The organism is Duganella rivi (assembly GCF_009857435.1).
GTDB lineage: Bacteria > Pseudomonadota > Gammaproteobacteria > Burkholderiales > Burkholderiaceae_D > Rugamonas > Rugamonas rivi.
In genome coordinates, this window is sequence record NZ_WWCK01000002.1 from 230686 (window position 1) to 288356 (window position 57671).

48 protein-coding genes and 3 tRNA genes (2 of these 51 only partly in view) are annotated in these 57671 nt (G+C 61.1%); 37 read left to right on the forward strand and 14 right to left on the reverse strand.

From position 1 onward, the window contains the following. A protein-coding gene (locus tag GTP45_RS05600; RefSeq protein WP_161012906.1) for an alpha-2-macroglobulin family protein crosses the window boundary here: on the forward strand, positions 1–4227 show its 3' portion. It extends 1434 nt beyond the left edge of the window; 4227 of the gene's 5661 nt are visible here — the last part of the coding sequence; its start codon lies beyond the left edge, outside the window; the stop codon is at positions 4225–4227. Continuing rightward, positions 4224–6314 carry a penicillin-binding protein 1C gene (pbpC, locus tag GTP45_RS05605; RefSeq protein WP_161012907.1) on the forward strand — a complete coding sequence of 697 codons (2091 nt, stop codon included), beginning with the start codon at positions 4224–4226 and terminating at the stop codon, positions 6312–6314. Before GTP45_RS05600 ends, pbpC begins: the two co-directional genes overlap by 4 nt. A 136-nt stretch (positions 6315–6450) precedes the next feature. Here the strand turns inward: pbpC and GTP45_RS05610 are convergent, their stop codons facing one another. After that, complete coding sequence (locus GTP45_RS05610; protein WP_161012908.1) at positions 6451–7131, reverse strand: Bax inhibitor-1/YccA family protein; 681 nt, start codon at positions 7129–7131, stop codon at positions 6451–6453. Positions 7132–7352: 221 nt separating this feature from the next. On the opposite strand from GTP45_RS05610, the gene ndk reads away from it, so the two are divergent. The 20 genes from ndk (at position 7353) to GTP45_RS05710 (ending at position 27047) form a co-directional block, all read left to right on the forward strand. Next, complete coding sequence (ndk, locus tag GTP45_RS05615) at positions 7353–7760, forward strand: nucleoside-diphosphate kinase (protein ID WP_161012909.1); 408 nt, start codon at positions 7353–7355, stop codon at positions 7758–7760. A gap of 72 nt (positions 7761–7832) precedes the next feature. Continuing rightward, complete coding sequence (gene rlmN / locus GTP45_RS05620; RefSeq protein ID WP_161012910.1) at positions 7833–9005, forward strand: dual-specificity RNA methyltransferase RlmN; 1173 nt, start codon at positions 7833–7835, stop codon at positions 9003–9005. Beyond that, entirely contained in the window at positions 9005–9820 is an 816-nt protein-coding gene (gene pilW, locus GTP45_RS05625) for a type IV pilus biogenesis/stability protein PilW (protein ID WP_161012911.1), read from the forward strand. The genes rlmN and pilW overlap by 1 nt, the downstream gene beginning before the upstream one ends. 13 nt (positions 9821–9833) lie before the next feature. Further along, the gene (locus GTP45_RS05630) at positions 9834–10865 is read left to right on the forward strand and encodes a RodZ domain-containing protein (RefSeq protein ID WP_161012912.1); all 1032 of its coding nucleotides are present in this window, start codon (positions 9834–9836) and stop codon (positions 10863–10865) included. A gap of 16 nt (positions 10866–10881) precedes the next feature. Beyond that, on the forward strand, positions 10882–12138 hold the full coding sequence (gene ispG / locus GTP45_RS05635; RefSeq protein WP_161012913.1) for a flavodoxin-dependent (E)-4-hydroxy-3-methylbut-2-enyl-diphosphate synthase: 1257 nt from the start codon (positions 10882–10884) through the stop codon (positions 12136–12138). Next, positions 12131–13474, forward strand: a complete 1344-nt coding sequence (gene hisS, locus GTP45_RS05640) for a histidine--tRNA ligase (RefSeq protein ID WP_161012914.1) — start codon at positions 12131–12133, stop codon at positions 13472–13474. Before ispG ends, hisS begins: the two co-directional genes overlap by 8 nt. Positions 13475–13531: 57 nt before the next feature. After that, positions 13532–14164, forward strand: a complete 633-nt coding sequence (locus GTP45_RS05645; protein ID WP_161012915.1) for a YfgM family protein — start codon at positions 13532–13534, stop codon at positions 14162–14164. 27 nt (positions 14165–14191) lie between these two features. Further along, a complete protein-coding gene (gene bamB, locus GTP45_RS05650; RefSeq protein WP_161012916.1) occupies positions 14192–15331 on the forward strand; it encodes an outer membrane protein assembly factor BamB in 1140 nt (379 codons plus the stop codon). Positions 15332–15334: 3 nt separating this feature from the next. After that, entirely contained in the window at positions 15335–16681 is a 1347-nt protein-coding gene (gene der, locus GTP45_RS05655; RefSeq protein WP_161012917.1) for a ribosome biogenesis GTPase Der, read from the forward strand. Positions 16682–16885: 204 nt separating this feature from the next. Then, positions 16886–17122, forward strand: coding sequence for an RNA chaperone Hfq (hfq, locus tag GTP45_RS05660; protein ID WP_072780809.1), 237 nt, complete (start codon positions 16886–16888; stop codon positions 17120–17122). Positions 17123–17164: 42 nt separating this feature from the next. Next, a complete protein-coding gene (hflX, locus tag GTP45_RS05665; protein ID WP_161012918.1) occupies positions 17165–18325 on the forward strand; it encodes a GTPase HflX in 1161 nt (386 codons plus the stop codon). Between the two features lie 17 nt (positions 18326–18342). Continuing rightward, the gene (hflK, locus tag GTP45_RS05670) at positions 18343–19641 is read left to right on the forward strand and encodes an FtsH protease activity modulator HflK (RefSeq protein WP_229258349.1); all 1299 of its coding nucleotides are present in this window, start codon (positions 18343–18345) and stop codon (positions 19639–19641) included. Continuing rightward, a complete protein-coding gene (hflC, locus tag GTP45_RS05675; protein WP_161012920.1) occupies positions 19641–20552 on the forward strand; it encodes a protease modulator HflC in 912 nt (303 codons plus the stop codon). The genes hflK and hflC overlap by 1 nt, the downstream gene beginning before the upstream one ends. A 155-nt stretch (positions 20553–20707) precedes the next feature. Next, positions 20708–21868 carry an ATP phosphoribosyltransferase regulatory subunit gene (locus tag GTP45_RS05680; protein ID WP_161012921.1) on the forward strand — a complete coding sequence of 387 codons (1161 nt, stop codon included), beginning with the start codon at positions 20708–20710 and terminating at the stop codon, positions 21866–21868. Positions 21869–21872: 4 nt separating this feature from the next. Next, positions 21873–23183 carry an adenylosuccinate synthase gene (locus tag GTP45_RS05685; protein WP_161012922.1) on the forward strand — a complete coding sequence of 437 codons (1311 nt, stop codon included), beginning with the start codon at positions 21873–21875 and terminating at the stop codon, positions 23181–23183. Positions 23184–23200: 17 nt separating this feature from the next. Continuing rightward, entirely contained in the window at positions 23201–23746 is a 546-nt protein-coding gene (locus GTP45_RS05690) for a phosphoribosyltransferase (RefSeq protein ID WP_161012923.1), read from the forward strand. Between the two features lie 263 nt (positions 23747–24009). After that, complete coding sequence (locus GTP45_RS05695; protein WP_161012924.1) at positions 24010–24687, forward strand: choice-of-anchor E domain-containing protein; 678 nt, start codon at positions 24010–24012, stop codon at positions 24685–24687. 33 nt (positions 24688–24720) lie between these two features. Then, positions 24721–25410 (forward strand): FxDxF family PEP-CTERM protein, encoded by a 690-nt coding sequence (locus GTP45_RS28345; RefSeq protein ID WP_161012925.1) that lies wholly within the window; start codon positions 24721–24723, stop codon positions 25408–25410. A gap of 68 nt (positions 25411–25478) precedes the next feature. Beyond that, positions 25479–26075: a MarC family protein gene (locus GTP45_RS05705; protein ID WP_161012926.1), complete on the forward strand. Its 597-nt coding sequence runs from the start codon at positions 25479–25481 to the stop codon at positions 26073–26075. A gap of 18 nt (positions 26076–26093) precedes the next feature. Then, complete coding sequence (locus tag GTP45_RS05710; protein ID WP_161012927.1) at positions 26094–27047, forward strand: alpha/beta hydrolase; 954 nt, start codon at positions 26094–26096, stop codon at positions 27045–27047. Here the strand turns inward: GTP45_RS05710 and GTP45_RS05715 are convergent. Then, the gene (locus GTP45_RS05715; protein ID WP_166454548.1) at positions 27028–28428 is read right to left on the reverse strand and encodes an aminotransferase-like domain-containing protein; all 1401 of its coding nucleotides are present in this window, start codon (positions 28426–28428) and stop codon (positions 27028–27030) included. The genes GTP45_RS05710 and GTP45_RS05715 overlap by 20 nt on opposite strands. Before the next feature lie 64 nt (positions 28429–28492). Here GTP45_RS05715 and GTP45_RS05720 point away from each other — a divergent pair, with 64 nt between their 5' ends. Further along, positions 28493–28732, forward strand: coding sequence for a hypothetical protein (locus tag GTP45_RS05720; RefSeq protein WP_161012928.1), 240 nt, complete (start codon positions 28493–28495; stop codon positions 28730–28732). A gap of 7 nt (positions 28733–28739) precedes the next feature. Here GTP45_RS05720 and uvrB read toward each other — a convergent pair whose 3' ends face one another. Then, on the reverse strand, positions 28740–30812 hold the full coding sequence (gene uvrB / locus GTP45_RS05725) for an excinuclease ABC subunit UvrB (protein ID WP_161012929.1): 2073 nt from the start codon (positions 30810–30812) through the stop codon (positions 28740–28742). Positions 30813–30926: 114 nt separating this feature from the next. On the opposite strand from uvrB, the gene GTP45_RS05730 reads away from it, so the two are divergent. Together GTP45_RS05730 and GTP45_RS05735 are read left to right on the forward strand one after the other, a co-directional pair. Then, positions 30927–32123, forward strand: coding sequence for an amino acid aminotransferase (locus tag GTP45_RS05730; protein ID WP_174821634.1), 1197 nt, complete (start codon positions 30927–30929; stop codon positions 32121–32123). A 113-nt stretch (positions 32124–32236) separates the two neighbouring features. Continuing rightward, positions 32237–32312 (forward strand) — tRNA-Asn (locus tag GTP45_RS05735). Positions 32313–32381: 69 nt separating this feature from the next. On the opposite strand, the gene GTP45_RS05740 is transcribed toward GTP45_RS05735, so the two are convergent. Continuing rightward, a complete protein-coding gene (locus tag GTP45_RS05740) occupies positions 32382–33131 on the reverse strand; it encodes a hypothetical protein (RefSeq protein ID WP_161012930.1) in 750 nt (249 codons plus the stop codon). Between the two features lie 226 nt (positions 33132–33357). On the opposite strand from GTP45_RS05740, the gene GTP45_RS05745 reads away from it, so the two are divergent. Both GTP45_RS05745 and GTP45_RS05750 read left to right on the forward strand, forming a co-directional pair. Then, positions 33358–33972, forward strand: a complete 615-nt coding sequence (locus GTP45_RS05745) for a choice-of-anchor C family PEP-CTERM protein (protein WP_161012931.1) — start codon at positions 33358–33360, stop codon at positions 33970–33972. A 61-nt stretch (positions 33973–34033) separates the two neighbouring features. Further along, positions 34034–34109 (forward strand) — tRNA-Asn (locus tag GTP45_RS05750). A 106-nt stretch (positions 34110–34215) separates the two neighbouring features. Here GTP45_RS05750 and GTP45_RS05755 read toward each other — a convergent pair. Further along, positions 34216–34590 carry a DUF2322 family protein gene (locus tag GTP45_RS05755; protein WP_229258350.1) on the reverse strand — a complete coding sequence of 125 codons (375 nt, stop codon included), beginning with the start codon at positions 34588–34590 and terminating at the stop codon, positions 34216–34218. 105 nt (positions 34591–34695) lie between these two features. Between GTP45_RS05755 and GTP45_RS05760 the strand changes: the two genes are divergently transcribed. Then, positions 34696–35211, forward strand: coding sequence for a hypothetical protein (locus GTP45_RS05760; protein ID WP_161012932.1), 516 nt, complete (start codon positions 34696–34698; stop codon positions 35209–35211). A gap of 40 nt (positions 35212–35251) precedes the next feature. Here GTP45_RS05760 and GTP45_RS05765 read toward each other — a convergent pair whose 3' ends face one another. The 6 genes from GTP45_RS05765 to GTP45_RS05790 are packed head-to-tail and all read right to left on the reverse strand — an operon-like array spanning position 35252 to position 42379. Continuing rightward, positions 35252–36103, reverse strand: coding sequence for a hypothetical protein (locus GTP45_RS05765; RefSeq protein WP_161012933.1), 852 nt, complete (start codon positions 36101–36103; stop codon positions 35252–35254). Then, positions 36103–36825, reverse strand: a complete 723-nt coding sequence (locus GTP45_RS05770) for a hypothetical protein (protein WP_161012934.1) — start codon at positions 36823–36825, stop codon at positions 36103–36105. Before GTP45_RS05770 ends, GTP45_RS05765 begins: the two co-directional genes overlap by 1 nt. 30 nt (positions 36826–36855) lie before the next feature. Beyond that, entirely contained in the window at positions 36856–37428 is a 573-nt protein-coding gene (locus GTP45_RS05775; RefSeq protein WP_161012935.1) for a D-Ala-D-Ala carboxypeptidase family metallohydrolase, read from the reverse strand. A 9-nt stretch (positions 37429–37437) separates the two neighbouring features. Then, the gene (locus GTP45_RS05780; protein WP_161012936.1) at positions 37438–38466 is read right to left on the reverse strand and encodes a hypothetical protein; all 1029 of its coding nucleotides are present in this window, start codon (positions 38464–38466) and stop codon (positions 37438–37440) included. Then, positions 38441–38761 (reverse strand): hypothetical protein, encoded by a 321-nt coding sequence (locus GTP45_RS05785; protein WP_161012937.1) that lies wholly within the window; start codon positions 38759–38761, stop codon positions 38441–38443. The genes GTP45_RS05780 and GTP45_RS05785 overlap by 26 nt, the downstream gene beginning before the upstream one ends. Positions 38762–38764: 3 nt before the next feature. After that, positions 38765–42379, reverse strand: coding sequence for a beta strand repeat-containing protein (locus GTP45_RS05790; RefSeq protein WP_161012938.1), 3615 nt, complete (start codon positions 42377–42379; stop codon positions 38765–38767). Positions 42380–42577: 198 nt separating this feature from the next. On the opposite strand from GTP45_RS05790, the gene GTP45_RS05795 reads away from it, so the two are divergent. Next, positions 42578–43582: a helix-turn-helix transcriptional regulator gene (locus GTP45_RS05795; RefSeq protein ID WP_161012939.1), complete on the forward strand. Its 1005-nt coding sequence runs from the start codon at positions 42578–42580 to the stop codon at positions 43580–43582. Then, the gene (locus GTP45_RS05800) at positions 43579–44352 is read left to right on the forward strand and encodes an alpha/beta fold hydrolase (protein WP_161012940.1); all 774 of its coding nucleotides are present in this window, start codon (positions 43579–43581) and stop codon (positions 44350–44352) included. Before GTP45_RS05795 ends, GTP45_RS05800 begins: the two co-directional genes overlap by 4 nt. 10 nt (positions 44353–44362) lie before the next feature. Here the strand turns inward: GTP45_RS05800 and GTP45_RS29140 are convergent, their stop codons facing one another. Beyond that, entirely contained in the window at positions 44363–46009 is a 1647-nt protein-coding gene (locus tag GTP45_RS29140) for an FKBP-type peptidyl-prolyl cis-trans isomerase (protein ID WP_161012941.1), read from the reverse strand. A gap of 195 nt (positions 46010–46204) precedes the next feature. On the opposite strand from GTP45_RS29140, the gene GTP45_RS05810 reads away from it, so the two are divergent. From GTP45_RS05810 to GTP45_RS05825, 4 genes are all read left to right on the forward strand, one after another. Further along, positions 46205–46906 carry a DUF3334 family protein gene (locus tag GTP45_RS05810; protein ID WP_161012942.1) on the forward strand — a complete coding sequence of 234 codons (702 nt, stop codon included), beginning with the start codon at positions 46205–46207 and terminating at the stop codon, positions 46904–46906. A gap of 369 nt (positions 46907–47275) precedes the next feature. Beyond that, positions 47276–49450, forward strand: coding sequence for a TonB-dependent receptor (locus GTP45_RS05815; RefSeq protein WP_161012943.1), 2175 nt, complete (start codon positions 47276–47278; stop codon positions 49448–49450). 58 nt (positions 49451–49508) lie between these two features. After that, a tRNA-Asn gene (locus GTP45_RS05820) sits at positions 49509–49584 on the forward strand. Positions 49585–49667: 83 nt separating this feature from the next. Beyond that, positions 49668–50063, forward strand: a complete 396-nt coding sequence (locus GTP45_RS05825) for a hypothetical protein (protein WP_161012944.1) — start codon at positions 49668–49670, stop codon at positions 50061–50063. Positions 50064–50337: 274 nt separating this feature from the next. On the opposite strand, the gene GTP45_RS05830 is transcribed toward GTP45_RS05825, so the two are convergent. Next, the gene (locus GTP45_RS05830) at positions 50338–53622 is read right to left on the reverse strand and encodes a patatin-like protein (protein ID WP_161012945.1); all 3285 of its coding nucleotides are present in this window, start codon (positions 53620–53622) and stop codon (positions 50338–50340) included. Between the two features lie 181 nt (positions 53623–53803). On the opposite strand from GTP45_RS05830, the gene GTP45_RS05835 reads away from it, so the two are divergent. After that, the gene (locus GTP45_RS05835) at positions 53804–54508 is read left to right on the forward strand and encodes a glutathione S-transferase N-terminal domain-containing protein (RefSeq protein ID WP_161012946.1); all 705 of its coding nucleotides are present in this window, start codon (positions 53804–53806) and stop codon (positions 54506–54508) included. A 2-nt stretch (positions 54509–54510) separates the two neighbouring features. On the opposite strand, the gene GTP45_RS05840 is transcribed toward GTP45_RS05835, so the two are convergent. Further along, complete coding sequence (locus GTP45_RS05840) at positions 54511–55269, reverse strand: RodZ family helix-turn-helix domain-containing protein (protein ID WP_371874413.1); 759 nt, start codon at positions 55267–55269, stop codon at positions 54511–54513. Positions 55270–55372: 103 nt separating this feature from the next. Here GTP45_RS05840 and GTP45_RS05845 point away from each other — a divergent pair, with 103 nt between their 5' ends. Next, a complete protein-coding gene (locus GTP45_RS05845; protein WP_161012947.1) occupies positions 55373–56212 on the forward strand; it encodes a M15 family metallopeptidase in 840 nt (279 codons plus the stop codon). Positions 56213–56315: 103 nt separating this feature from the next. Beyond that, positions 56316–57671: the start of a type VI secretion system membrane subunit TssM gene (gene tssM / locus GTP45_RS05850; protein WP_161013448.1), read on the forward strand. It continues 2379 nt past the right edge of the window; 1356 of the gene's 3735 nt are visible here — the first part of the coding sequence; it begins with the start codon at positions 56316–56318; its stop codon lies beyond the right edge, outside the window.

Sequence of the window (57671 nt, forward strand, 5' to 3'; positions counted from 1 at the left end):
AAGGCGTTTGAAGTGGTCGGTATCCCGCTGCGCAAGCCGGGTTTCTACGTGGTGGAGCTGGCGAGCCCTAAACTGGGCGCAGGGCTGGCGCTCGGCAAAGGCCCAGCATACGTAAGCAGCGCCGCGCTGGTGACGAATATGGTGGCGCACTTCAAGCACGGCGCGGAATCGTCGCTGGTGTGGGTGACGTCGCTCGATAAGGGCAAGCCGGTGGCGCAAGCGCAGGTCGCGGTGCGCGATTACAAAGGCAATCTGCTTTGGCAGGGGATGACCGATAGCGGCGGCTTGGCGCACATTCGCCAGGAGCTGACGCAGAAGGACGAGCAACGCTACTTTATCAGCGCGCGCTTGGGTGGTGACATGACCTTCACCTTGTCCGACTGGGATCGCGGCATCGAGACGTGGCGCTTCAATCTGCCGACTGGCTACTACGGTGCGGACAACATCCTCGCCTCCACGGTCTTCGATCGCACGCTGTTGCGTGCTGGCGAAACGGTGCACATGAAGCACTTCATGCGCCGCCACGTGGAGCAGGGCATCGTGCGCGCGACCAAGGAGCAGGCGGCCAGCATGTTCATCGTCCACGAGGGCAGCGACCAGCAGTACGAGCTGCCATTGAAGTGGAGCGCCAACGGCTCGGCGGAAAATACCTGGGCGATTCCGGCCGACGCCAAGCAAGGCTGGTATCAACTGCGCATCGGCGGACACGAAACGGGCCGCTTCCGCGTCGAGCAATTCCGCGTGCCCACCATGAAGGCGCTGCTGCAAGGGCCGAAAGCACCGGCAGTGCAAGCGTCGTCGGTGGATCTGGATGTACAACTGAGCTACCTGTCCGGCGGCGGTGCAGGCGATGCGGCCGTGCAGCTGCGCACCGTGGTGCAGGACAATAGCGTGCACTTTGAGGATTATCCCGATTTCAGTTTCAGCACCGGCGACGTCAAGGTCGGCGTCGAGCGGCGCGGCGCCGGCTACGATGACGACGAGGGCATGTTCGAAGGCGAGGAGGGCGAAGGCGCCGGCGCCGTCAAAACGCGCAGCGTGACGCTGGATAAAGCCGGTGGCGCGCGCATCGCGCTCGATCAACTGCCGCAAGTGCAAACGCCGCACGCGGTGCTGGCCGAGATGACCTATCAAGACGCCAACGGCGAAACCCTATCTTCGTCCACGCGCATTCCGTTGTGGCCGTCGAGTTACGTGATCGGCATCCAGCCGGATGGCTGGGTAGTCAGCAAGGACGCGCTCAAGTTCACCGTGGCGGTGCTGGGTCTGCAAGGCAAGCCGGTGGCCGATGCACCGGTGGCGGTGGACTTCTTCCAGCGCCAGACCTACTCGCATCGACGCCGCTTGATCGGCGGCTTCTACGCCTACGAAAACAGCAGCGAAGTAAAAGCCTTGGGCGCGGCCTGCGAGGGCAAGACCGATAGCAAGGGCCTGCTGATTTGCGAGACCAAGGCGCCGGCATCGGGCAATCTGATTCTGCGCGCGAAAACGCAAGATGCGCAGCAGCGGGTGGCTGTCACCAATCGCGAGACGTGGGTGGCCGACGGCGCCGACTGGTGGTTCGCCGCCACCGACAACGACCGCATCGATCTGCTGCCGGAGAAAAAACGCTATGAGCCGGGCGACACCGCCAGCTTCCAGGTGCGCATGCCGTTCCGCGAAGCGACCGCGCTGATTACGGTGGAGCGCGAGGGCGTGATCGATACCTATGTGCGCCCGCTCAGTGGCAGCGAGCCGGTGTTCACTATCCCCGTGAAGAAGCAGTACGCGCCGAATGTGTTCGTGTCGGCGCTGGTGGTGCGCGGCCGCGTCAACGGCGTGCAGCCGACGGCGCTGGTCGATCTGGGCAAGCCTGCCTACAAACTGGGCATCGTGCCGTTGCGCGTCGGCTGGTCGGCCAATGAGCTCAAGGTGCAGGTCAAGGCGGACAAGGAAGTCTACAAGGTACGCGACAAGGCCACGGTGAAGGTCAAGGTCGCGCGTCCTGACGGTTCGGCGCCGCCGGCTGGCGCGGAAGTGGCGCTGGCCGCTGTCGATGTCGGCCTGCTGGAACTGATGCCGAATACAAGCTGGGATCTGCTGGAAGCCATGATGGAGCAGCGTAATCTGCAAGTGACTACGGCTACTGCGCAGATGCAGGTGGTCGGCAAGCGTCACTTTGGCCGCAAGGCGGTTCCGGCCGGCGGTGGCGGCGGCAAGGGCGCGGGAAGAGAACTGTTCGATACGCTGCTGTTCTGGAAAGCGCGCGTCACGCTGGACGCGAATGGCGAAGCTTCGGTGCAGGTGCCGATTAACGATTCGCTGACCGCGTTCCGCATCGTCGCTATCGCCAGTGCGGATGCGGACTTGTTTGGCACCGGCCGCACGGAGGTGCGCAGTTCGCAGGATCTGATTCTGCTTTCCGGCTTGCCGGCGCTGGTGCGCGAGGGCGACCGCTTCCGCGCAACCTTCACGTTGCGGAACACCACCGATGCCGCCGTCAAGGCCACGCTCAACGCCAATGTAGGCGGCAAGGCTTTGTCGCCGCAAACGGTGGCGCTGGAACCGGGGCAGGCGCGTGAAGTCGGCTGGGACGTGCAAGCGCCGTTGTCGGTGTCCACGCTGGCGTGGGATGTCAGCGCGGCAGTGGAGGGCGGTGGCGCGGCATCGACAGATCGCATCAAGATCAAGCAGCAGATCGTGCCCGCTGTGCCGGTGACCGTCATGCAGGCAACCTTGCTGCAACTGGATCGCAAACAAAGCATGGCCGTCAAGCTGCCGGAAGACGCCGTGCCGGGACGCGGCGGCGTGCAAGTGCAGTTCAGCCCCAAACTGGGCGGCGAGTTGCCGGGCGTGCGCGATTACATGCTGCAGTATCCGTATCGCTGTTTCGAGCAAGTGACCTCGCGCTCCATCGCGCTGCATGATGAAGCGATGTGGAACGCGGCGGCCGAAAAGCTGCCGACTTACCTGGATGCGGATGGCTTGCTCAAATACTTCCCGGTGATGGATCAGGGCAGCGATACGCTGACGGCCTATGTGCTGTCCGCCGCCAGCGAAGCGGGCTACGAGATTCCCGAGGCGCTGAAAGGCCGCATGGAATCGGGCTTGCAGGCTTTCGTGCAGGGCAAGATCACGCGCTACTCAGGTTTGCGCACCACCGATCTGGCAGTGCGCAAGATTGCGGCGCTGGAGGCGCTATCGCGTTCACGTCCGGTGAATGCGAGTGCTTTGGAGTCGTTCTCTGTGCAGCCGAATTTGTGGCCGACTTCCGCCGTCATCGATTGGTATCAGATCCTGCAACGCTCGCCCAAGCTGCCGCAGCACGCGCAGCGCTTGAAGGAGGCGGATCAGATTCTGCGCTCGCGCCTTAACCTGCAAGGCACGACCATGACCTTCTCCACCGAGCGCACCGATGACTGGTGGTGGCTGATGTCCTCGGCCGACAGCAATGCCAATCGCCTGCTGCTGGTGATGGCCGACAATCCGGCGTGGAAGGATGATATCGGCCGCCTCGCGCGCGGTGCATTGGGACGGCAGAAGAAAGGCCGCTGGGGCACGACCGTCGCCAATGCGTGGGGCGTGCTGGCGATGGATAAATTCTCGCAGCGCTTTGAAAGCGAGAAGGTGGCCGGTACTGCCGGCGCCACGCTGGCCAACGCCAGCAAGAGCATTGCTTTCGGCGGCGATCCGGCGGGCGGCACGGCCGTGCTGCCTTGGCCGCGCGGTGGCGACGGTCAGCTGGAACTGGAACATGCGGGCGCAGGCAAGCCTTGGGCTACGGTGCAGACCTTGTCTGCGGTGCCGTTGAAGGCGCCGCTGTCGAGCGGCTACAAAATCGTCAAGACCATCACGCCGCTGGAGCAGAAAACCAAGGGCGTATGGTCGCGCGGCGATACCTATCGCGTGCACCTGGATTTGGAAGCGCAGTCGGATATGACCTGGGTGGTGGTGGATGATCCGATTCCAGCCAGCGCCACGGTGCTGGGCTCGGGTCTTGGCGGAGATTCGCAAATCGCGGCCAGCGGCGAGCGCGCTACCGGCTGGGTGTACCCGGCGTTCCAGGAGCGCGGCTTTGAAGGTTATCGCGCGTTCTACAGCTTCGTCCCGAAAGGCAAGTGGAGCGTGGAGTACACGGTGCGCCTGAATAACCCCGGCCAATTCAACCTGCCGCCGACGCGGGTGGAAGCGATGTACAGCCCCGAGATGTTCGGCGCATCGCCTAACGCAGTGATGAACGTGAAATGAAACTGGTGATTTCCGCCATGGTGCTGGCGCTGGCCGGCTCCGCCGCCCACGCCGCGCCGACGTTTGACGAGGTGCGCGCGGCGTATCGCTCGTCGGACGCGCAACTGCTGGATCGGCATGGCGAGGCGATTCAGTCGCTGCGCATCGATATGGCGGTGCGGCGTTTGCCATGGGTGGCGCTGAATGACATCTCACCCGCGCTGCCGGCGGCGGTGCTACAGGCGGAGGATCAGCGCTTCTATGAACACAATGGCGTGGATTGGAGCGCGGCGGCGAAGGCAGCATGGGATAACTTGTTCCGTACGCGTCCGCGCGGCGCTTCGACCATCACCATGCAGTTGGCGGCCTTGCTGGATCCGGCCTTGCAGTCGTCCGCCAAGGGCCGCAACTGGGGGCAGAAGTGGGATCAAGTGAAGGCCGCGCGCGAGCTGGATGCCGAGTGGACCAAGCAGCAGATCATGGAAGCGTACTTGAACATGGTGTCGTATCGCGGCGAGCTGCAAGGCGTGGCCGCGGCGGCGCGCAGCATGTTCGGCAAGTCGGCGTCGGGATTGGATTTGAGCGAGTCAGTGATTCTTGCGAGTCTGTTGCGCGGGCCGGCGGCAGGGCAGAAGGTGGTGTCGCAGCGTGCTTGCGCACTGGCGCATGAACTGCGGCTGCCGTCGACGTGCAGCGAAATTCAGTTGCGCATTATCGTCGCGTGGAGCCGGCCGCAGTTGGCGGGCACGCTGGCCCCGGCGCCGCAGGTGGCGCAGCGGCTGCTCACGCGTAGTGGCCAGGCGGTGCGCAGCACCTTGGATGCGGGCTTGCAGCGTCACGCGCAGACCGTGTTGCGTCAGCAGCTGGCGGCGCTGAGCGGGCGCAATGTGAGTGATGGCGCGGTGGTGGTGCTGGATAACGCCAGCGGTGAAATTCTCGCTTACGTCGGCAATGCGGGCAATGGCGAGGTGGATGGTGCTGCGGCGTTGCGGCAGGCTGGATCGACGCTGAAACCATTCCTGTACGAGCTGGCGCTGGAGCGCAAACAGATCACGGCGGCGTCGCTGATGGATGATACGGCAATCGATATCTCCACCGGATCAGGCATGTACGCGCCGCAGAATTACGATAAAGGCTACAAGGGTTACGTCAGCGCGCGCACCAGCCTGGCCAGTTCGCTCAACGTGCCGGCGGTGCGCACGCTGATGATGACGGGGATGGAGCGCTTTCACGAGCGCCTGCGCGACGTGGGCCTCAGTAGTTTGACGCAGCCGGCCGAATACTACGGTTACTCGCTGGCGCTAGGCTCAGCCGAGGTGTCGTTGCTTGAGCTGACCAATGCCTATCGCGCGCTGGCCAATGGCGGTATGTACAGCGCGGCCAGTATGGCGCCGAAAGCTGCCGCAACGCCGCGCCGCGTGCTCGATGCGCGGGCCAGTTTCATCGTCAGCGACATCCTTGCCGACCGCGCCGCGCGCAGCCTGACGTTCGGCTTGAAGAATGAATTGGCCACCACCTTCTGGGCTGCCGTCAAAACCGGCACCAGCAAGGACATGCGCGACAACTGGTGCGTGGGCTACTCGGACAAGTACACGGTCGGCGTCTGGGTAGGGAATTTCGATGGACAGCCGATGTGGGACGTCTCCGGCGTCAGCGGCGCTGCGCCGGTATGGCGCGACGTGATGGACTACCTGCACCGCAGCACCGGCAGCCGCGCGCCCAAGCCGCCGAAAGGCGTGGTGCGGCAGCAGGTCAGCTACCAGCCTGAATTGGAATCGACGCGCAGCGAATGGTTCATCGCCGGCACCGAAAGCCCGCTCATCACGCTGGTGCGCGACGAACACCGCGCGCCGAAAATCCTCTATCCCGGCGACGCCAGCATCCTGGCCATCGATCCTGACATTCCAGAGGCTACCCAGCGCGTCTTCTTCCTCGCCCAAGGCAGCCAAGGTCTGCGCTGGCAGCTGGATGGGGAACCGTTGGCGCAGGCCACCGCCGACTATGCATGGCGTCCCACCCCAGGCCCCCACCAGCTAGCTCTCATCGACGCGAGCGCCAACATTGTTGCGACCACCCGCTTCCAGGTTCGCGGGGCTACCGCGCATTAGCACCCCCGCACTGCGATCCGTCGCGGGGTCTGACCCCGCATGGGGTCAGACCCCTCTGGTGTGGCCTTGCGGGTGCATTCTGGCGCGCATAAAAAAAGCCGGCACGAAGCCGGCTTTCGGGGGAAGCTTTTTGCACTTAGTCGCGGTCGCCGCCGAAGATGCCCAGCAGTTGCAGCAGGCTGGTGAAGATGTTGTACACGTCCAGGTACAGCGCCAGGGTTGCGCGGATGTAGTTGGTCTCGCCGCCATTGATGATCTGTTGCACGTCGTACAAGATGTACGCCGAGAAGATACCAATCGCCACCACCGAGATTACGATCGACAGCGCCGGGATGTGCAGGAAGATGTTAGCCACCGAAGCCAGCAGCAGAATCACCACACCTGCGAACAGCCACGTACCCATGCCCGAAAAATCGCGCTTCGATACCGTCGCCACCGACGCCAGCACCGCAAACACAGCCGCCGTACCGCCAAACGCGGTCATGATCAGGAAACCACCGTTCGAGAAGCCGAGGATGCGCGACAGCAACGGCGTCAGCATCAGGCCCATGAAGAAGGTGAAGCCCAGCAGCAGGGCCACGCCCACGCCGGAATCCTTGTTCTTCTCGATGCCCCAGATAAAGCCGAACGCAACCGCCAGGAACAGCAGCGCCATCAGGCCGCCACCGAGCGGCAAGTGCAGCGACACGCCCAGCGCCGCGCCGAACACGGTCGGCACCATCGACAGGGCCAGCAGCCAATAAGTATTGCGCAGCACATTGTGTTGCACCAACCGGCGGCTTTCCGCCAGATCGTAAGTTTTTTGCATGTTGATCATCGTAGTACCTCCTAATGCGGGGTAAAAGTTTACCGCTTGCTAAAAGCATAGCATGGCGCGCTGAGAATGCGCAAAATCATGCCAGAAAAGCACTTAATTCCAACTTAAACTGCCTTCATGGCCCCTGCTTTTCGGAATATGGGGTGTTCTATGGTAAAATCAAAGGTTGATTGGATTATCAATTCTTGTTTTAAACCTTTCTTTTTATTGGAGTTTTTCAAATGGCAATCGAACGCACCCTGTCGATCATCAAACCAGACGCAGTTGCAAAAAACGTGATCGGCAAAATCTACACCCGCTTCGAAGAAGCTGGCCTGAAGATCGTTGCCGCTCAAATGAAGCAACTGACCCGCGAAGAAGCTGAAGGCTTCTACGCTGCGCACAAAGAGCGCGGCTTCTTCAAAGACCTGGTGGACTTCATGGTTTCGGGCCCAGTCATGATCCAAGCCCTGGAAGGCGAAAACGCCGTCCTGAAAAACCGCGAACTGATGGGCGCTACCGATCCTAAGAAAGCAGACAAAGGCACCATCCGCGCCGATTTCGCTGACTCGATCGACGCTAACGCAGTTCACGGCTCGGACGCTGTTGAAGCCGCTGCTGTTGAAATCGCTTACTTCTTCGGTAAGTAATTTGTAAGGATTCCGTTTCCGCGCCGCGGTGCGGAAACGGGATAAATGATTAGTACTGTTTTGAACCACACTATGAACGCACCTCTGACCAACTTGCTGGACTTCGATCCCGCGCAGCTCACCGCCTATTGCGCCGAGTTGGGAGAGAAGCCGTTCCGCGCCAAGCAATTGCAGCGCTGGATCCACCAATTCGGCGCGTCGGATTTCGACAGCATGACGGATCTGGCCAAATCGCTGCGCGACAAACTGAAAAACCGCGCCCAGATCGTGGCGCCGCAGATCATCAGCGACCATACCTCGGCCGACGGCACCCGCAAATGGCTGGTCGACGTCGGCAATGGCAACGCGGTGGAAACCGTGTACATCCCGGAAGAAACCCGCGGCACGCTGTGCATCTCGACCCAGGCTGGCTGCGCCGTCAACTGCCGCTTCTGCTCGACCGGCAAGCAAGGCTTCAGCCGCAACCTGACCGTGGGCGAAATCATCGGCCAGCTGTGGATGGCCGAATTTGAACTGCGCCGCACCAAGGGCATCGAACCGGGCCCGAAAGGCGAGCGCCAGATCACCAACGTGGTGATGATGGGCATGGGCGAACCGCTGCTCAACTACGAGCCGACCGCCACCGCGCTGAAGATGATGCTGGACGATAACGCCTACGGCCTGTCGCGCCGCCGCGTGACCCTGTCCACCTCGGGCGTGGTGCCGATGATCGACAAGCTGTCGCAGGATGTGCCGGTGGCGCTGGCGGTGTCGCTGCACGCCTCCAACGACGAGCTGCGCAACGGCCTGATCCCGCTCAACAAAAAATACCCGCTCAAGGAGCTGATGGCCGCCTGCAAACGCTACATCGAGTTTGCGCCGCGCGACTTCATCACCTTCGAGTATTGCATGCTCGACGGCGTCAACGACACCGACCAGCACGCGCGCGAACTGGTGGCGCTGGTACAGCACCCGGAGTTCGGCGTGAACTGCAAATTCAACCTGATTCCGTTCAACCCCTTCCCGGAATCGGGTCTGCTGCGTTCGAAGAACCCGCGCATCACGGCCTTCGCGCAAATCCTGTTGGATGCGGGCATCGTCACCACCATCCGCAAAACCCGCGGCGACGATATCGACGCCGCCTGCGGCCAGCTGGCCGGCGAAGTGCAAGACCGTACCAAGGTTCAGCAACGCATGGAAAAAATGGCCGAGTATCAGAATAAATTCGGCGCTAACTTCGGCAAGATCGTGGAGATCCGTTCCTGATGACCTTCCTGGCGCAGCGTAGCCGGCTTAGTCTCGTCGCGCTTTGCGTGGCAGGGGCGCTGGCTGGTTGCGCCTCGCCGGGCCCGGGCAAGAGCGGCAAGGCCGAACTGACCACCGCCTCCGACGCGACCGCCGTGCAGCGCAAGGTCGATATCCGCATGCAGCTGGCGATCGGCTATTTCGAGCAAGGCCAGTACGCGGTGGCGCTCGACGAAGTGAAGCTGGCGCTGGCCGCAGACCCCAACTATGCCGACGGCTACGGCATGCGCGGCCTGATTTACCAGCAGATGGGCGAGAACGCCCTGGCCGAAGATAACTTCGTCCGCGCCCGCAAGCTGGCTCCGAATAGCCCGGATCTGGCCAATAATTACGGCTCCTTCCTGTGCCAGGTTGGCCGCGTGAAGGATGCCTTGCCGCTGTTTGATGCGGCCCTGAACAACCGGACTTACCGTTCGCCGGCCAGCGCCGCGAACAACGCCGGTTCGTGCGCATTGAAGATCAAGGATTACGCCAGCGCGGAGCGTTATCTGCTGCAAGCCTTGCAGTTGACGCCCGACCTGCCGGCCACTAACGCCAATTTGGCGCGGGTGTATTTTGAAAAAGGCGATTATGTGCGCGCCAATTTCTTCATCACCCGTTTGAATAAGGTGGCAAAGATGGAGAGCCTGACGGCCGATGTGCTGTGGCTCGCGATTAAGGTGCAGCATAAGCTGGGCGATAAGGACGCGGAAGCGGGTTGGGTGACGCAATTGCGTCGCCACCACGCCGGTTCGACCGAATATGCTGCTTATCAACGTGGGGCGTTTGATGAGTGAAACAGGGGTACCAATGAATTCTGAGTGGGCAGAAACGCCGCAGGAGCAGGGCAACACTGGCAAGGCTACGCCCGGAGCATTGCTGGCCGCCCAGCGCGAAGCGATGGGTTGGACGGTTGAACAGATTGCGGAACAACTAAAGCTGGCGGTGCGCCAGGTGAAGGCATTGGAAGCCGGCGATTACGCCGCGCTGCCTAACATGGCGGTCACGCGCGGCTTCGTGCGCGCCTACGCCAAGGTATTGAAGATGGATGCGGCCCCGCTGGTCGCGATGATAGAAGCAGCGCAGCCGACCAGCCCCGAGGTCGTGGTTGCGCCGCGCAAGGATTTGGCGGCGTCGTTCTCCGAGTCGCGCTTCCCGTCGATGACGGGCCGTTCGTCGGCGCCGGCTGGTTGGCTGGTGGGCTTGGCGGCCGTGGTGGTGGTAGGCGCAGCAGGCGCTTACGCTTATCAAAGCGGCCTGATTCCGGCCTCGCTGTTCGAGCGTAAGGAAGAAGAAGTGAAGCCGGTAGCGGAAGCCGCGCCGGCGCTGGAGACCACGCTGGTCAAGGAAGCGCAGGAAAACACCGCGCTGCAATCGCCTAACGTGCCGCTGATTTCGGTGCCGCCGCAAGGCGAGCAGGCCGCAGCAGCACCGGCAGCGACCGCGCCATCCGCTGCCGCTGCGCCGGCAACGCCGCCGGCGGCAGCGCCTGCGCCAACGCCTGCACCAGTCGCCGCAGCACCGGCGCCAGCACCTGCACCAGTGGCGATAGCGCCGACGCCTGCACCGGTTGCAGCGCCGGCAGCGCCAGCGGCTAGTGGCACTGGCCACCAGCTGGTGTTGAAAGTGACTGAGGATTCGTGGGTAGAGATTCGCCGGCCGGGCACCACCTCGCTGATTTCGCGCGTGGTGAAAGCCGGCAGCACCGAGACTTTTGACATCAAGGATCCGGCGCTGCTGATCATCGGCAAACCGGCCGGCGTGGAAGCCTCGCTGGGCGGTGCGCCGCTGGCGTTGCCGCTGATCCCGGGCGGTACGATTTCCCGCGTGAACATTAAGTAAGAACTGAGTTAGAACCATGACGCAAACTGCTATTCCATCGGGGCCAACCGAACGCCGCGCCAGCCGCCGCGTGTTGATCTCGCACGGCGAACGCAAAATCTGGGTAGGCGGCGACGCTCCGGTAGTGGTGCAGTCGATGACCAACACCGACACCGCCAACGCCATCGAAACCGCGATCCAGATCCGCGACCTGGCCCGCGCCGGTTCGGAACTGGTGCGCCTGACCGTGGATCGCCCGGAAGCCGCCGAAGCGGTGCCGTACATCCGCGAACAGCTGGACAAGATGGACGTGGACGTGCCGCTGGTCGGCGACTTCCACTACAACGGCCACACGCTGCTGAACGATTACCCTGAATGCGCGAAAGCGCTGTCCAAGTACCGCATCAATCCCGGTAACGTGGGCAAGGGCGCCAAGCGCGATACGCAGTTTGCGCAAATGATTGAAGTGGCGGCGCGCTACGACAAGCCGGTGCGCATCGGCGTCAACTGGGGCAGCCTGGATCAGGCGCTGCTGGCGCGCATCATGGACGAAAACGCCGTGCGCGAAAATCCATGGACTGCGCAGCAAGTGATGTACGAAGCGCTGATTACCTCGGCCATCGAAAACGCCGTGCGCGCGGAAGAACTGGGTCTGGCCCGCGACAAAATCATCTTGTCGTGCAAGGTCTCGGGCGTGCAGGACTTGATCGCCGTGTACCGCGAACTGGGCAAGCGCTGCGACTACCCGCTGCATCTCGGCCTGACCGAGGCGGGCATGGGCAGCAAGGGCATCGTCGCGTCGACGGCGGCGCTGTCGGTGCTGCTGCAAGAAGGCATCGGCGACACCATCCGCATTTCGCTGACCCCGGAACCGGGCGGCGATCGCACCAAGGAAGTGGTAGTGGGACAGGAGATCCTGCAGACCATGGGCCTGCGCAAATTCACCCCGATGGTGATCGCGTGCCCGGGCTGCGGCCGCACCACCTCGACCACCTTCCAGGAGCTGGCCGATAACATCCAGACCTTCCTGCGCGACCAGATGCCGGAATGGAAAAAGACTTATCCGGGCGTGGAGGCGATGAACGTGGCCGTGATGGGCTGCATCGTCAACGGCCCTGGCGAATCGAAGCACGCCAACATCGGCATTAGCTTGCCGGGTACGGGCGAATCGCCGGCCGCGCCGGTGTTCGTTGACGGCGCCAAGGTGGCGACTCTGCGCGGTGAACGCATCGTCGAAGAGTTCCAGGAAATCGTCCTGAATTACGTGAAGAAGAATTACAGCAAACATGTCTAAACAAGAAAAAATCACCGCCGTCAAAGGCATGAACGATATCCTGCCGCAGGACTCGCACCTGTGGCAGCTGTTCGAAAACACCGCGCAGTCGGTGGTGCAGAGCTATGGCTTCCAGCAGATCCGCACGCCGATCGTGGAAGACACCGCACTGTTCAAGCGCGCCATCGGCGCGGTCACCGACATCGTCGAAAAAGAGATGTACTCGTTCGAAGATTCGATGAACGGCGACTTGCTGACCCTGCGCCCTGAAGGCACGGCCGGTGCAGTGCGTGCGGTGATCGAGCACAATCTGGTGTACGAAGGCCCTAAGCGCTTGTGGTACACCGGCCCGATGTTCCGTCACGAGCGTCCGCAGCGCGGCCGCTATCGCCAGTTCTACCAGTTCGGTTGCGAAGCGGTTGGCTTCACCGGCCCGGACGTGGACGCGGAAATGATCATGATGTGCCGCCGCCTGTGGGATGACCTGGGCCTGCCGGAAATTCGCCTCGAACTGAATTCGATCGGCGATGCCGAAGAGCGCGCGCGCCACCGCGTCGACTTGATCGCCTACCTGGAAAAGCACGAAGACCTGCTGGATGCGGAAGCCAAGCGCCGCCTGCACAGCAACCCGCTGCGCATTCTGGACACCAAAAATCCTGCCATGCAGGAGATGGTCAACGGCGCGCCCAAGCTGCTGGACTACCTGGGCGAGGAATCGCTGGCGCACTTCAACGGCGTGCGCAAGATCCTCGACCACAACAACATTCCGTACGTGATCAACACCCGCCTGGTGCGCGGTCTCGATTACTACAACCGCACCGTGTTCGAATGGGTGACGGACGCACTGGGCTCGCAAGGCACCGTGTGCGCCGGCGGCCGTTACGATCCGCTGATCGCATCGTTCGGCGGCAAGCCGACGCCTGCCGTCGGTTTCGCCATGGGCATCGAGCGCCTGCTGGAACTGATGAAGGAAGCCGGCGAGCCGGAAATGCCTAACCAGTGCGACGTCTACCTGGTGCATCAAGGCGAAGCGGCGCAGCTGCAAGCCTTCGTGCTGGGCGAGCGCCTGCGCGATGCGGGCCTGGATGTAATCATGCACGGCTCCACCCTCGCCGGTGCGGGCAGCTTCAAGTCGCAGATGAAGAAGGCCGACGGCGCAGGCGCCGCATTCGCCGTCATCATCGGCGAAGATGAAGTCACCAACAACACCGCCAGCGTCAAGGCGATGCGCGCGGCGGAAGGCGAACAGCAGCAAACCTCGGTGCCGTTCGACCAGGTAGTCGACTTCGTGGTGGATCAGATCACCGACGGCGGCGATCACCACCACCACGTGCACGACGAGCACTGCAACCACTAAATTTAATCAACGCATTTCATCAACGCATTTCATCAACAATAACGGCAGACGAATACCATGGCATACGATCTTGAAGAACAAGAACAACTCGCGTCCCTCAAAGCGTGGTGGGACAAGTACGGCAATGCGACGACGTGGGTGCTGATCGCCGGCCTGGCCGGATACTCCGGTTGGACCTACTGGGGCAAGATGCAGCGCGATAGCGCCAACGAAGCATCGGCGTTGTACGCGCAGTTGCAGGAGTCGGTCGAAGCCAAGGACAACGCCAAGGTGTTGCGCGTCGCCGGCGACGTGGAAAGCAAATACGGCAGCACCGCTTACGCGCCGATGGCCGCACTGGTTGCCGCAAAAAGCTCGTTTGAAGCCAATGACCTGAAATCGGCCAAGGCCCAGCTGCAATGGGCGGTCGATCACGGCGCCGATGAATTCAAGGCCGTTGCCAAGATCCGCCTGGCCGGCGTGCTGCTGGATGAAAAAGCCTATGACGAAGCGTTGAAAGTGTTGGCCGGTGAAGTGCCCGCGCAATTTGCCGGCGCCGTAGCCGACCGCAAAGGCGACGTGCTGGCCGCGCAGAATAAGCTGGCCGAAGCCCGCACCGCTTACAAGGCTGCGCTGGACGCGACCGACAAGAAGAATCCGGGCCGTCAACTGATTCAAATGAAACTGGAAGCCATCGGCGGCGCCGCCTAATCATCTCAGCACCAAGGTTTAAAGACTATGCGTATGACCAAAACTGTAGTTGCAGCAAGCGTGTTTGCGATGTTGGCCGGTTGTTCCTTGTTCTCGTCCAAAGAAACCAAGAACCAGCCGGCGCCGCTGGTGGAATTGAAAAATCCATCGCTGAATCCGAAGGTGGTGTGGAAGTACTCGCTGGGTAAAGCCGGCAACGCAGTATTCACGCCAGCGCTGGCTGGCGACAGCCTGTACGTGGCGGACGCCAACGGCGCGCTGGTGCGCTTGAACGCCGCTGACGGCAAGGAAGTCTGGCGCGTGCGCACCGGCACCGACCTGACCGCAGGCGTGGGCAGCGACGGTGAGGTCGTCGTCGTCGGTGGCGTCAAAGGTCAGATCCTGGCCTACGACGCGAGCGGCAAGCAGCTGTGGAAAGCACAGGCGTCGAGCGAAGTGCTGTCGTCGCCGGAAGTGGGCGGCGGCGTGGTGGTGGTGCGCAGTGTCGATAATATGATCACTGCTTACGACGCCAAGACCGGCGCCAAGAAATGGAATGTGGCGCGTACCACGCCGGCCCTGACCCTGCGCAATGCGCCAGGCATGGTGATCAACGCCCCTAACGCTTATATCGCCCAGCCGGGCGGCAAGCTGCTGGCGCTGAACCTGGCCGGCGGCCTGCAGCGCTTTGAAGTGGTGGTGGGTGAGCCGCGCGGCGCGACCGAACTGGAACGCGTCACCGACATCGCCGGCACCCCGGTGATCTACGAAAAAGATGTGTGCGCCGTGTCGTACCAAGGCCGCGTGGCCTGCTTCGACGCCACCACCGGCGCGCCGCACTGGAGCAAGCCGACTTCGTCCGACAAGGGCGTGGCGGTGGACCAGCGTTTTGTATTCGTCTCCGACGACAAAGGCGAAGTTGGCGCCTATAGCCGTGAAAACGGCGCCAACGCTTGGAAGAACGATAAACTGTCCTACCGTATGCTGTCGACCCCCGTGTCGTATGGCCGCGCGGTGGCAGTTGGCGACTACCAAGGTTATGTCCACTTCCTGTCGCGGGAAGATGGTGCACTTATAGGTCGTGTGGCGACCGACGGCAGCCCAATCCAGGCTGACCCAGTCATCGCCGGCACGAATTTGATTTTCCAAACCCAATCAGGGACAGTGACTGCGCTAGCAGTCGAGTAAAAAATGAAGCCGGTAATCGCATTAGTGGGTCGACCCAACGTTGGGAAATCGACCTTGTTCAATCGTCTGACCCGCTCGCGCGATGCGCTGGTGGCGGACTTGCCTGGGTTGACGCGAGATCGTCACTATGGCGAGGGCCGTGTCGGCGAACGTCCCTTCCTCGTTATTGACACCGGCGGCTTTGAGCCGGTGGCCAAGGAAGGCATCCTCCATCAAATGGCAAAGCAGACCAAGCAAGCCGTGGCCGAAGCCGACGTTGTCGTGTTCCTGGTTGACGGCCGCCAGGGTCTGACGCCGCACGACAAGACCATCACCGACTTCCTGCGCAAGAGCGGCCGTCCGGTGATCCTGGTCGTCAACAAGGCGGAGGGCATGCGCTACACCTCGGTGGTGGCGGACTTCTATGAACTGGGACTGGGCGAACCGGCTGTCATTTCGTCGGCACACGGCGACGGCGTGCACGACCTGGTGGATCTGGCGCTGGACACTGCCTTCGAGCAGCGTCCTGAAGATCCAGAAGAACTGGAAAAGACCGACCGCGGCGTCAAGATCGCGCTGGTCGGCCGTCCTAACGTCGGCAAGTCGACCCTGATCAACACCCTGGTCGGCGAAGAGCGCGTGATCGCTTTCGACATGCCGGGCACCACCCGCGACTCGATCGAGATTCCGTTTGAGCGCGACGGCAAGAAGTACACCCTGATCGACACCGCCGGCATCCGCCGCCGCGGCAAGGTGTTTGAAGCGATCGAGAAGTTCTCGGTCGTGAAAACGCTGCAATCGATCTCGGAAGCCAACGTCGTGGTGCTGATGCTCGACGCCCAGCAGGACATCTCCGAGCAGGACGCCCACATCGCCGGCTTCGTGCTGGAAACCGGCCGCGCGCTGGTCATCGCCGTCAACAAGTGGGACGGTCTGGAATCGTGGCAGCGCGACGAAATCAAGATCGACATCGACCGCAAGCTGGACTTCCTCGGCTTCGCCAAGATGCACTTCATTTCGGCACTGAAGGCGCAGGGCATCGGCCCGCTGATGAAATCGCTGGATCAGGCTTACGCGGCCGCCTTTGCCGACTTGTCGACGCCTAAGCTGACCCGCGCGCTGATCGAGGCGGTGGAGAAGCAGGAGCCGAAGCGTAAAGGTTCGATCCGTCCGAAGATGCGCTACGCCCACCAGGGCGGCATGAATCCGCCGGTGATCGTGATCCACGGTAATGCGCTGGACGCCATCAGCGAGCCGTATAAGCGTTACCTGGAGAAGCATTTCCGCGAAACGTTTAACCTCGTCGGCACGCCGCTGCGCATCGAACTGCGTACCGGTAAAAACCCGTTCGCCAAGGGTTCGGAAAAATAAGCTGTTTTTTTGCAGGAACACCCTGCAAAAAGTGCAAAAACAAGGTACAGTGGCTTAGAAGCACCACTTTTAGCGTGGTGAGCGGTGTTTCAGCGAAAAATGTTTGACTTTAGTTAGACTTTTTGCTGAGCCACGTACTTGAAAGCACTTGAAATCAAGCGTTTCGCCTCCACTTCCAACACAACAACATAAAATGGAGCTGTTATGAGCAACAAAGGGCAACTGTTACAAGACCCATTCCTCAATGCCTTGCGCAAAGAGCACGTTCCTGTTTCGATCTATCTGGTCAACGGCATCAAGCTGCAGGGCCATATCGAATCGTTCGACCAATACGTCGTACTGCTGCGTAACACCGTGACCCAGATGGTCTACAAGCACGCCATCTCCACCGTGGTACCGGCCCGCGCCGTCAACCTCAATATTGAAAACGAAGCGGAATAAGCATTTGCAACACCGCTTCTTTTTATCTAGCCTGACCGTCTTATGCGCGCAGCTTTAGTCGGTATCGATTTCGGCCAGGGCGACTTTGCCGCCAGCATGGAAGAGTTGCAATTGCTGGCTCGTTCCGCCGGTGCAGAACCGGTGACGACGATTACGGCAAAGCGTTCTTCGCCGGACGCGGCTTATTTCGTCGGCAGCGGCAAGGCCGACGAGATCGGCCAGGCCGTGCTGGCTGATCGCTGCGAAATCGTCATCTTCAATCACGCCCTGTCACCGGCGCAGCAGCGCAATCTGGAAAAGCGCCTGAGCATCCGGGTGCTCGATCGTACCAGTCTGATTCTCGACATCTTCGCCCAGCGTGCCAAGAGCCACGAGGGTAAGTTGCAGGTCGAGCTGGCGCAGTTGCAGCACCTGGCCACGCGCCTGATCCGCGGCTGGACTCACTTGGAACGCCAGAAGGGTGGTATCGGTCTGCGCGGCCCTGGTGAAACGCAGCTGGAAACCGACCGCCGATTGATCGGCGAGCGAGTGAAAGCGTTGCGTGCCCGCCTGGCCAAGCTGCGCAAGCAGCATGAGACCCAGCGCCGTTCGCGCAACCGTACCCAGACTTTCTCGATCTCGCTGGTGGGCTATACCAATGCCGGCAAGTCCACGTTGTTCAACGCGGTGACCAAGGCCGGCGTGTATGCGGCCGACCAGTTGTTCGCCACGCTGGACACCACCTCGCGCCGCGTCTACATGGGCGAAGAGGTCGGCAACGTGGTGCTGTCCGACACGGTGGGCTTCGTGCGCGAGCTGCCGCACCAGTTGGTGGCGGCATTCCGCGCCACGCTGGAAGAGACCATCCACGCCGATTTGCTGCTGCACGTGGTGGACGCCGCGTCGCCGGTGCGCATGGAGCAGATCGAGCAGGTTAATTTGGTGCTGCAGGAAATCGGCGCCGATCACATTCCGCAGATTTTAGTGTGGAATAAGATCGACGCGGCCGGTCTCGAACCGTCGGTGGAGCGAGATGAATATGATAAGATTTCCCGCGTATTCCTCAGTGCGCGCACCGGGCAGGGACTAGACCTGCTGCGCGACGCCATCACGGAATGGGCCAAGGCCGCGCCGGGCGCGCGCCTGAACGAGACATACCAGATCGAAGAAGAATTAGAAGAAGTAGAGAGCAGTCCCACCCTCACTGACGTTGGATCACACTAATGCGTGTCTCCTCACTTATGAAACGACTAGGCCTGAAGCTGTCGCTGAACGACCCTCGCTGGGGGAAGGACAACAAGCCGCAGGCCAATGAAGGCAAGAAGCCCGGCGAAGGCCCACCCGATATGGAACAGCTGTGGCGCGACTTCAACCAGCGCCTGAACGGCTTGTTCGGGCAAAAGCGTCCCAACAATAACGGCGGCGATAACAATGGCGGCGGCGATGGCGGCGGTAGCAACCGTCCCGATATGTCCGGCGGCATACGCGCCACGGCCGGCGCCATCGGCGCAGTGGTGGCCCTGATCTGGCTGGCCAGCGGCTCGTTCATCGTGCAAGAGGGCCAGACCGGCGTGGTCTACACCTTCGGTAAAGTCAGCCATACCACCGGCTCCGGTTTCAACTGGCGCTGGCCGTATCCGTTCCAGAGCGACGAGACGGTCAAGGTATCGCAGATGCGCATGGTGGAAATCGGCTACCGTGGCAATATCAAGAACAAGCAGGCGCGCGAATCGCTGATGCTGACCGACGATGAAAACATCATCGACATCCAGTTCGCCGTGCAGTTCAAGCTGAAAGACCCGGTCGCATGGCTGATGAATAACCGCGACGAGGAAGACACGGTGCGCCAGGTGGCCGAGACCTCGATCCGCGAAATCGTCGGCAAGAACAAGATGGACTTCGTGCTGTACGAAGGCCGCGATAAAGTCGCTTTCGAAACCCAGCAGCTGATGCAGCAAATCCTGGACCGCTACGCTTCCGGCGTGATGGTGTCCAGCGTCACCCTGCAAGCAGTGCAGCCGCCGGAGCAAGTGCAGATCGCCTTTGACGACGCGGTGAAAGCAGGGCAGGACCGCGAGCGTCAAAAGAACGAAGGCCAGGCTTACGCCAACGACGTGATTCCGAAAGCGCGCGGCACGGCTTCGCGCCTGCTGCAAGAAGCGGAAGGCTATCGCTCGATGGTGGTGGAAAACGCTACCGGTAATGCCTCGCGCTTCAAGCAAGTGCTGGTCGAGTATCAGAAGGCGCCGGGCGTGACCCGCGACCGCATGTATCTCGAAACCATGCAGCAAATCTTCTCCAGCGCTTCCAAAGTGATGGTGGACGCTAAAACCGGCAGCAACTTGCTGTACCTGCCGCTCGACAAGCTGATCGCCCAAGCGGCAGCCACCGATGCGCAAGCCGCAGCGGCGCGCGCCGCGCAATCGGCGCCGGCCGCCAGCACCACGCTGCCGTCGGAGCTGATGCCGTCGGTGGAAGTGAATCGCTCGCGGGACTCGCGTTCGCGCGACTCCAGCTTACGTGACCGGGAGAGCCGTTAATGAATCGCATAGCTAGTACCGTTGTCCTCGCGTTTATCGCCTTGATGCTGCTGTCGTCGACCGTGTTCGTGGTCGACCAGCGCAAATACGCGATCGTGTTCGCACTGGGCCAGATCAAGGAAGTGATCCGCGAGCCGGGGCTGCATTTCAAATTGCCGCCGCCGTTCCAGAACGTGATCTTCCTCGATAACCGTATCCTGACCATCGAGTCGCCGGATGCCGAGCGCTTTATCACCGCCGAGAAGATGAACATCCTGGTGGACAGCTTTGTGAAGTGGCGTATCGGCCGCGGCGAAAATCAGCCGAAGCTGTACTACGTGACTTTCGGCGGCGATGAAGGCCGTGCGCGCGACCGTATGTCGCAGATCATCAAGGCAGCGCTGAACGAGGAAATCACCAAGCGCACCGTGGCCGAAGTGATCTCCGGCCAGCGCGGCAAGGTGATGGAAGGCATCCGCGCCAAGGTGGTGCAGGAAGCCGCGCAGATTGGCGTCGAGATCATCGATGTGCGCCTGAAGCGCGTGGAATACGTAGAGCAGATCAATAACTCGGTGTACGAGCGCATGAAGGCCGAGCGTATGCGCGTGGCCAACGAACTGCGTTCGACCGGTTCGGCGGAATCTGAAAAGATCCGCGCCGATGCTGATCGCCAGCGTTCCGTGATTTTGGCGGAAGCTTATCGCGACGCCGAGCAGATTCGCGGTGAAGGAGATGCGAAAGCCTCGGCTATCTACGCTGACGCCTTCGGCCGCAACGCCGAGTTCTACAAGTTCTATCGCAGCCTGGAAGCCTATCGCGCCACCTTCAAAAATCATGGCGACGTAATGGTGATGGACTCCAGCTCGGACTTCTTCAAGTACTTCAAAGGCTCTGGCGCCGGCGGCGCCGCACCCGCACCAGCCAAGAAGTAATCGTACGGGTCTCGCATCGGGATGCTCACCAGGCATCCCGATCGCATCTTTTTCCCCTCCGTAGACGCATTTTCGCGTAAAATATCAGGTTCGGCCTTCCGGTTAGGTGGCCGTGGCGTGCGCGCCGCATTGTTCATTTCTTAATTAATAGACCCATGCCGAATTGGCTGCTGCCCGAGAATATCGCCGACGTTTTGCCGTCGGAAGCACGCAAGATTGAAGAGTTGCGTCGTCTGATGCTGGATAATTTCCGCCTGTACGGTTACGAGCTGGTGATGCCACCGCTGCTCGAGTACCTGGAATCTCTGCTGACCGGCGCCGGTGAAGACACCGACCTGCGCACTTTCAAGCTGGTAGACCAGCTGTCGGGCCGCATGCTCGGCCTGCGCCCGGATATGACCACGCAAGTGGCGCGCATCGACGCGCACTTGCTGAACCGCGCCTCGGTCACGCGCCTGTGCTACGCCGGCAGCGTGCTGCATACCCGTCCATCGGGCTTGCACGCCACCCGCGAGCCGCTGCAAATCGGCTGCGAGATGTACGGCCACGCCGGCCTCGAAGCCGACGCCGAAATTCAAGAGCTGGCGCTGGCCTCGCTGTCGCTGGCCGGTTTCAACGAAGTGCGGCTGGATCTGACCCACGTCGGCGTGCTGCGCGCGCTGCTGGAAAATTGCCCAGCAGCCAAAAAAGATGAGGCTAAACTGTACCTTGCGCTGCGCGCCAAGGACGTGCCTGATTTGCAAGTGCTGACCAAGGATTACGCGCCGCTGGTGCGCGACGCCTTGCTGGCCTTGCCGAATTTATACGGCGACATCGACGTGCTGGCCAAGGCGCGCGAAGTGCTGCCGGAGCTGCCGGGCATCGCCAAGGCGCTGGCCGAACTGGCGGCGCTGGCGGCATCGGCCATCGGCCGCGCCCAGGTGGCGATCGATCTGGCCGACCTGCGAGGTTATCAGTATGAAAGCGGCGCGATGTTTGCGCTGTATGTCCCCGGTTTGCCGAACGCGGTTGCGCGCGGCGGCCGTTACGATCACGTCGGCGAGGCATTCGGCCGGGCACGTCCCGCCACCGGCTTCTCGCTCGATTTGCGCGAACTGGCGCGCTTGTTGCCGACCGCGGAGCGTAAGCATTCGATCCGCGCGCCGTGGGGCAATGCGCCAGAGTTGAAGGAAAAAATCGCCGAACTGCGCAAGTCCGGCGAAGTGGTGATCCAGAGTATGCCGGGTCACAGCCACGAACTGGACGAGTTCGAGTGCGATCGCGCGCTGGTGCTCGAAGAGAATGGTAGTAACTGGATTCTTAAAAACTTAGGTTAATGTGATGTCAAACAAAAACGCAAAAAACGTCGTCGTCATCGGTACCCAGTGGGGCGATGAAGGTAAAGGCAAAATCGTCGACTGGTTGACCGACCACGCTCAAGGCGTGGTGCGCTTCCAGGGCGGCCACAACGCCGGCCACACGCTGGTCATCGGCGGCGTCAAAACTGCGCTGCAACTGATCCCGTCGGGCATTATGCGCCCGGGCGTGGCCTGCTACATCGGTAACGGTGTGGTGGTGTCGGTGCCGGACGTGCTGCGCGAAATCGACAAGCTGGAAGCGGTTGGCGTAGAAGTCGCCTCGCGCCTGAAAGTGTCGGACGCAGCGCCAGTCATCCTGCCGTACCACGCAGCGCTCGATCACGCCCGTGAAGCGGCCCGCGGCGACGCCAAGATCGGCACCACCGGCAAGGGCATCGGCCCTGCATACGAAGACAAGGTCGCCCGTCGCGCCATCCGTATCGCCGACCTGCTGAACGAAAAGCGTTTCGCTGAGAAGCTGGAAGCCAACCTGGACTACCACAACTTCGTGCTGGAGAACTATCTCAAAGCGCCAAAAGTGGACTATCAAAAGACGCTGGACGACGCGCTGGCCTACGTGCCGCGCCTGCGTCCAATGGTGACCGACGTCTCGAGCGCCCTGTACAAAGCGCACAAGGCCGGCGCCAACCTGCTGTTCGAAGGCGCGCAAGGCTCGCTGCTGGACGTTGATCACGGCACCTATCCGTTCGTCACCTCGTCGAACTGCGTGGCAGGCAATGCTGCCGCCGGCGCCGGCGTCGGCCCGAGCATGCTGCACTACGTCATGGGCATCACCAAGGCCTACACCACCCGCGTGGGTTCTGGCCCGTTCCCTTCGGAACTGCCAACCGACGCCGGCGTGGGCCACCACCTGGCGCAAGTGGGCCACGAGTTCGGCACCGTGACCGGCCGTGCCCGCCGCTGCGGCTGGTTCGACGCTGCGCTGCTGCGCCGCTCGGTTCAGATCAACGGCGTGACCGGCATGTGCATCACCAAGCTGGACGTGCTGGACGGCCTGGAAACCCTGAAACTGTGCACCGGCTACACCATCGACGGCGAGCCAGTCGACATCTTCCCATCGGGCGCTGAAGAAGCCGCGCGCTGCGTGCCGGTGTACGAAGAAATGCCGGGCTGGAAAGACACTACCGTGGGCGCCAAGACCATGGAAGCCCTGCCGGTTGCGGCCCGCAACTACATCAAGCGTATCGAAGAGTTGGTCGGCGTGCCGGTCGACATGGTTTCGACTGGCCCGGATCGTGAAGAAACGATCGTGCTGCGTCACCCGTTCGCGTAATTTAGGAACCTGTAAGCATGAACACTCCACAATCGAACGAAAAACACCTCTGGGTCTCCTGGGACGAGTACCACCGCCTGATCGAGCGCCTGGCGCTCAAGGTCTACGAGTCGGGCTGGAAATTTGACATGGTGCTGTGCCTGGCGCGCGGTGGCGTGCGTCCAGGCGACGTGTTCTCGCGTATCTTCGACGTACCGCTGGCGATTTTGTCGACCAGCTCGTACCGTGAAGACAAAGGCACCGTACAGGGCGACCTCGACATCGCCAAGTACATGACCATGACCAAGGGCCCGCTGAGCGGCAAAATCCTGCTGGTCGACGACCTGGCGGACTCCGGCGTTACCCTGACCAAGGTCATGCAGCACTTGAAGGATAACTTCGAGGGCGTGACCGAGGTGAAATCGGCCGTCATCTGGACCAAGGGCAGCTCGGCGTTCCGCCCGGACTACCAAATGGAAGAGCTGCCGCACAATCCATGGATCCACCAGCCGTTTGAAGACTATGACGGTTTGCGCCCGCACCAATTGGCGGCCTGGATCAAAAAAGGTGAGGCAAACGCGTAAGGGTTTCTTAGCGTTTCCCCCTATGAAAAGCGGCCTGAGGGCCGCTTTTTTTGCGGCTGTCTGCACCGCACAACATAAAGTTTATGTTGGGAAATAATTATTTCTTTTTTGACCTCTAAAATGCAAAAAAGAAATGACTATTGCATATTTCGTGTTAAGATAGCTTTAAGTTTTGAAGTAAGTGAGTTGCAGCCAAAAAAATGCCGACGGCACTTGCCAAGTAAGTTGTATAACGGAAATAATAATTTTTAGTGGGAAAATCCATGAACCTCAAAAAACTTTCGCAAGTGCTGCTGGTAGCTTCGAGCTTCGTAGCGGCTTCGGCCTCGGCGGCCGTGGTCACGGTGTCGATTCCTTTCGCCACCAACGTGATCGATATCCAGGACACCAACTGGACCGACTTCCTGCACTTTGCCAAGTTCGATAGCTCGCTGGGTGCCTTGCAGTCGGTCAAGCTGGATCTGTACTCGGACGTGTACGGCGAGCTCGATCTGACCAACTACAACGGCGTCACCACGCCGGTCGGCATCGACCTCGGCGCCACCATCGCCATCCAGCGCGACGCCACCAACAACCTGGTGCTGCTGAACGCGCCGCTGTTCACCGGCACCGTGTCGCTGGCAGCCAATGGCGGCGCCTACAGCGCCAACAACTCCTACACCGCGCACGAGACCGTCAGCTACAGCGACGCATCGACCCTGGGCCTGTTTAGCGCCCTCGGCGGCGGCACCCTGACCACCGTGATCAAGGCCGAGGGCTCCACGCTGGCTAACGCCACCGGCGTCGACACCACCTTCCTGACCCAGGCCGGCGGCCGCGGCTACGTGACCTACAGCTACATCGCGGCTGTACCGGAACCAGAAACCTACGGCATGCTGCTGCTGGGCCTGGGCATGATGGGTGTGATCGCCAAGCGCAAACAGCGCTCGGCCAAAGCCTGAGTCACGGTGCAACCTTAACTACGCGGGAATAACATGAAAAAAATCACTCACATCGCGCTGGCATCGCTCGCACTGGCAGCTGCCGTGGACGCTGCGGCAGCGCCGGCTGTCCAAAGCTACACCGTGACCTCGAACGTCATCGCCAACGCGGCAGTCGCCAACGGCGGCCTGACTTTTGCACAGTTCGACGGCTCGCTGGGCACGCTGCAATCGGTAACGGTTGAATACTTCACCGACCTGGGCTCCACCCTGAAAGTGGAAAACCTGAGCAAGAAATCGGGCTCCAGCATCGTTGCGAACACCAGCGGCGTGGTCACCTTCACCATCGGCTCGCTGAGCCAGGGCGTGAACTACAGCGGTACGTACTCGCGCCTGCTGCCGGTGTATGACCTGGGTAACGACTATGCCGGCACCTCCGGCTTCGTCGACACCATCACCGCCTCGCCGTTCAGCCAGAGCCAGTCGTACACGGGCGCCAGCACCCTGGCAGCTTTCACCGGCACCGCCACCAGCACCATGAGCGCCGGCGTCAGCGGCACCGCCACCAGCCTGGTGACCGGTACCTCGGGCAACACCCGTTCGCTGGTACTGCCGAAGCTCGACGCCTACGCCAAGGTTACTTATAACTACGTCTCCGCAGTACCGGAACCAGAAACCTATGCCATGCTGTTGGCTGGCCTGGGCCTGGTCGGTGTGGTGGCACGCCGCCGGAAGTCCGCATAAGCTGAATCTGGTGGTACACTCAAACGGGAGCCTCGGCTCCCGTTTTTCTTTTCCACTTCAGAGATTCCATGACCCAGGACTTTTTCCAGACTTTCATCCTGTTGCTGCTGGTGACCGACCCGTTCGGCAACGTGCCCCTGTTTGCCAGCGTGCTCAATCCGGTGCCGATCGCGCGCCGGCCGCGCATCGTGATCCGCGAATGCGCGATTGCTTTTGTGCTGCTGCTGATCTTCATGTTCTTCGGGCGCCACTTCCTGAGCGCGCTGCACCTGTCGGAAGTGGCACTGCGCATCGGCGGCAGCGTGATCCTGCTGCTGATCTCGATCCGCATGATCTTCCCGCATCCTGACGGCGTGCTGGGCCGCACTGACGGTGCCGAGCCCTTCATTGTGCCGCTGGCGATCCCGGCGCTGGCCGGGCCGTCGGCCTTGGCCACAGTGCTGCTGTTCTCGCGCGAGAGCACGGGCGAGGTGCTGGTGCACGTGGCGGCGCTGGCAGCGGTGGGCGTGGTGTGGCTGGCGGTGTTCCTGAGCGCCGAGAAGCTGCAAAAAGTCCTCGGCCCGCAAGTGATGACGGCCTTCGAGCGCTTGATGGGCTTGATCCTGACCGCGATGTCGATCGAGATGCTGCTGGGCGGCATACGCGAGTTCGTTAAATCCCTGTAATCCTCGGCGGAGAAAAGTATGAAGCTGTTGCTGTCCCTGATGATGTTGTCTTCTTCCGTGCTTGCTGCGCAGCGGCCGGTGTCGCTGGAAGTGGGCGGCGGTGTGGTCTACGGCACCGAGCTGACGCCCGACGGCGTGAGCGGCAAGGTGCCGGTGGTGCTGCTGCATTCCGGCTCCGGCCCAACCGACCGCGATGGCAATAGCAACATGCTGCCGGGGCCGAACGACTCGCTGAAAATGGTGGCGGAAGGTTTGGCGCGGCACGGCATCGCTTCGGTGCGCTACGACAAGCGCGCCATCGGCGCCAGCGCGCTGCCGATCTGGAAAGAAGAGAATCTACGGCTGGACGACTACATCGGCGATGCCGCCGCATGGTTGCGCAAACTGCACGCCGACCCGCGCTTCTCGCGCGTGGTGATGGCAGGTCACAGCGAAGGCGCGCAGATCGCCGCCGAAGCGTGCGCGCAGGGTGGGGCGGATGCCTGCGTGCTGATCGCCGGCACTGGCCGCACCATGGATGAAATCCTGCGCGAGCAATTGAAAGACAAGCTGCCGCCGGCGCTGATGGGGGAGAGCGACGACATCCTTGCCTCGCTCAAGCAAGGCAAGACCGTCGACAAGGTGCCGCCGCCGCTGATGGTGCTGTACCGTCCCGACGTGCAGCCTTACCTCATTTCGGCCTTCCAGCACGACCCGCGCAAGGCGATCGCCGCGCTGAAGATGCCGGTGCTGATCCTGCAAGGCACTTCGGACATCCAGGTGCCGCAAGACGAAGCCAGGCTGCTTTCCGCCGCTGCGCCGCAAGCCAAGCTGGTGATCGTGGAAGGCATGAATCACTTGCTGAAAATCGTAGGCGACGATCAGGCGCTCCAACAGAAATCCTACGCCAGCCCCGCGCTTCCCGTCGCTCCGCAACTGATCGACGCCCTGAGTACCTTCGTCAACGCGCCAGCTAAACCACAGCAGCGCTGAATGGTTCGGGGCGGCGCGCAAGCAGGTGGGATAGCCGTTGCAGTCCCGCCTGCAAGCGGTCACGCTCCTTGATGTTACCCAGGGAGATGCGGATGGCATTCGCGGATTCGCTGCCGGTGGCGAATGCTTCCGCCGGCGTGACTGCGATGCCCTCGCTGGCGGCCGCACGCGCCAACTGGGTGGCGCTCCAATATGCCGGCAATTCGAGCCACACGTGCAGGCCGTCGCCGGCGCCGCTGTAGCGCCCAGCCAGGATATCCCGCGCCATCCGGTGGCGCAGGCGCGCTTCGTTGCGTATGCCCTTCATCAATCCGTCAGCCGAGCCGTCGAGGATCCACTGCGTGGCCAACGAGGCCGTGAGCGGCGCGGCCATCAGTGCAAATGACCTGAGCGCAGCCAGGAAGCGTTCGCGTTCTTGCGGATCGCGTATGAGCACGAAGGCGACACGCAAGCCGGGTGTCAGGCATTTCGACAAGGTGGAGATGTAGACCACCTGTTCCGGCGCAAACGTGGCGATCGGCGGCGGTGGGGCGTCGGCAAGCAGCCAGTAGGGATCGTCCTCGACGATGCGGACATTGCAACGCTGAGCGACGCCTGCCAGCTCCTTGCGGCGGCGTTCTGGCATCGTGACGGCGGTTGGATTCTGTAATGTCGGATTGAGGAAGACCAGCCCCGGCTTGTGCCGGCGGCACGCTTGCTCAAGCTTGTCGGGCGCCATTCCGTGCTGATCCGCTTCCACCGCAATAAGGCGCCGGCCAAATTGGTTTGCCGCCGACCGCAAGCCGGGATAACTCGCAGGCTCAGCTAGTATCACATCGCCGGGTTCCGTCAGCGCCAGGATCAATGCAGCGATCGCCGCTTGCGCACCGGGGCAGACCACCAGCTGCTGGGCATCCAGGTGGCCAAACATCGGTGCCAGCCATTTGGCGCCGGCCTTGCGGTCGGAATCGCTGCCGCCGGCCAGGTGGTAAGTCATCAGCAATTCACTATCGGCCCGCATCAGCACTTGCGACAAACCTTGTTTCAGCATGTCGTCGAAGTCCACGCCATCGGGCGGTGGCGGGGTATTCATGCTGAGATCGAGGATGGCGGTCAATTCGACTTTTGGCGCCGCGACATAGGTGCCGCGCGCGCCGCGCCCCTCCAGCAGGTTGCGGCGCCTGGCTTCATCGTAGGCGCGCGTGACCGTGGTCAGGTCGACGTCCAGCTGTGTCGCCAACTGGCGCTGCGGAGGCAGGCGGTCGCCTGGTTTCAGCGATCCGTCTGCCACTGCCGCTTGCAACGCGTCCGCGATCTGCAAAAAACGTGGCCCGCCGTGCGCACTCAATCGCGGCAGCCAGGTGGGTAAATCCTGATCTTGTATGGACATCAACTGGGACATTTTGTCTCAATGTATGGAAATTGCTTTTGGGTAGTATGCCAGCAATAATCAGGAAAGACTCAAAATGATCGATTGGATACCCGTAGTCTTCGTTGTGTTCAAGTTCCTCGTGCTCGGCATTGGGATGTTTTACGCCGTCAAGTGGCATTACGACCAAGGGAAGAAGGGACGGCATAAGGAGCGGCGCGAGGTACTGCTCGCGGCCGGTAAATTGGCCGCGGGCTTCGTGCTGGTGCTGCTGGTGCTGGGTGGCGTTACCTTCGCCGTGATCAGGATGCTCGGGATGGACTTGAACTTCCTGTGACGGCTGATCAGGCGATATTGTCGGCGCCCGGTGCGCCGAACAATTGCTGCTTGAGGACGTGGAGCTGGTCGCGCACTTGCGCGGCCTTTTCGAATTCCAGATTCTTGGCGTGATCGAGCATGGCTTTTTCGAGGCGCTTGATCTCTTTGCTGATCTGCTTCTCGCTCATGGATTCGTACTTGGCCGTCTCCTGCGCGACTTCCAATTCTTCCTTCGCACCTTTCTCGCTGTAGACGCCGTCGATCATGTCTTTGATGACCTTCTTCACGCCGCGCGGCACGATGCCGTTGGCTTCATTGAAGGCGATCTGCTTGGCGCGCCGGCGTTCGGTCTCGCCGATGGCGCGTTCCATCGAATCGGTCATGCGGTCGGCGTACAGCAGTGCTACGCCGTTCAGGTTACGCGCTGCGCGGCCGATGGTCTGGATCAGCGAGCGCTCGGAGCGCAGGAAGCCTTCTTTGTCCGCATCGAGAATCGCCACCAGCGACACTTCCGGCAAGTCCAGACCCTCGCGCAGCAAGTTAATCCCGACCAGTACATCAAAGGTGCCGATGCGCAGATCGCGCAGCAGTTCCACCCGCTCCACGGTTTCGATATCGCTGTGCAGGTAGCGCACTTTGATGCCGTGGTCACTCAGGTATTCGGTCAGCTGTTCGGACATGCGCTTGGTCAGCGTGGTGACCAGCACGCGCTCATTTTTTGCTACGCGGTCGGTGATCTCGGACATCAGATCATCCACCTGCGACAGGGCAGGGCGCACGATCACTTGCGGATCGACCAAGCCGGTTGGGCGCACCACTTGTTCCACCACTTGATCCGCGTGCGAGTTCTCGTACTCCGCCGGGGTGGCCGAGACGAATATGGTCTGCCGCATCTTCTGCTCAAACTCTTCAAACTTCAGCGGGCGGTTGTCCAGCGCCGATGGCAAACGGAAGCCGTAATCGACCAGGTTGGTTTTGCGCGAACGGTCGCCGTTGTACATGGCGCTCAACTGGCCCACCAGCACGTGCGACTCATCAAGGAACATCAGCGCATCTTTTGGCAGGTAGTCCACCAGCGTTGGCGGCGGCTCGCCCGGCATGGCACCGCTCAGGTGGCGCGAGTAGTTCTCGATGCCCTTGGTGAAGCCGATTTCCGCCATCATCTCCAGATCGAAACGGGTGCGCTGTTCCAGGCGCTGCTCTTCAATCAGCTTGTTCTCCTTGCGGAAGAACTCCAGGCGCTCGCGCAGTTCCAGCTTGATGGTCTCGATGGCGCGCAGCACGGTGGAGCGCGGCGTCACGTAGTGCGAGCCTGGATAGACGGTGAAGCGCGGGATCTTTTGTTTGACGCGGCCGGTCAGTGGATCGAACAGCTGGATCGATTCCAGCTCGTCGTCCCACAGCTCAAGGCGTACCGCGAGATCCGCGTTCTCGGCCGGGAAGATATCGAGCGTATCGCCGCGCACGCGGAAGGTGCCGCGGCCGAAGTCCACTTCATTGCGCGTGTACTGCATCTGGATCAGGCGCGCGATGATGTCGCGCTGCGCCACGCGATCCTTTTGGCGCAGGGTCAAAATCATCTGGTGGTATTCGTTCGGATTACCGATACCGTAAATCGCCGACACGGTCGCCACAATCACCACGTCGCGCCGTTCCATTAGCGACTTGGTGCACGACAGGCGCATTTGCTCGATGTGCTCATTGATGGACGAATCCTTTTCAATGAACAGATCGCGCTGCGGCACGTAGGCTTCCGGCTGGTAGTAATCGTAGTAAGACACGAAGTACTCAACCGCGTTCTCCGGGAAGAACTCGCGGAACTCCGAGTACAGCTGCGCGGCCAGCGTTTTATTTGGCGCGAACACAATCGCCGGACGGCCTTTGCGCGCAATGACGTTGGCCATGGTGTAGGTCTTGCCGGAGCCCGTTACGCCTAGCAGCGTCTGGAAAAACAGGCCATCGTCGATGCCTTCGCACAGCTGATCGATCGCCGTTGGCTGATCGCCGGCGGGCGGGAAGGGCTGGTGTAATTTGAAGGGCGAATCCGGGAACGTCACCACGGTTGCCTTCGGAGTATCTGCTACAGGTAAATCAGCCATCTTGCTCAGACCTTTGTTAGAATAATGGCCTGCCAGCGGCCTGAAGTCGTTATTTTAAGGGCGCTGTCTATACATCTCTGCTGCGAACCGCTTCCAATTGAATCCAATCTTATCATGACGAATCCTAGCTTGTTCAGCGCCATCGACATGGCGCCACGCGACCCTATTCTGGGCATTACCGAAGCATTTAACGCCGACCAAAATCCTCAGAAAATTAATCTGGGTGTAGGCGTTTATTATGACGACAACGGTAAAGTGCCGCTCCTATCGTGCGTGCAGAAAGCGGAAGAAATCCTGATCGCAGCACCAGCCCCGCGTACCTACCTGCCGATCGAAGGCCTGGCGGCGTACGACAAGGCAGTGCAAGAGCTGGTATTTGGCGCCGACAGCGCTGTTTTGCAAGAGAAGCGTGCCGTGACTGTGCAGGCTATCGGCGGCACCGGCGCACTGAAAATCGGCGCCGACTTCCTGAAGCGCTTCGCGCCGGATTCGGAAGTCTACATCAGCGATCCAAGCTGGGAAAACCACCGCGCGCTGTTTGAAAGCGCCGGCTTCAAAGTCAACAACTACGCCTACTTCGACGCGGCCACCCACGGCGTGAACTTCGCCGGTATGATCGCCGACATCAAGGCCATGCCGCGCGGTGCGATCGTGCTGCTGCACGCTTGCTGCCACAACCCAACCGGCGCCGACCTGACTTCGGCCCAGTGGGATGAGGTGATTGCTGCTGTGACCAATGGCGGCCTGGTGCCATTCCTCGACATGGCTTACCAGGGCTTTGGTGCGGGCATCGCGGAAGATGGCGCGGTGGTGCGTCGCTTCGCTGCGGCCGGCGGCCCGCTGCTGGTATCGAACTCGTTCTCCAAGTCGTTCTCGCTGTACGGCGAGCGCGTGGGCGCGCTGAGCGTGGTGGCTGCCACCTCGGAAGAAGCGGCTCGCCTGATGTCGCAACTGAAGCGCGTGGTGCGCACCAACTACTCGAATCCACCGGTTCACGGCGGCAAAGTGGTGGCGACCGTGCTGACCACCCCGGAACTGCGCCAGATGTGGGAAGACGAACTGGCCGCGATGCGCGTGCGTATCAAGGAAATGCGCGAGGCGTTTGTCGTCAAGCTGCAAGCCAAGGGCCACGACTTCGCCTTCGTACGCGACCAGGTGGGCATGTTCTCGTACTCGGGCCTGAGCAAGGCGCAAGTGGAGCAGCTGCGTGCCAAGTCGATCTACGCTGTCGATACCGGTCGCATCTGCGTGGCAGCGCTGAATTCGCGTAATATCGACATCGTTATTGACGCCATCGCTGAAGTGCTCTAAAATCTTGTTTCTTCGCGTTGAGCTGCAAAGCTTGATACGAAAGGCAGCATGAAATACCGCAGTAAATTGCACCTTGCCGGTGTGAAAGAAACAGTATAAAATGTTGCCTCTAATCCCTGATAGCTCAGTCGGTAGAGCGACGGACTGTTAATCCGCAGGTCCCTGGTTCGAGTCCAGGTCGGGGAGCCAGAATACAGAAAAGCCCATCCTTTCGAGGTTGGGCTTTTTGCATTTCAGGGGGAGTTTTGCGAAGCAGAATTACTCTTGCGATTGCGTGGAGGCCGCGAACCGCGTGCAGTATTCATCACTTTTGAGGCGCCGGATTTCGTCATCAGCTTCCCCCGAAACGAATGGTGTCGGTACGAATTCCTTTGGGTTTTTCGGATCGCGGACAAGTTTGTACTCCACTTTTCCGTAAAAGCATTTTTTGAGTTCTTCATCCCAATATTCGAACCCGAAGCGGAGCCTGGTGCGGCTTTCGAGGTTTAGATTTCCTAATTCAAGAACGAGTAACTGTTCTGAATCGTTCGACATAGAGTTGCGTGACTCCGCGGATTCACTAAAGAGCGCTCCACCCCTCAATCGAATCCAGCCCACTGGATTGTGTCCCGAATTCTTTAGGCTAAGTGAAACGGTAGTGACTGCCTTACTTTCCTCTCCCGGGCTGTTTTGAATGCCATATTGGTTAATACTCGCATCCCTGACTGTGATGATTGCTCTTTGTTGTAACTGGTTCCTGAGGTCAATGGCCTTTGTTACTGCCAGCGATTCATCGGCTACTTGTTGCGAAGCTAGTGAGACGCTGTAGGACATTCCTGAGGCTACGGTTGCGCACACGGTGGCAATTGCAGACAGAAGCGCAAAGAACCTTTCCATCGTCATCGACTTGCAGACTTGGATGAACTGGCGCCGCCGCCAATGGCACCATGCTGTCGAAATCCTGAGCAAGCCAACGGTGGCGCGAATGAAATCAAATATTGCGTCTTGCAAGTCCCACCAAATTCTCATGCATTGCCTCTTTTTTGAATGTTGATGGAGGGCAATATACCTGACAATTTGCCGGTTGAGTGGCGCAGTAGGCGGCACTGCACAAATACCCAAAGTTTCAAGGATGTTGCGTTTATGACGATTGCACAAAGGAAACTTTTAGTATCTTGTTGACACTAATTTGTTTTGATTTGATAATAAAATCAGAAATTAAGTTGTTTCATATCGATGTCATCGGGAGGCATACATGAACAAAATCAAAACAGGTATCGCGGTTGCGGCTATGGCTCTGTTGTCTCCCTTGGCGCAGGCGGCAGCCTTCACCAACGGCGGCTTTGAGGACACCAGCTTCACCGGCACGTTCGAGACTTACGGCGCAGGTTCAAGCATGTTAACGGGCTGGCAAATCGTCTCCGGCAGCGTCGACCTGATCAATACCTACTGGACGCCGTACGAGGGCACTCACAGCCTCGACCTGAACGGCAATACCAACGGCAGCATTCAGCAGACCTTCGATACTGTTGCCAACCAAACCTACACCGTCAGCTTCGCCATGGCCGGCAACACCGACGGCGGTGGTGACAAGTACATGCTGGCCGGTGTCACCGGCGGCGATCTGTTCACCTTCAGCATTGCAGGGCAAACGCATGCCAACATGGGCTGGGTGATGAAGAGCTTCAACTTCACCGCCACTGGCAGCAGCAGCACCTTGTATTTCACCGGCTTTAACGGCAACGGCCCATATGGCGCCGCGCTGGACAATATCTCCGTAACCGCCGTGCCGGAAGCGGGAACCTACGCCATGCTGCTGGCTGGTTTGGGCTTGCTGGGCGTAGCTGTCCGCCGTAAAAAATCGGCATGAAAAAAAGTTTCGCTCAGGACTAGCAAAATAGGAGTGGGGCCGATATAATTCTGGCCTCACTTCCCTGATAGCTCAGTCGGTAGAGCGACGGACTGTTAATCCGCAGGTCCCTGGTTCGAGTCCAGGTCGGGGAGCCAGAATACGAAAAAGCCCAATCCTTACAGGTTGGGCTTTTTGCATTTTGGCTTCTCTGTCTGGTCGGGAGGGCAGCTGGGCATGCGGCGCCGGCTGCCGAGGCTACACTTACAGGCCTTTCACCTGCAGGGTTTGATCAGGCGTTTGAATGCCGAACAGGCGGTCAATATTAGGATGCTTTCCCGGATTGGCTCGCGCATCCTCAGTGTGCTCCGCATAAATCTTCAGGCCGAGTTCCGCTGCTTCAGGCGTAATCGCACCGAGTTTGCCGGCCAGCCAGCCATAAACGCGCAGCGATCCTGCCTGGCCTGGTTTATTTTCGATCTTTGCCACGGCCGCGCCGGACTGATCCACGAGTTCGATTGCTGCAACTGTATCCATTGCGGGAAGCAGGGCCAGATTGTCCGAAAATTTATCGCTGAAGTCAGGTAGTTGCATAGGTACTTTTGAAAGTGTCGTGTGATGAAAGCGGTATTGTGTCATATGTGGCGTCAGGGGGGAAAAGCGCTTTATGAAGCTAGATTGTGGGCGTATTTCCCAGTGGAAACATATAATGCTTCAATTCCTCCCATCTCAAAAAGGAACAAATTGAAGATCTACGCCCCCATACTGCTGGCAGCCTTGGTGTCTGGCTGCGCCACCGCTTACCAAGACCCTCGTCCGCTGGACGTTCAGCAAGCCGAACTTGAAAATTCGCTCAAGGAGCTCTCTGGTCAATACGAGGTGATCGATGCCCGTAACGACTTCTACAGCTTTACAAAATTTGAGGCGCACACGCTGGTCGTAAGCCGCCAAGGGAATGGCGCCAAGTTTTTACTGGTTGGCAAGAAGGATGCACTACTCATTAATGGCCACGACTGTAAAGGACGGAACGAGCCAGACGGAAAGTCGCCATGGCTGTACTGTGCGACCGAGAAGGGCGGCTTCTTTGCCCCTGTCGTGGAGCGGGTAAGGATAGATCAGGAAGTTGGGGCGAAAGGCCTGCTTAGCGTGGAGAAGCCGATGCAAGTGAAGGCCGGTGATTACCTGTTCAATTTCCATGAATCCGGTAGCGGGCGGCCCCACTACTACCTGCTAAAGAAGCGGCCTGCGGTAGCAGAGTAATGATGTGAGCGGTTTGTATTTGGTCATCTCCGGCGGGGGGTTATGGCTGCCGTTGCATGAGTTGGATTTTTTCTGCCATGGCCTTCTCTTTCGCGGTGAGTTCGGGGCGGCTGGCTAGTGCGGACTCCAAGGTTTGAATATTTCTTTTCAGTGCGGCCTTATCGGGTGCGACTTCAATCTGGTTGGAAACCTCCTCGCCCAAGTATTCCGTTGACTCGACTTTCAGTAATAGATTTTTCCCGCCCTGATCATATTGCACAAGATTCCGGTATTCCGTCGCCACCGGGTTTTTCTGTAACGCGATGCCATAGGTACGCGCAAGCGCGGAGAGCTTGGCGATGCCTTCCTTGTTTTCCGGCGTGGGATCGAGCTTGAGCAGCTCCGGGGCCGCGTCACTGAAGTCCCGGATCGCCACGTTTTCGTTGACCTCATTGCTTGTGACGGCTTTGAATACGTTCGGACTGTTGGCGGCTACTCTGCTGAACACTACTTCAGGACTCAGGTAGACAAGGTTAATGGGTGTGGCAGAACTCACTTTGCATGACTCTAGTGTCAAATAGAGGTATTTTCCCTCGGGAGAGTAGTAGCCGAGCGCCGTTTCCTTGTCGTTTGATGGCGGAATGATCTTGACGTTAGTCTTTGACCATTCCTTTTTGCACGAAATATGGCAGCTCAGATAGCCATCCTTATCGGTTGGATCATCGCAGCTGAATTCTTCGGCGGGCTTTCCTTCGCGCATGGCTTTAAGCCCGCCTATGCCCGGAAAAGGCTTCGGCACGCCGCCGACTTTTTCCTGCTTCGAGATCTTGATTTTGACTTCCACCGATTGATTTTGCGCCAGCAGCGGAGCGCTGCAGTGGAGCAGGGCGAGAGCGAATATCGGACGTTTCATTATGGGGGATTTCCTTTCTTGGCCAGAGCGCCGAGCAATAATCCCCCAACGATGATGACTAGTCCGAAGAAGATGCTCTTGTGCATTGGTGAACCCCATATCCAGAGGTTGTACCAGGATTTGGGTTGGACTTTGCACGCGACCCCGGCAAAGCCGCGCGGAAAAGGTGCATAGACCAGGAGCTGGTCGGCATTGCTCCGTTTGGGGTCTGGTTGCATGGTGACCAGGTAGCGATACACGAATTCTGGCTGCGGCCGTTCGACGACAATTTTCAGGCTTTCGTGTCCTTGCCCATCCTCCGCTGATTCGCATAGCTGCCCCGGGCAAGTTTCTCCGGCACGCGGTGGCGCCGTCAGGCTGTCACCTACGGGATACTGCATGGGCGAGGCCAGCAGGATGCTCTTGATTTTAGCGTCGCCTAGGCGGGCAAAGGTGAGATGCAACACGTCCGGCATTTTTCCTACCGTTCGCGTAGTCACCCGTACTTGATTGCCGGCTTGGGTTTCCTGTTCAATCACAGCCTGGCAGCCGCTGGTGAACTGGTCCATCATGCCTTGCAGCTGCGTGTTGGCAAACGCGATGATGAGTGTGATCAAGCCTGTTGCGGAGATGGCCAGCCGTGCCGTTGTAGGATTTTGCAGCACGCTGAGGGCCTTTGCAGGGAGGGCCGAAGCCGCGCTTGCAGGAGGCTGTTTTTCGTCATCAGTTGGTGTCGGCGCCATGGAGTTCCACCTTGCTTAGCATTCGCTTCATTAGGCCAGGCCTTGCGTGTAGCCTGTTCCCTTGCGAATGGTTAAGAGCTCGCGGCGGGTCTTCGATTCGTGCAGTGCCAGGTGAACCCAGCTATCGTATTCAAGGATCAATTGGTCAAAAGGCAGGTCCATGCCGGCGATATGTTGCGCCAGCTGGCGCGGCGTCATGCCGTTGACATTGATGTCCGCTGCCAAACCGCGCATGTGGGCGCTGTTGCTGGCGCCGCCGACCGCGAGGTTCAGCCGGGGCGAGCGAAAAGCGCTTGAGACCCGCACTGGCTGCTTCACGCTGGCACGGACTTTTTCCAGCGTCTCTGCCAGGCGGCTTAGATTGTCCACCTCGGTTTGCGTCGGCAGGTTGAGTATGCCCAGCCGCGTTGCGGTTTGCGACTCGGTCATTTCGCGCAGCGTGAAGTGAGGTGTCAGCACTTTCGGGGCTGCTGCGCCATCGTCGTAGCGCAGTTGGCAAAATCCGCCCGCCAGCTCGGTGCATCCAAGAAAAGTCCAGCCCTGAAGCTGAATCAAGTCACGCTGAAGTTCGCAGTCTTCACATGGAATTTCTACGGTTGGCATAATAATCTCCTAGTCTTTAAGTTGGGCAAGTTCGCAAACTTTGACGGTGTGGCCACGCAGCAGGCCGGTGTAATAGCTGGAATTCGGGTCGAGCTGCACCAGTTTGTTGAGGTAGGCCTTGCGGGCCTGCTGTGTGTTACTGGTATCGCGCATGGCGGCGGCCACGGTGTCCAGGTCGGTGCTGAAAAGCCGCAGGCTTACAACGTTGTCGGCAACCTTGCTCAGGTACTTGTCCTGCATGCCGGCAAAGCAGTTCACGCTGGCGCGAACATAGTTGTTTTGCAGGCGCTCATCTTCGCGGTACGCGGCAAGCCGTGTTCGCGCCTTCGATTCCAGCGCGGTCTTAATGTCCGGTTTTTGGGCTAATTCATTTGCGGCCACGCCGGTGGCAAAGAATTGCTTGACGTCGGCCTTGGCCTTGTCGGGCCCCGGATCTTCGTCTATGTCCAGCGAGGCCAGAACCGAGGGGTAGTCCGACGCTTTGGCCCCGGCAGGAATGACTGTTATTTCGTTGCGTTTGTACCCCAGTACAAAGGTATTGATCGCCGTTGCGCCAAAGCCGACCTTGAAGCCGGCGGTGGTGTTGGTGCCGAAGAACATGACGGTGTTATTGTTTGCCAGGCCTTCTTCATTCTTGTCGTTTTTCTGCTCCGCGACGGAGTTGTAGTCGCTTTGCTGGAAGAGTGTCTTTTTCCGCGTCACTTGCTCTCTTGCCGGCTCATTCAATGCCGCGCTATCCGCACCGAGCACGAGGCTGGCCGCATCGCCGGTAGCGTACACCTGCTTGATCTTGCGATTGATGAGTGAACCGTTGGTTTCGAGGTCGGCGTAGACGGGGGGCGTGTGCTTGCCCTGATAGCGCGGCGAGAAATAGCCTTCTACGCGGTCATGCGCAAAGCTGGCGCTCGCCGCGGTGTTGTCGACATTGACGCCGATCGAAGTCGAGGTGACAAAGACGACATTTTCCGGCGCCGTTGCGCATCCGCCCAGACAGGTGATAAGGGCGCCGATGCTAACGAGCTGGTAGGTTGGATGCATGTTCTTCTCCTGATAGCGTGAACGGTGGTTCGATGCGTACGCAGCTATGCTGGTGTATGCCCGCCAGCGTGTTGTCGCTGTAGCCGATATCCAGCGCGCTGCCGAGCGGCGTCCTGCTGAAGGCCAGCCCGACACTGCGTACCCTGATCCAGTCGGCGCCCGTTGCTGCTGGCGCGATGGCTGGCGGCACGCTGACGTGCGCCAGCCCTAGCACATTGCGCGTGCCGTCCGGGCTGACCCAGGTCAGGGCGCAGCCCGAAAGCAGCAGGCAGGCGAGGGGCAGGATGCGGTGCATGTTTTAATCTGCACGGGCCGGCGCGGGCGCCTTGCGGCGGCGACGCCAGCCCACCAGCCCGAGGCCGGCCAGCAGCATGGCATAGGCACCCGGTTCCGGTACCGGCTGGGCGCTAAAGGCGGCGCCGCCGTCGGCCGAGAAGCGGAAGTCGGTGATGGTGTAGCCGTCCGACTCGGCCGCGAAGCTGACGCCGCTGTACAGGCCGTGGTCGATGTCGCCCGCGCCTTGGTAGTCGATGAAGTTGTCGATGTCGAACAGGCCGCTGGCGTTGAAGGCATTGGGATCGGTCGCGCCCAGGAAATGGAAGCTGATTTTCAGGCCGCTGAAGTCCAGCGCCGCGCCATTCTTGAACAGCAAGTGGTCGATGTTGTAGCCGCCCGCGCCGTTTGATTCCACTTCCAGCACCAGCCGCCCGCCCAGCCCGTTGATGAAGTCGCCATCGATCACCAGCGTGCCCGGCGAGTTACCTGGATTGAACACGCCGCGGTTGATGATGTCGGCCACCAGGGTGCCGTTGCCGCCCACGTAGCCGAGTGCGCCGATTTCCAGCGTGCCTGCCGTGAGCGTGCTGCCGTTGACGATCAGCGTGGCGTTGCCGCCGTCTACGCCGTAGCGGGTGCCGACGCCGACATAGTCTGCCGTCAGCGAGGCGTTATTTTCCAGCTTGAGCGTGGCGCTATCACCGCCCTGGCCGCCGACGTAGACGCTGCCGCCTGCCGCGCTCAGGCTGCTGGCGTTAAGCACCATGCTGCTGACGCCGTTGATTTCCGCCACCGCCTTGCCGGCGCCCGCAATGAGCGTGATCGCGGAGCCGCTATCGGCGCGCAGCACGCCGCTGCCGCCGCTGCCCACGCTCAGCAGCACGCCGCCCTCGCCAGCGTTGGCCAAGGTGATGGCGGCACCGTTGCGCAACTGTGCCGAGCCGGACGCGCCGGCGCCGCTGCCCAGCCGCAGCGAGGCGCCTTCGCCGTTGCGCCACTGGCCGCTCAGCGCCACCGTGCCGCCGTCGGCCAGCAGCCGGCCGTGGCCGCCGTCGAGACCGAGGTTGAATTTGGTGGTCTCGATGCGGCCGCCGTTCAGCACGCTCACCTGTGCGCTGCCGAGGGTACCCATGCCGGCCGCGATTTCGCCATCGACACCGGCCACTTGCAGGCGCGAGCCGGCACCGCTGACGGTGGCCGTGCCGGTGCCGCTGGCGCCATTGATGTCGATGCCGAGATAGAGCCCGGTGCTATAGGCCGTCTCGGCTGACGTTTGGCCGATCAGGGACAGGAGGCCGCCGTTCAGCACGCTCACTTGCCCAACGCCGCCGAAGCCGATGGCGGCCCATGGGTTTTGCGCATCGCTGCTGGCCGGCGCAGCCTGCGAGCTGAACAGCAATTGCGAGCCGGCGCCGCTGATGCTCAGGGTGCCGGTGCTGGACTCGCCTTCGTAGCTGACGCCGACGTTCAGTGCCACATTGCGCACTTCGCGGAAATCGAGCACGGCGCCGTTCGAAATTTGCAAGCGCCCGTGACCACCCACGACACCGACGTCGATGCCGCCATACTTCCACTCGCTGCCGCTGGCGCCGCTACCGGCGCCGTCAAATATCGCCGTACCGTTGCCGCCATTGAAGCCGATGACAAGGTTGCTTACGCCATCGACGCGGCCGCCGCGCGTGACATTTAGCGTAGCGGAGGCCTGATCGGAACCGATGTGCAGTTCGTTGTACTGCGAGGCAAACAGGACGCGTGAACCGGCGCCGCTCACTGTCGCAGTGGTGGCGCCGTTCTGCCAACCCAGCTTCATGATGGCGGTGTTGACGCCGGTGCTGCCCATGATTAGCTCGGCGCCGGCAAGGATGCGCAAGTCAACGCTGCTGCCGACGCCGTCGCTGCCGCCGCTATTGGTGGCAAACCAGGCGTTGCTGTTGTTGAGCGGATTGCCGCTGACAGTCCAGCTGCTGCCTGTCCCTTGCAGCAGCACATGGGCAAAGCTGTGTTCAGTACCGATGGCGCTGGGGCCGTTAGGCCCGCTGCCCACCGTGGCGTACTGCGATTCCACCTTGCCGCCATCGCGCACCGTGAGGCTGGCGCTGCTGATGCCGCCCGGCGTGCCGTTCACGTAGCCCGAGCCGATTTCCGCCCATGCGCCACCCACGTCCAGTGAGTTGATCACGCTGACGCGGCTGCCGGCGCCGGTGACGGTCAGGCTGGCCTGATAGCCGGCGGAGGTGCCGATGACGTTGCCGCACCAGACGTTCAGGCAGGTGAGGGCGTCGGCAGTGGCGTCCAGCACCGCGCCATCGGACACGGTCATGCTGCCGTTCTCGATGTTGAAGCGGTGGTTGTCGGTCTTGGACAGCGTCAAGCGCGAGCCGGCGCCGCTGAGCAAGACGGTGCCGTCGCCGCCTTGCAGGCCGATATTGAGCACGCCGGCGCTGAGGCCGGCGCCGCCGGTAATTTCCAGCCGGCCGGTGCCGGCGTTGCCGATGTCGAGGAAGGAGCCGCTGAGAAACGTGGCGCTGCTAGTGCTGCCGTCGATTAGCAATGCGCCGGTGCCGCCGTGGGTACCAACACCGATGTATTGAGCGCCGCTTAGCTTGCCGCCATTGAACACATTGAGGGTACCGAAGCCGCCATTGGCTCCAATGTCGAGGTTGCTGCCAAGGGTGCCTCCCTGCATGGCGATGCTGCCGCCACCGCTAACATTGGCGGTGACGTGGGCGCCGTTGGCGCCCAGACGTAGTGCTGAATAGCGGAATATATCGCTTTCGTAAATGGCGAGCGTGCCGCCGTTTTCGATGTCTAGCGTGGCCGTCGCGCGCTCGCCGTAACCCAGACTCAGCACGGCGTTGCGGTCGCTGCCCAGATTGCCAATGGCCCAAGCCGAGCCCGCACCATTGATGAGGATACTGGCGTGACTGCTTTCCGTGCCCGGTGTTTGCCAGCCGGTAAGCTCGCTATCGGAGCTGTAGCTGTACTCGCTCATCAGGTGGGCGCCGTCGAGTACGTTGAGGTGGCCGATAGCACTGCCACCGCTGACGCTGCCGTTAGGATCACGGTAGGCATGCGCAATGTCGATCCCATGCACAAAGGCGGCCGAGGTGTTTTTTCCCGTGAGGGTGAAGGTTCCCTCGGAGCCGGCGGTGCCGGCGACATTGACGCCGCACCAGCTATTCACGTTTGAGCAACCGCCGCCGCTCATCCAGCTGTGAATCGCCGCGCCGTCGGCCAGCGTCAGGCTGGCCGTGCCGAAGCCGCCCACGGTCAAGCGGCCCTCGTTGCCGGTAAGTTCCAGTAACGTACCCGGACCGCTGATGGTGCTGGTGCTACTGCCGGCAACGCCATTGTTGCTGACTGCGTACGCTAATGAGCGCAGACTGGCATATGTGAGTTGGCCCATGCTGAACGTACCGTTGCCGCCGGTACCTACGCTGAGATGCACATTAGGCTGGTAGATGTCGCCCGCCGGGAAGGGCGTGGCGTACCACGGATCGCTCCAGTAATTGCCACTGAGCTCGATCACGCCGGCCTCGGTCGCCGGCGCGGCCAGCCACATCAGCATGGCCTGCGCCACCAGCAGCGACAAGCGTTTCGGACAAACAGGACGGACGGCGGAACGGCGTGTGCGCATGGCTGGCTCCAGATAGTTGTAGAAATTGAACTACTGTGGCACACCGCCCCGCCGCGGTAAATGATGCAATTGCATCATGTTTTTTGGAACGTTTTCTACTGCAATGCAACAAAGCGCGCCTTTTCTTGAAAAATAAATTGTGAATAAAATAATTTTTGACTAAGCTAAGCTATCCTTTTGCCCGCTTCGAGTCTCCCCATGGAATCCCACGCTTCGTTCTTGCTGGCGCTGTACCGTGGTGCGCGCACCATGCCGACAACCGACTTTCCGGAGTTCGCGCTGGGCTTGCTGAAGGGTGTCATTCGATTTGAGAAGGCGCGCTCGACCACCGTCGAACTGCAAGGCGAGGGCGCCGTGGTGCGTGCCATTTTGTTGCACAATGAGCCCGACGGCATGGTGCTGGATTGGGCCGAGGTCATGCGGCAGGACAAGGTGTTCCACGGCGTGCGCGACAACCTGGGGCGGACCATGAATTACCACGCCAACAGCTTGTTCGCCGGCCCCGACACCGCCCTGATGCGCGACTACGCCAACCGCTACCAGCACCGCAACGGCGTGGTGCTGATGGAGCGCGACCCGCTGACCGGTTTGCACGACAGTCTGGCCCTGTACCGGGTCGGCGACGCCGACCATTTCAGCGCAACCGAGCAGCGCGCTATGCAATTGCTGGCGCCCCACGTGCAAGAGGCGCTGCACATCAACCAGCAGACGCAGCAGGATGCCCAGCCGCACGGCGATCTTGCCATCGCCCATTTCGACGGCGCGGTGCAGTTCTGCGGCCCGGCCTTCCACGCGCTGGCGCAACTGGAGTGGCCGGACTGGCGCGCGCTGCGCTTGCCCGCCGAATTGCTCGATGCGCTAGCCCGGCCCGGCGGCAGCTACAACGGCCGCCACTTGCTGGTGTCGTGCACGGCGCGCGAGCGCTGGCTCTACCTGCGCGCGCGCAAGCATTTCAAATTCGCCCAGTTGTCGCCGCGCGAGCTGGAAGTGGCGCGCTGCTATGCCGGCGGCCTGTCCTCCAAGGAGGTGGCGCAGCGGCTGGGACTGGCGCCAGCCACGGTGCGCAACTTCCTGCAAAAGGTGTATCAAAAGCTGGAGATCAGCGACAAGGCGCAACTGGCCACCGCGATCACCGCCAGCGCCGTGCCATGGTCGCCGCCGCCGCGCCTGGCCGCCGCACCCCGCGCCGCGGGGCGGCCATGAGCAGCCCCGCCTTATTCCTGCACGGCGGCCCGGCCATGGGCGCCGCCATGGAGCGCGCCAGCTACCCGCAACTGGCCGATTGCCACTGGTGGGATCAGCCGCGTCCGGCAGCGGGCACGCGGCGGCCGTACCACGACTTGCTCGATGCCGCTGAAGTTGAACTGCGCCGGCTGGCCGCGCTGCATGGCGAGCCGCTGACCTTGCTGGCCAACTCTTTTGGCGCCGTGCTGGCCACCCACCTGGCGCGGGTGGCGCCGCAGTTGATTGCCTGCATCGTGCTGCTGGCGCCGGTGGCCGAGCTGGAGCAGGGCTTGCTGCGGGTGGCGCGCCACGTGGTGCAATTTTCTGAGGTGCCGGCGCCCGCGTTGCAGGCCGCGCTGGCCGCCCACGAGCGGGCGCAGGATCGCGAGTCGTATTGGGCCATGTTCCACGCGCTCTTGCCGCATCCCAGCTTGAGCAGCCAGTACTGGCTGCCGGGCTCGTCGCGCGCGGCATGGTTTGCGCAGATGCTGGCCTTGCCAGAGATGTTTGATCTGGCCGCCCACATGGCGATTGCCGATGATTACCAGCGTGCGCCATTGCTGCCGCAGGCCGTGCCGTTTAGCGGCCCGGTCGAACTGATTTTCGGCGCCGCCGATCCGCTGACCGATGCGGTGGCGGCCGCCGCATGGTGGCGCCAGTGCTATCCGCAAGCACAGGCGCGGCGCGTGGCGGCAGCGCATTTCCCGCACCTGGAGCTGCCGCCATCGGCTTGGCTGCCTGCCGCCTGAGCGTGGCGGCTTACTTGATGCCGACCAGCTCCACATCGAACACCAGCGCGGCGTTGCCGGGGATGCTGCCGCCGGCCCCCGCAGTGCCGTAGCCGAGGTTGCTTGGGATGAGCAAGGTGCGCTTGCCGCCCACCTTCATGCCCACCATGCCCTGATCCCAGCCTTGAATCACCATGCCCGCGCCCAGCGTGAAGCTGAAGGCGCTGCGGCCAGCCGAGCTGTCGAATTGCTTGCCCTTGAAGCCGGGCGCGTTCGGGTCGTACAGCCAGCCGGTGTAATTGACGGTCAGCGTCTGGCCGGCCACCGCCGCGCTGCCGGTGCCCACGACGCTGTCGGTCACGGTCAGGCGCGCAGGCTGGGCGTTGGCCGGGTTGACGGTGTAAATCAGGTGCAGGCCGTTGGAATACACCTCGTCCACGCTCAGCAGGCTGAGCGTGCCCTGGGCGCCGATGCGATAGCTGAAACTGCGGCTGAACGTGGCTTGGCCGGCGGCGCTGGTGTGGGCCGCGCTCAGCTTGAGAATCGCGCTGTCGCTGGCGTTGCCGTCTGCCGTTACCTCGTAGCTCAGCACCCGCTGGCCCGGATTGCCGGATTTGCTGCTGTCCGCGTACAACTGCTGGGTGGCGTACACGCCGCGATCGCCTACCTTGGCCGATGCCGGCAAGCTGCGCTGCGCGGAGCTGGTGATGTCGTAGTCGGAATTGCTCTGGGAGTGGCCGAGCAGTGCGTCGTCGGCGTCGAAGTAGTCGCGGATCGTCCATGCCAGGCTCGCTGGCGAGCAGACGGTCAGGCCCAGGCTGGCGTTGGTTTCGCTCAGCAGCGCGCTGTTGCCTTCAAACGTCACGCTGGCCGGCGCCTTGGTCGTGTAAGACGCATAGCCGGCGCAGTCGCCCGAGATGGTCAGGTAATCGGTGGTCGGTGCGCTGATGCGCTGGCGGTAGGCCGTGCGCAGCGGGAAGGCTTTGGCGTAGGCCGGGTAGTTGACGCCATACTCCATGTAGGCGATGCCGTTTTGCACCGCACCGGCCGTGCCGGCCTTGTTTTCCGCGCTGCCGCTAAAGCTGGCCAGCACGCCGGCCAGGGTATCGGCCTTGCGGTCGAGGATGCCGACCCAGTAGTCGATCCCGCCCTGGTCGCCGGCGCGGTTCAATACGTTTGCGTAATATTGCTGCACCACGGCGGTGTTGGTGTTGGCCTGCGCGTACAACGTTTTAAACTCATCGGAGCTGACAAAGCCTTGCGCGATCGAGAGCAGATCCGCGCCCTGATCCGAGGCGCCGATCCAGTAACCGAGGCCGGCCGCGTCCGGTGTGCGCGCGAAGGCGGCGCGGTACAGGCGGTAGACCTGGCCCGGAATGCCGTCGACGTCGAACGACAGCGAGCTGTCGCTAAAGCGCAGGCGCGCGGTTGCCGCTACCACGCGAGCCGCTTCGCTGCCGGTGGTGTCCGTGACCAAGTAGCCGCCGCTGGCGGCGGTGATGCTGTAGTTGCTGCGCAGGCCGGTGAAAATGATCGGCGTTGCTGCGCTGGTGGCTGCTGTGGTTGCCGCTTGGCGCATGCGTTGCGGCGTGTCGTTGGATGGGCTGGTAGTATCGCCGCCGCAAGCGGTGACGAGGAAAGCGGTAATGAGGCTGGCGCAAAGCAGGGACGTACGCATGGTTTTAATTCTTCAGGGGCGGCAAAGCGGCTAGTGTAACTTAAAAGCAAGAAATTTCGGATACGCTCAGGTGCGCATTTTGCGGCGAAATCTCGCATAAATACGCGATTCCTATGGACGGGAATCTTGCCACTCGGTATTCTGAATCATGGGAAACCACGTTTCATCTTTAAAAAAATAAGTAGAGGTAAGATTATGAGCAGCGAAAACAAAGCGGTGGTCTACGGCACGGAGGATTTGCTGGAAAGCCTGTGCAACTCGGTCACCAAGGTGCTGAATGCCGCCACCCAAAGCCCAGTCAACTACGCCGGCATGGTGCAGCGGATCACCAAGATCGGCCTGAAACCCGACATTGGCTGTTTCGTCTTGTTTGATGGTGGCTTTACCGGTCTGGTGGTACTGAACTTTGCCGGCAGCACGGCAATGGAAATTTACGAACGCTATATGCTCAACATGGGCATGCCGAAATCGGAGCTGGCCAGCTCGCACACCTCGGACGAAGTGTCCAACATCCTTGGCGAGCTGATGAACCAGATCGTTGGTGACTTTACCGGCAAGGTGCGCCGCGAACTGCAAACCAATATCACCCAGAATCAGCCGAAAATGCTGGTGCTGAACAAGCAGATCGTGCTCAGCGTCGACACCCCGCTGGACCGCCCGGAAATGCGCCGTGTCAGTTTCTATACCGAGACTGGTAACGTGTTCTACCTGGAACTGGCGATCGATCGCACCGAGTTCATCCGCCTACGCGACTTTGACTCCAGCGAAATCGACGACCCTGATGCCTTGCTCGAGCAGCAGCGCGCCGCCCACCTGGCCGGTGGTGCTGCCGCGGCTCCAGCGGCACCCGCCAGCGACGCCGACGCCGACGAATTGCTGAAATCCCTCGGCATGTAACACCTCCCTCACACGGCCAGCCGCGCGCTGGCCGTGCTGCATTTGTGGCAATTTTCCTACACTTTGCCGCGTCTGCCTTACGCCCGATGCCTTCCCGCTAAGCTTATCGATATCGTCATTGTGTTGATGGCGCGACACGCCTAAGCCACTGAATATTCAGTTCTTGCATATGCTTAGCCGAATTTCCAACCGTTCCACGGCTGAGCGTTATATTCAGCTTGCAATACATGGTATCAATCTACGAGAATATCGCCTTTCAAAAAAGTCAGTGCAATATTGCTAGCAACTACAAGCGCTGCATCCAAAAAAAGAGAAAGCAGGAGACAACTGTTTTTAACTCTTTGCACTACATTTAAATCGGGAAATTGAATGATCAAACTGTCGAAGATGCACAAGCGCGTGCTGGCGCTGGGTGCTGTATTGCCGCTGGGTACTGCCATTGCACAAACCGCCGAGCCACAACTGGAAACCGTGACCGTGACCGCTCAGCGCCGCGCGGAAAACATCAAGGATGTGCCGGTCTCCGTGACCATGCTCAAGGATGAGAAACTGGACGTGCTGCTGTCCGGCGGTCAAGACATTCGTTTCCTGGCCGGCAAAGTGCCGTCGCTGAACGTGGAATCGTCGAACGGCCGTACCTTCCCGCGCTTCTACATCCGCGGTTACGGCAACACCGACTTCTCGACCTTCGCTTCGCAGCCCGTGTCGCTGGTGTATGACGACGTGGTGCAAGAGAACGGCATCCTGAAAGGCTTCCCGGTGTTCGACGTGGCTGGCGTAGAGGTACTGCGCGGCCCGCAGGGCACCCTGTTCGGCCGCAACACCCCGGCCGGCGTGGTGAAGTTTGAATCGGCCAAGCCGAACCTGGACAAGGTCGAAGGCTACTACAGCCTGTCGTGGGGCTCGCACAACACCACCAACCTCGAAGCTGCGGCCAACATTCCGCTGTCGAGCGAGTGGGCGATGCGCGTCTCGACCCTGCGCCAGCACCGCGACGACTTCGTCGACAACACCTACACCAAGCAAGCGGACTCGCTGGAAGGCTACAACGAGCACGCCGAGCGCGTGCAGTTCCTGTACAAGCCTAACGCCAGTTTCAACGCCCTGTTCAACGTGCACGCCCGCAGCACCGACGGCAGCGCGCGCCTGTTCCGTGGCAACCTGATCAAGAAGGGCACCAACGACTTCGCCGACGGCTACGACTTCACCAAGATCTCGACCGACGGCCTGAACTTCCAGAACCTGCGCACCAACGGCGCCAACGCCCGCCTGACCTGGGATCTGGGCGCGGTCAAGCTGTTCTCGATCACCGGCTACGAAGGCGTGGACAACTACTACACCCGTGGCGATATCGACGGCGGCTCGCCAGCCAACCCGCCACGCTTCCCGGTGCAGACCGCCGGCGGCATCACCGACCTGAAACAGTACAGCCAGGAATTCCGCGTTGAATCGAAAAACGCCGGCCCGCTGAACTGGCAGACCGGTGTGTACTACTTCAAGGAAAGCGGTACCGGCTTTAGCGACAACTTCGACAGCACCACCCAGGCGCAAACCTCGGACCTGACCAGCCACCAGAACAACACCGCTTACGCGGCGTTCGGTTCGGTGACCTATGACGTGTCGAGCGACTTCACCCTGCGCGCCGGCCTGCGTTACACCCACGACGAAAAAGACTTCCGCACCGTGAACATCTGGGGCGTGAGCCAGACCGGCCCGAAGTCGGTCGACGTGAGCAAGAACAAAGCCAACTGGGATCTGAGCGGCACCTACAAGATCAACAAGGATGTCAGCACCTACGCCCGCGTCGCGACCGGCTTCCGCGCACCGTCGATCGCCGCTGCGTCGGCATCGGTGCCGATCACCGTGGCCGATGCCGAGACCATCACCTCGGTTGAAGCCGGCATCAAGGCTGACCTGTTCAACCGCCGCGCCCGCGCGTCGCTGAGCGTGTACAACTACGACGTCAAGAACCAGCAGCTGACGGTGGTTGGCGGCACCTCCAACGTTACCAAGCTGATCAACGCTGCCAAGACCGCCGGCCGTGGTGTGGAAGCCGAGATCGAAGGCTTCGTGACCCCGGACTTCAAGGTCAGCCTGAGCGGTTCGTACAACTTCACCGAGATCAAGGATCCTAGCCTGTACGCAGCCGTCTGCGGTACTTGCACCGTGACCGACCCGATCGTCAACGGCCTGGCCTCGATCAATGGCAACCCGCTGCCGCAAGCTGCGAAGTACATCTTCAACGCCTCGGCGCGCTACAACTGGCCGCTGGCGGACGGCAACCTGTTCGTGCTGACCGACTGGTCGTACCGCAGCAAGATCAACTTCTTCCTGTACGAATCGAAGGAGTTCACCGGCAAGGAAATGCTGGAAGGCGGCCTGCGCGTGGGTTACAACTGGGATGGCGGCAAGTATGAAGTGGCCGCGTTTGGCCGCAACATCACCAACACCCGTCGCATCATTGGCGGCATTGACTTCAACAACCTGACCGGCTTCGTCAACGAGCCGCGCCAGTTTGGCGTGCAGTTCCGCGGCGGCTTTTAATTAATTGCCGCTTCAGCCTAGACAGCTGAAAAATGGCCGTATATAATGCGGCCTCTTTTCCCTGATAGCTCAGTCGGTAGAGCGACGGACTGTTAATCCGCAGGTCCCTGGTTCGAGTCCAGGTCGGGGAGCCAGAATTTAGAAGCCAACCTTTCGAGGTTGGCTTTTTTCATTTACGGCCTATGCCGCGCTCGAAGGCCGCGTGCATCTTGCTTAAATGGCCGCAATCTGGCATGTTGATGTTTTTGAAACTTGGATTCTGTTCCAGAGGACTTCCTTGATGCATACCTCAACGCTTCGCTGGCTTACCTTGATCTTCGTCGTGACACTGCTGTTTGAAGTCCACTCGCTAATTCTTGCGGGCTTATCGGTCGCGCTGGTTTTCCGCGTCCTGTTTTTAGCGTTGTTGTTTGTGCTAACGATCAATGGCCAGCAGTGGGCGCGCATCTTACTCGCCATATGCTACGCACTGGGAGGGATCGTGGCGCTGGCGTCCCTTGCCGCTGCCATGCCGCTGTGGGCAGTAGTCAATCTTGCTATCTTCGGAGTGTTTTCGCTGCTCGCATCGGGCTACCTATTTCGTTCGAGGGTACTGCGTGCTAACACACGCTAATTAGGGGGGATCAATGTCTATCGTAGCCCGCTTGATCTGGTTGTTCTGCGCCGCGCTGACGGGTGGGTATGTGGCGTTGCAGGGTATGGGCGTTTCGTATGCGCTTGAGCCGGAGCGCCACACGGTCTGGACGTCGCTGTTTTGGTTGCTGCCGGTGCAGTCATTGCCGCGCCGCTGTGGATTCCGGCGCTGGTGCCTTCGCGTTACGCATTTGTGTTTCAGGTTTGCCGATGTTTGGCACAACATCAGCCGCAGTATGGCGGCATCCTTATCCTTATCCGCCGTGGAGCCAGCCCAGCCACTGTAGCACCCTCCAGGCACCAATGACTGTCAAGGCGGCGACGGTCATGCTTAAGCCTGTCAGTACCGCCCGGAAGGCAAGGTAGCGCTCGCGCAGCAGGTCGCCAGCTACCCAGGTCAGCAGATGCACGCCGACCGTGAGCAGCAGGGCGGCGGTGGTGATGTTTTTGGCGTCGGTGCTGCCGAAGACGAGCGACAGCATCAGCGCAAATAGTTCGAAGGCATACAGTACCTTGATGAGGTGCAACCACCAGCGCTCCGCAAGTGTCCCTGGCACAGCCACGGCAACCACGCCTTGTAACAACAAGCCCAGTCGCGCCAGCCAAACCGAGGCAGGATTTTTCTGGCCTTTGCGGGAACTGATGGTCTCCAGCATGCGGCCGACGATGGTGATGGCGCGCGCCCCACTTTTCATCGTTGGTTGCGGCTCGGGAGCGGGCGGGAAGGCGTAATGATGGCGCACGTAGTCGGCCAGCGCAGGCTCGCTGAGTAGCCCGATGAGTATGCGCTCCATCTGCTTGTGCGCGGCCGCAGTCCCCGCGCACATTGAGACGACTTGCTGGCGCAGATACGCGCTCAGGGTTTCTGCGTTGCCTGCCTCGCGCAGTGCCTCGATCAGCATGGTGGTCAGGTCGACGCGGCCACCATCTAGTAGTGCCTCTTTCAATATGTGATCATGCGCCCGCTGGATGAGTTCCTTGCGCACGATGGCGGTGTCGTCGTCCGTCATTGGCAGCACGGTCTGGATCAGGCGCTCGGCGCCGTCCAGCCGGCCCCACATCACGTCGTTCACGCGCCAGCGGCGGTCGAGGAAGGCGCCGAAATTCGCCAGGGCCGTACCGGCCAGTTTGCGCCTGCCCTTCGACTTGGTTTCGTTGATGAGATTGGTGGCGTCTGCCGGGCTGATGCGCACAACTTCGACCGTGCAGGGCTCGCCGGTGCCGGTGTCGCTGTACAGCGGGAAGCTGATCTGGTCGTAAGAATCGAAGCGCGCGAAATAGCCGCCGAGGAAGCGGCGCAGGGCCGTCGCGTGGACACTGTTGAGTTCGTCTTCACCGGCGACCGCTGCTACTTCCACCACGATGAGGCCGTCCGTATCGCACGTAAGGCGCGGCCTGCCGAGCATCTCCCAGCTATTTTCCGATGCCCGTTCGAATCCCGTTGCCACCATGCGCTGGTCGGCTTCGTGCTTGAAACGCATGGCTTCCAGGTTTGACTCTAGCGCCTCTTTTAACGGCCCATACCTGCCGGCAGTGGCGTGGTACACGGCCTTGGCTCGTACCACCACGCTTTCCTGCAAGGTGCGGCACAGCGATGCTTGGCGCGCAGCGGCCTTCAACTCGGGGTTGGCGCGCTCCCAATTGCCTCGACCGAGCAGGTTATCAAACACTTTGATCAACTGCGGACGCAACTTGGTAATTTCGTCGGCAGGACGGCTCGGTGTTGCCCGGTGTAGGCGGTGCAATTCCTTGCGGTCGCTCACCAGCACGGCCTTGATCCGCGCCAGCGTCCGCAAGGCGCCGTCCAGATCCGCTCTCGGCACGCCGCCGTCCTTCAACGCGTTAAACGGCGCCGGCAGCTTCTGAAGTAAGTCCTCCTCCACTTCGGACATCGGCAGCGGCTGGTATTGCGCATCCAGGTGGCCGTTGAGGAATTTGCGGAACAAGTGCGTCAACTGGTCTGTTCTGCGTAGTACGAAGCCTAGCCGGCGGATGCGGAATTCAAAATCAAACTGGTCAAGGAAGGCATTGATCTTTTCCTCGCCGTCCTCCTTGAAGGTTGCCTCGCGCCACACGCGTACCAGCGCGCGCAGTGCGTACTGCTCATCCGAGTCGACCACGATGCCCCACTGCACACCCAGGCGATTGGCCAGTTCGTCGGTGACAGCGTAGGCACGCTGGCGCCGATAGGCGAGGAAGGCCGGGCCGTACAACCTCAGCGTTTCCGCCATGGACATCGTGCCCCAGTTTGGCGTATCGGCGCCGCTGCATAGCAGCGCCGTCAGCGCGCCGTCGCCCAGTTGATCGACGCTGGCTTCACCCTGCCGCACCAGCCGCTCGATGCGCTCGATGCGGCGGTTGCGCTGTAGTACCGCCTGCAAATCTTCGCGGATCGTTTCGTATTGGGGAATCGAGGTCAGCGCGGCCAGCGAATTTTGCAGGGCATCGGGTTGTTGACCGGCTTCAGGCATGCCGGACTTGATGTGTTGCGGCGCTGGTTCGACATAAATCAGCTTGCGCTCCAGCGGCATGATCGCTTGGCGCCGCGCCAGCACATCGACCACGTAGCTGAACGGTTTGTTGTCGAGATAGCCGCCGTCGCCAAAGGCGCGGTGGATATGCTTGCCACCTTCCACCTCCTTGGACGGCAGGTTGGGGAAGAAGTTGCTCCATTGTGACAATGATGCGTCGTCCGGCAGTTCGGCGAGACGTCTGACCGTCGCCAGCGTCATCGGCTCGAAAGCGAACGGGAAGGACGAAGTGCAGCGCGCGGCGAATGCAAAGAACGGATTGTTGGCCTCTGTGAAATCGTTATGCCCGGCCGCATGGTCGCAGCTGAAATGGAAGTTCTGCTTGTAGCGTAGCTCGTCGACCACCTTGTCGAACAGGCGCAGCTTAACCTTGGAGCCGTTGATATCGGTGGTCGTGACGTAGAGGTCGACTTCCTCAGTGATCGGCCCGCCCAATTGATCCTGGGCTTGGCTTTGCGACTCGAATGCCTCCAGCAGCTTGGCGTACATGCGGTCGCTGTTCAAGAGCGACTTGGGCTGCTCGCTGCGCTTGGGGTCGCTGGCCTGGAAATTCTTGTACGTCGCCGCGTCGTTCAGTAGCAGGCCGAAGTCGCCTTCCCGGATCCACAGGTCTTTGAGCATGCCGAACTGTTCGCCATTGGCCAGCGACTTGGCGAGGAAGATGCCGTTGATGCCGCCGGCCGAGGTGCCGGAGATGGCATCGACTGTGAAGCGGGTTTGTGTGCAGGTGGCGGTGCTGACGCCTTGCCACGGATCAGGCTTGCCGCTCTTGATTTCACGGGCATACGCGGCGCGCAACTGGGGATTCGCAGCCAGCCACGACATGCGCTGGTACAACTCGCGCGTGCCGGTCGCCGCTTGCTTGAGCCCTTGCGCGGGCGTGGCGCAGGCCAGTTCAAACAGTTCGTTGCTCACGCCATTGATGTAGATTGCCAGCGAGACGCCGCCGTACATCACCACCCCAAAACGGATTTCATTGACGTAGTCGGCTTGCTGTTGGCTGCTCATCGTTCGTCCGTTTCCGAGAGATGTAGGAGTATTCCTACATTCTGGGGCAGAAATTTGACCGGATTATCTCCAATTCTCACTTTAGGTGGTCGCTGTCGAAAATACAACAAATGCGTCGCCAGCAGGTTTTTCCGGCTTCGTACATAATCAGCGGATCTTTTCTTTTGAAAGCTCGGATCCCATGGCTGACCTGTCCGCATTCCCTATCTCCGGCAAATGGCCGGCCCAGCATCCTGACCGTCTCCAGCTGTATTCGCTGCCGACGCCCAACGGCGTGAAGGTATCGATTGCGCTGGAGGAAACCGGCGTTCCGTACGAAGCCCATCTCGTCAGCTTTGAGCGCAACGATCAGATGTCGCCGGAGTTCCTGTCGCTGAATCCGAACAACAAGATCCCGGCCATCATTGATCCGAACGGCCCGGACGGCAAGCCGCTGGCGCTGTTTGAGTCCGGCGCGATTTTGCTGTACCTCGCCGACAAGACCGGCCAGCTGATTCCAAAGGACGCTGCCGGCCGCTACGAAACCATTCAATGGCTGATGTTCCAGATGGGCGGCATCGGCCCGATGTTTGGGCAGGTCGGCTTCTTCCACAAGTTTGCCGGCAAGGAGTACGAGGACAAGCGTCCGCGCGACCGCTATATCAACGAGTCCAAGCGCCTGCTGGGCGTGCTGGATCAGCGCCTGGAAGGCCGCCAGTGGATCATGGGTGATCAATACACCATCGCCGACATCGCCATCTTGCCGTGGGTGCGCAACCTGGTGAATTTCTACGGCGCGGGCGAGCTGGTCGAGTATCACCAGTTCCAGAACGTGCAGCGCGTGCTGGCGGCGTTCGTGGCGCGGCCCGCCGTGGCCAAGGGACTGGAGATTCCGCCGCGCGCTTGACGCTAGTGGTTGGGCGCGCGGCAGGCGGCGTCGGCTTCCCAGCGGCCGGAGCAGATGCGCGAGCGGCACAGCATGCCCTCGATCAGCCCTAGCTGCTTGCAGCGCGCCAGCAGTTGCACGGTGGTGTCGCCGTCTTGACGCTCGACCACGTCGCGGCTGCGCTCCGGCGTGACCGAGGCCGGCTTGTTGGTGTGTGCGACCAAGGCGGTGAGTAAGGTGACGTCGGTGTCGCCAGCCTGCGCGGCAGGCACGGTGTTGCCGGCGGGTGTGGTCGGGACAGCAGCAGTTGCCATACGTGTCGACGGTGCGGCCGGCTTGTGCTGCGCAGCCAGCGTCCGTGCGGGCGAGGGCGGGGCGCTGGCGCGCGCGGCTACGCCGGCGCCGGCGGTTGACGGCACGCTGCTGGCATCGTTAGCCTTGATCGGCGATGCGACATTGATAATCGCCGCTGCCTGTTCTGCTGGCGGCTCGCTCATCGTCACCTGGGGCGCGCGCCGCACTACCGTCGTCGTGCTACTGCTATAACCAGAGCGGAAGGTTTTCGGCGTGATCGCCTGGTCGTGCATCAGCCACGCCACGCCGCACATCAACAACAGCAGGGCAAACAAGCCGATCGTCCAGCCATCGATCGTCCAGCCGGCCGCCCGGGCTGGATGAACTTGTGCTCGCACGCCATGCTCCAGCTGCGCGAGGATGCGCTTGCTCTCTACCGGCCGCCGCGCGCCGATGGCCGCCATCAAATCTGGTTTCGCTTTATCCACAATATCCTCCTTGCATTTGATCTGGCCGAAGTTCGCCGTGTTGCGAACGGCCTACGATGCAGTGTCCGGTCTGTGGCATCGGCCCGTTTTGATGGAGCGCACCATGTTTCTCTTTTCCGTGCTGTTGTTCTTCGTTGTGACGTGTTTTTGTGCGTGGCTGTTGCTGTTTCCCGCTGGCCGCGACGTGATAGTGCAATCGCTGGACGCGATGAGCCGCCGCATCGGGCGGCAGATGCGCGGCGGCTACCGGCAGGGCGTGCAGCAAGCTGCCGGTGTCGGACGCGAGGCGGGCGGCGCTGTGCGGTGCTCGGCGCAGTTTGTGAAGCGGCGCTATCCGCTGCTGCTGGCGGTGGGCGTGCTGCTGACCGTGCCGCCCTTGCTGGCGCTGATGCTCAGCGGCCGCAGCATGCTGTCCGGCTTCGACAGCGACACCCACGCCATCAATGATCAAATCGCCGGCTTGCTGCAAGGCGAGCAGCTGAGCGCACCGGCGCCGCTGCCGCCGCTGGCCTTCACCACTGCCGAGGTGACGCTGGTGCGCCCCATGCTCGACAGCGCCAACCGCAACTGGCAACTGCTCGACCCGGCGTTTGCGCAGCGGCTGCTGCTGGTATTCAAAATCATGAAAGAGCGCCACGGCTACGACATGGCGATACTGGAGGGCTACCGCAGCCCGGAGCGGCAGAACGCGCTGGCCGCCGCCGGCCCTAGCGTCACAAACGCCAAGGCTTTCCAGAGCTACCACCAGTTCGGCCTGGCCGCCGATTGCGCCTTTCTGCGCGAAGGCAAGCTGGTCATTTCCGAGAAAGACCCATGGGCCATGCGCGGCTACCAGTTCTACGGCGCCGCCGCCGAGGCCGCGGGGCTGACGTGGGGCGGCCGCTGGGCCATGATGGACTTCGGCCACACCGAACTGCGCGTGCCGGGCACGGTGAAGAAGTAAGCGTCATTGTTCTTGCGCAAGAAATGCCGGCTTTGTTGGTGGCAACATTGATCAGTCCGCCCGCTGCATGGGCGTCGCCGTCTTCGCCGGACACGAGCTTATGATGCGCAGAATCTGGACTTTCCTCACCGATAGCCGTCACCTCACCATCATTGGCCTGCTGGCAATGGCGGCGTTCTTCTACCTTGGCGCGCAAGTGCTGGAGCTGGCGCTGATTTGGGCGCTAGCGGCGATTGCCGCGATGCTGGCGCTGGCCGGCGCGGTGTGGTGGTGGCGGCGCTGGCGCGCGCGGCGTGAATCGGCGCGGCTGGAGGAGGCCATCGGTCAGACCAGCGTTGATCCCACGGTGGCCGAAGTGAAGGCGATCCGCGACAGCATGCTGAAGGCAATCGACACCATCAAAGGCTCCAAGCTGGGCATCGTCGCCGGCGCGCGCGCCTTGTACGAACTGCCGTGGTACATGATCATCGGGAATCCGGCGGCGGGCAAGAGCACGGCCATCACCAACTCCGGCTTGCAGTTTCCGTTCGCGGACGGGAAGGTGCTGCAGGGCGTGGGCGGCACGCGCAACTGCGACTGGTTCTTCACCACCGAGGGCATCTTGCTCGACACGGCGGGCCGCTACTCGGTGCTGGAGGAGCATCGCGCCGAGTGGTTTGGCTTCCTCGATTTGCTGAAGAAGTACCGCCGCCGTGCGCCGATCAACGGCATCGTGATCGCGGTCAGCATCGCGGAACTGCGCGGCGATGATCCTGAAGTCGGCATCAAGCTGGCGCGCAGCCTGCGCAAGCGCGTGCAGGATCTGATCGAACGGCTGGAGGTGTTTGCGCCGGTGTATGTGGTATTCACCAAGGCTGATTTGATTGCCGGATTTGGCGAATTCTTCGCGCAGGCCGAGCGCGCGGAGCGTGAACGCGCGTGGGGCGCAACCATGCCGTATCAGCGCAAGACCAGCAGCCAGCAAGTGATGGCCTTCTTCGATCACGCCTTCGATGAACTGTGCGACGGCTTGAAGGCGATGAGCATCGCCACCATGGGCCAGCAGCGGCGCGAACGCATGGAGCCGGGCGTGTTCACTTTTCCCTTGGAGTTTGCGACCATCCGCGCGCCGTTGCGCTCCTTCCTCGTGACCTTGTTCGAGGAGAATCCGTTCCAGTTCAAGCCTGTGTTCCGTGGCTTCTACTTCACCAGCGCGCTACAGGAGGGCATGCCGCTGAGCGAACAATCACAGCGCGTGGCCAAGCGCTTTGCCTTGAGCGCGGTGGCGGCGCCGCCGGCCGCAGATGTCGGCCACTCCGGCTTCTTTTTGTCGAACCTTTTCCGCAAGGTGATTTTCGAGGACAAGGACTTGGTGTCGCAGTACGCCAGCAAAACCAAGGTGCGCTTGAAGTATGCGGCGTTCTTCGTGGCGGTGCTGCTGCTGGGCGCATCGCTGGGCGGCTGGAGCTGGGCCTACATG

Excerpts from the sequence above, each read along its gene's own strand:
- pbpC (WP_161012907.1), top strand. The coding sequence starts at position 4,224 with ATGAAACTGGTGATTTCCGCCATGGTGCTGGCGCTGGCCGGCTCCGCC.
- GTP45_RS05610 (WP_161012908.1), bottom strand. The coding sequence starts at position 7,131 with ATGATCAACATGCAAAAAACTTACGATCTGGCGGAAAGCCGCCGGTTG.
- ndk (WP_161012909.1), top strand. The coding sequence starts at position 7,353 with ATGGCAATCGAACGCACCCTGTCGATCATCAAACCAGACGCAGTTGCA.
- rlmN (WP_161012910.1), top strand. The coding sequence starts at position 7,833 with ATGAACGCACCTCTGACCAACTTGCTGGACTTCGATCCCGCGCAGCTC.
- pilW (WP_161012911.1), top strand. The coding sequence starts at position 9,005 with ATGACCTTCCTGGCGCAGCGTAGCCGGCTTAGTCTCGTCGCGCTTTGC.
- GTP45_RS05630 (WP_161012912.1), top strand. The coding sequence starts at position 9,834 with ATGAATTCTGAGTGGGCAGAAACGCCGCAGGAGCAGGGCAACACTGGC.
- ispG (WP_161012913.1), top strand. The coding sequence starts at position 10,882 with ATGACGCAAACTGCTATTCCATCGGGGCCAACCGAACGCCGCGCCAGC.
- hisS (WP_161012914.1), top strand. The coding sequence starts at position 12,131 with ATGTCTAAACAAGAAAAAATCACCGCCGTCAAAGGCATGAACGATATC.
- GTP45_RS05645 (WP_161012915.1), top strand. The coding sequence starts at position 13,532 with ATGGCATACGATCTTGAAGAACAAGAACAACTCGCGTCCCTCAAAGCG.
- bamB (WP_161012916.1), top strand. The coding sequence starts at position 14,192 with ATGCGTATGACCAAAACTGTAGTTGCAGCAAGCGTGTTTGCGATGTTG.
- der (WP_161012917.1), top strand. The coding sequence starts at position 15,335 with ATGAAGCCGGTAATCGCATTAGTGGGTCGACCCAACGTTGGGAAATCG.
- hfq (WP_072780809.1), top strand. The coding sequence starts at position 16,886 with ATGAGCAACAAAGGGCAACTGTTACAAGACCCATTCCTCAATGCCTTG.
- hflX (WP_161012918.1), top strand. The coding sequence starts at position 17,165 with ATGCGCGCAGCTTTAGTCGGTATCGATTTCGGCCAGGGCGACTTTGCC.
- hflK (WP_229258349.1), top strand. The coding sequence starts at position 18,343 with ATGAAACGACTAGGCCTGAAGCTGTCGCTGAACGACCCTCGCTGGGGG.
- hflC (WP_161012920.1), top strand. The coding sequence starts at position 19,641 with ATGAATCGCATAGCTAGTACCGTTGTCCTCGCGTTTATCGCCTTGATG.
- GTP45_RS05680 (WP_161012921.1), top strand. The coding sequence starts at position 20,708 with ATGCCGAATTGGCTGCTGCCCGAGAATATCGCCGACGTTTTGCCGTCG.
- GTP45_RS05685 (WP_161012922.1), top strand. The coding sequence starts at position 21,873 with ATGTCAAACAAAAACGCAAAAAACGTCGTCGTCATCGGTACCCAGTGG.
- GTP45_RS05690 (WP_161012923.1), top strand. The coding sequence starts at position 23,201 with ATGAACACTCCACAATCGAACGAAAAACACCTCTGGGTCTCCTGGGAC.
- GTP45_RS05695 (WP_161012924.1), top strand. The coding sequence starts at position 24,010 with ATGAACCTCAAAAAACTTTCGCAAGTGCTGCTGGTAGCTTCGAGCTTC.
- GTP45_RS28345 (WP_161012925.1), top strand. The coding sequence starts at position 24,721 with ATGAAAAAAATCACTCACATCGCGCTGGCATCGCTCGCACTGGCAGCT.
- GTP45_RS05705 (WP_161012926.1), top strand. The coding sequence starts at position 25,479 with ATGACCCAGGACTTTTTCCAGACTTTCATCCTGTTGCTGCTGGTGACC.
- GTP45_RS05710 (WP_161012927.1), top strand. The coding sequence starts at position 26,094 with ATGAAGCTGTTGCTGTCCCTGATGATGTTGTCTTCTTCCGTGCTTGCT.
- GTP45_RS05715 (WP_166454548.1), bottom strand. The coding sequence starts at position 28,428 with ATGTCCCAGTTGATGTCCATACAAGATCAGGATTTACCCACCTGGCTG.
- GTP45_RS05720 (WP_161012928.1), top strand. The coding sequence starts at position 28,493 with ATGATCGATTGGATACCCGTAGTCTTCGTTGTGTTCAAGTTCCTCGTG.
- uvrB (WP_161012929.1), bottom strand. The coding sequence starts at position 30,812 with ATGGCTGATTTACCTGTAGCAGATACTCCGAAGGCAACCGTGGTGACG.
- GTP45_RS05730 (WP_174821634.1), top strand. The coding sequence starts at position 30,927 with ATGACGAATCCTAGCTTGTTCAGCGCCATCGACATGGCGCCACGCGAC.
- GTP45_RS05740 (WP_161012930.1), bottom strand. The coding sequence starts at position 33,131 with ATGAGAATTTGGTGGGACTTGCAAGACGCAATATTTGATTTCATTCGC.
- GTP45_RS05745 (WP_161012931.1), top strand. The coding sequence starts at position 33,358 with ATGAACAAAATCAAAACAGGTATCGCGGTTGCGGCTATGGCTCTGTTG.
- GTP45_RS05755 (WP_229258350.1), bottom strand. The coding sequence starts at position 34,590 with ATGACACAATACCGCTTTCATCACACGACACTTTCAAAAGTACCTATG.
- GTP45_RS05765 (WP_161012933.1), bottom strand. The coding sequence starts at position 36,103 with ATGAAACGTCCGATATTCGCTCTCGCCCTGCTCCACTGCAGCGCTCCG.
- GTP45_RS05770 (WP_161012934.1), bottom strand. The coding sequence starts at position 36,825 with ATGGCGCCGACACCAACTGATGACGAAAAACAGCCTCCTGCAAGCGCG.
- GTP45_RS05775 (WP_161012935.1), bottom strand. The coding sequence starts at position 37,428 with ATGCCAACCGTAGAAATTCCATGTGAAGACTGCGAACTTCAGCGTGAC.
- GTP45_RS05780 (WP_161012936.1), bottom strand. The coding sequence starts at position 38,466 with ATGCATCCAACCTACCAGCTCGTTAGCATCGGCGCCCTTATCACCTGT.
- GTP45_RS05785 (WP_161012937.1), bottom strand. The coding sequence starts at position 38,761 with ATGCACCGCATCCTGCCCCTCGCCTGCCTGCTGCTTTCGGGCTGCGCC.
- GTP45_RS05790 (WP_161012938.1), bottom strand. The coding sequence starts at position 42,379 with ATGCGCACACGCCGTTCCGCCGTCCGTCCTGTTTGTCCGAAACGCTTG.
- GTP45_RS05795 (WP_161012939.1), top strand. The coding sequence starts at position 42,578 with ATGGAATCCCACGCTTCGTTCTTGCTGGCGCTGTACCGTGGTGCGCGC.
- GTP45_RS05800 (WP_161012940.1), top strand. The coding sequence starts at position 43,579 with ATGAGCAGCCCCGCCTTATTCCTGCACGGCGGCCCGGCCATGGGCGCC.
- GTP45_RS29140 (WP_161012941.1), bottom strand. The coding sequence starts at position 46,009 with ATGCGTACGTCCCTGCTTTGCGCCAGCCTCATTACCGCTTTCCTCGTC.
- GTP45_RS05810 (WP_161012942.1), top strand. The coding sequence starts at position 46,205 with ATGAGCAGCGAAAACAAAGCGGTGGTCTACGGCACGGAGGATTTGCTG.
- GTP45_RS05815 (WP_161012943.1), top strand. The coding sequence starts at position 47,276 with ATGATCAAACTGTCGAAGATGCACAAGCGCGTGCTGGCGCTGGGTGCT.
- GTP45_RS05825 (WP_161012944.1), top strand. The coding sequence starts at position 49,668 with ATGGCCGCAATCTGGCATGTTGATGTTTTTGAAACTTGGATTCTGTTC.
- GTP45_RS05830 (WP_161012945.1), bottom strand. The coding sequence starts at position 53,622 with ATGAGCAGCCAACAGCAAGCCGACTACGTCAATGAAATCCGTTTTGGG.
- GTP45_RS05835 (WP_161012946.1), top strand. The coding sequence starts at position 53,804 with ATGGCTGACCTGTCCGCATTCCCTATCTCCGGCAAATGGCCGGCCCAG.
- GTP45_RS05845 (WP_161012947.1), top strand. The coding sequence starts at position 55,373 with ATGTTTCTCTTTTCCGTGCTGTTGTTCTTCGTTGTGACGTGTTTTTGT.